58 protein-coding genes, 1 tRNA gene and 1 pseudogene (1 of these 60 cut by a window edge) are annotated in these 57,485 nt (G+C 41.0%); 52 read left to right on the plus strand and 8 right to left on the minus strand.

Annotation, left to right across the window (positions count from 1 at the left end):
• The 8 genes from rsmD to SK637_RS01635 form a co-directional block, all read left to right on the plus strand.
• Nucleotides 1-83 carry the 3' end of a 16S rRNA (guanine(966)-N(2))-methyltransferase RsmD gene (rsmD, locus tag SK637_RS01600; protein WP_004260538.1) on the plus strand. 457 nt of this gene lie to the left of the window's left edge, so 83 of the gene's 540 nt are visible here — the last part of the coding sequence; the start codon falls outside the window, past its left edge; it ends in the stop codon at nt 81-83.
• Nucleotides 73-561: a pantetheine-phosphate adenylyltransferase gene (gene coaD, locus SK637_RS01605; RefSeq protein ID WP_033688115.1), complete on the plus strand. Its 489-nt coding sequence runs from the start codon at nt 73-75 to the stop codon at nt 559-561. The genes rsmD and coaD overlap by 11 nt, the downstream gene beginning before the upstream one ends.
• A complete protein-coding gene (locus SK637_RS01610) occupies nt 545-1,582 on the plus strand; it encodes a SepM family pheromone-processing serine protease (RefSeq protein ID WP_033688116.1) in 1,038 nt (345 codons plus the stop codon). Before coaD ends, SK637_RS01610 begins: the two co-directional genes overlap by 17 nt.
• A 56-nt stretch (nt 1,583-1,638) precedes the next feature.
• Nucleotides 1,639-1,869 (plus strand): DUF1146 family protein, encoded by a 231-nt coding sequence (locus SK637_RS01615; RefSeq protein WP_004260552.1) that lies wholly within the window; start codon nt 1,639-1,641, stop codon nt 1,867-1,869.
• A 23-nt stretch (nt 1,870-1,892) separates the two neighbouring features.
• Nucleotides 1,893-3,176, plus strand: a complete 1,284-nt coding sequence (gene murA / locus SK637_RS01620) for a UDP-N-acetylglucosamine 1-carboxyvinyltransferase (RefSeq protein WP_033688117.1) — start codon at nt 1,893-1,895, stop codon at nt 3,174-3,176.
• A complete protein-coding gene (locus tag SK637_RS01625) occupies nt 3,169-3,357 on the plus strand; it encodes a DNA-directed RNA polymerase subunit beta (protein ID WP_004241151.1) in 189 nt (62 codons plus the stop codon). The genes murA and SK637_RS01625 overlap by 8 nt, the downstream gene beginning before the upstream one ends.
• A 38-nt stretch (nt 3,358-3,395) precedes the next feature.
• On the plus strand, nt 3,396-4,220 hold the full coding sequence (endA, locus tag SK637_RS01630) for a DNA-entry nuclease EndA (RefSeq protein WP_033688119.1): 825 nt from the start codon (nt 3,396-3,398) through the stop codon (nt 4,218-4,220).
• A 154-nt stretch (nt 4,221-4,374) separates the two neighbouring features.
• Nucleotides 4,375-5,706, plus strand: coding sequence for a hemolysin family protein (locus SK637_RS01635; RefSeq protein WP_033688120.1), 1,332 nt, complete (start codon nt 4,375-4,377; stop codon nt 5,704-5,706).
• Between the two features lie 299 nt (nt 5,707-6,005).
• Here SK637_RS01635 and SK637_RS01650 read toward each other — a convergent pair.
• Nucleotides 6,006-6,076, minus strand: a tRNA-Cys gene (locus tag SK637_RS01650).
• A 169-nt stretch (nt 6,077-6,245) separates the two neighbouring features.
• On the opposite strand from SK637_RS01650, the gene SK637_RS01655 reads away from it, so the two are divergent.
• The 8 genes from SK637_RS01655 (at nt 6,246) to SK637_RS01690 (ending at nt 15,879) form a co-directional block, all read left to right on the plus strand.
• Nucleotides 6,246-8,225, plus strand: coding sequence for a peptide ABC transporter substrate-binding protein (locus SK637_RS01655; RefSeq protein WP_033688121.1), 1,980 nt, complete (start codon nt 6,246-6,248; stop codon nt 8,223-8,225).
• A gap of 66 nt (nt 8,226-8,291) precedes the next feature.
• Nucleotides 8,292-9,788: an ABC transporter permease gene (locus SK637_RS01660; protein WP_033688122.1), complete on the plus strand. Its 1,497-nt coding sequence runs from the start codon at nt 8,292-8,294 to the stop codon at nt 9,786-9,788.
• Nucleotides 9,788-10,714, plus strand: a complete 927-nt coding sequence (oppC, locus tag SK637_RS01665; protein WP_000103691.1) for an oligopeptide ABC transporter permease OppC — start codon at nt 9,788-9,790, stop codon at nt 10,712-10,714. The genes SK637_RS01660 and oppC overlap by 1 nt, the downstream gene beginning before the upstream one ends.
• Before the next feature lie 8 nt (nt 10,715-10,722).
• Nucleotides 10,723-11,790: an ABC transporter ATP-binding protein gene (locus SK637_RS01670; protein WP_033688123.1), complete on the plus strand. Its 1,068-nt coding sequence runs from the start codon at nt 10,723-10,725 to the stop codon at nt 11,788-11,790.
• A 10-nt stretch (nt 11,791-11,800) separates the two neighbouring features.
• Nucleotides 11,801-12,727, plus strand: coding sequence for an ATP-binding cassette domain-containing protein (locus tag SK637_RS01675; RefSeq protein WP_033688124.1), 927 nt, complete (start codon nt 11,801-11,803; stop codon nt 12,725-12,727).
• A gap of 454 nt (nt 12,728-13,181) precedes the next feature.
• A complete protein-coding gene (locus SK637_RS01680; protein ID WP_033688125.1) occupies nt 13,182-14,159 on the plus strand; it encodes an ABC transporter substrate-binding protein in 978 nt (325 codons plus the stop codon).
• Between the two features lie 10 nt (nt 14,160-14,169).
• Nucleotides 14,170-15,063, plus strand: coding sequence for an ABC transporter permease (locus tag SK637_RS01685; RefSeq protein ID WP_033688126.1), 894 nt, complete (start codon nt 14,170-14,172; stop codon nt 15,061-15,063).
• Between the two features lie 12 nt (nt 15,064-15,075).
• Nucleotides 15,076-15,879: an ABC transporter ATP-binding protein gene (locus SK637_RS01690; RefSeq protein ID WP_000157661.1), complete on the plus strand. Its 804-nt coding sequence runs from the start codon at nt 15,076-15,078 to the stop codon at nt 15,877-15,879.
• A 32-nt stretch (nt 15,880-15,911) separates the two neighbouring features.
• Here the strand turns inward: SK637_RS01690 and treR are convergent, their stop codons facing one another.
• The gene (treR, locus tag SK637_RS01695; protein ID WP_033688127.1) at nt 15,912-16,622 is read right to left on the minus strand and encodes a trehalose operon repressor; all 711 of its coding nucleotides are present in this window, start codon (nt 16,620-16,622) and stop codon (nt 15,912-15,914) included.
• Nucleotides 16,623-16,806: 184 nt separating this feature from the next.
• Here treR and treP point away from each other — a divergent pair, with 184 nt between their 5' ends.
• The 13 genes from treP to SK637_RS10045 all read left to right on the plus strand — a co-directional run bounded on the left by treP (nt 16,807) and on the right by SK637_RS10045 (nt 26,983).
• Nucleotides 16,807-18,774 carry a PTS system trehalose-specific EIIBC component gene (gene treP, locus SK637_RS01700; protein WP_033688129.1) on the plus strand — a complete coding sequence of 656 codons (1,968 nt, stop codon included), beginning with the start codon at nt 16,807-16,809 and terminating at the stop codon, nt 18,772-18,774.
• 63 nt (nt 18,775-18,837) lie between these two features.
• Nucleotides 18,838-20,463 (plus strand): alpha,alpha-phosphotrehalase, encoded by a 1,626-nt coding sequence (gene treC, locus SK637_RS01705; protein ID WP_033688130.1) that lies wholly within the window; start codon nt 18,838-18,840, stop codon nt 20,461-20,463.
• 141 nt (nt 20,464-20,604) lie between these two features.
• Nucleotides 20,605-20,853 (plus strand): YneF family protein, encoded by a 249-nt coding sequence (locus tag SK637_RS01710; protein WP_000364990.1) that lies wholly within the window; start codon nt 20,605-20,607, stop codon nt 20,851-20,853.
• Between the two features lie 204 nt (nt 20,854-21,057).
• A complete protein-coding gene (gene racE, locus SK637_RS01715) occupies nt 21,058-21,852 on the plus strand; it encodes a glutamate racemase (protein WP_000370376.1) in 795 nt (264 codons plus the stop codon).
• A complete protein-coding gene (locus SK637_RS01720; protein ID WP_033688131.1) occupies nt 21,849-22,820 on the plus strand; it encodes a nucleoside-triphosphate diphosphatase in 972 nt (323 codons plus the stop codon). Before racE ends, SK637_RS01720 begins: the two co-directional genes overlap by 4 nt.
• Nucleotides 22,796-23,317, plus strand: coding sequence for a metallophosphoesterase (locus SK637_RS01725; RefSeq protein ID WP_033688132.1), 522 nt, complete (start codon nt 22,796-22,798; stop codon nt 23,315-23,317). Before SK637_RS01720 ends, SK637_RS01725 begins: the two co-directional genes overlap by 25 nt.
• On the plus strand, nt 23,314-23,775 hold the full coding sequence (gene cbpB / locus SK637_RS01730) for a cyclic-di-AMP-binding protein CbpB (RefSeq protein WP_000560716.1): 462 nt from the start codon (nt 23,314-23,316) through the stop codon (nt 23,773-23,775). The genes SK637_RS01725 and cbpB overlap by 4 nt, the downstream gene beginning before the upstream one ends.
• A complete protein-coding gene (gene xerD / locus SK637_RS01735) occupies nt 23,772-24,506 on the plus strand; it encodes a site-specific tyrosine recombinase XerD (RefSeq protein ID WP_284698239.1) in 735 nt (244 codons plus the stop codon). Before cbpB ends, xerD begins: the two co-directional genes overlap by 4 nt.
• Nucleotides 24,506-25,234 (plus strand): segregation/condensation protein A, encoded by a 729-nt coding sequence (locus SK637_RS01740; RefSeq protein ID WP_033688134.1) that lies wholly within the window; start codon nt 24,506-24,508, stop codon nt 25,232-25,234. The genes xerD and SK637_RS01740 overlap by 1 nt, the downstream gene beginning before the upstream one ends.
• An 18-nt stretch (nt 25,235-25,252) precedes the next feature.
• Nucleotides 25,253-25,822 carry an SMC-Scp complex subunit ScpB gene (gene scpB, locus SK637_RS01745; RefSeq protein WP_000105301.1) on the plus strand — a complete coding sequence of 190 codons (570 nt, stop codon included), beginning with the start codon at nt 25,253-25,255 and terminating at the stop codon, nt 25,820-25,822.
• On the plus strand, nt 25,809-26,531 hold the full coding sequence (locus SK637_RS01750; protein ID WP_033688135.1) for a pseudouridine synthase: 723 nt from the start codon (nt 25,809-25,811) through the stop codon (nt 26,529-26,531). The genes scpB and SK637_RS01750 overlap by 14 nt, the downstream gene beginning before the upstream one ends.
• On the plus strand, nt 26,531-26,767 hold the full coding sequence (gene yidD, locus SK637_RS01755; RefSeq protein WP_012972444.1) for a membrane protein insertion efficiency factor YidD: 237 nt from the start codon (nt 26,531-26,533) through the stop codon (nt 26,765-26,767). The genes SK637_RS01750 and yidD overlap by 1 nt, the downstream gene beginning before the upstream one ends.
• Before the next feature lie 6 nt (nt 26,768-26,773).
• A complete protein-coding gene (locus tag SK637_RS10045; protein WP_033688136.1) occupies nt 26,774-26,983 on the plus strand; it encodes a hypothetical protein in 210 nt (69 codons plus the stop codon).
• 77 nt (nt 26,984-27,060) lie between these two features.
• Here SK637_RS10045 and galE read toward each other — a convergent pair whose 3' ends face one another.
• On the minus strand, nt 27,061-28,059 hold the full coding sequence (gene galE, locus SK637_RS01770) for a UDP-glucose 4-epimerase GalE (RefSeq protein ID WP_033688137.1): 999 nt from the start codon (nt 28,057-28,059) through the stop codon (nt 27,061-27,063).
• A 294-nt stretch (nt 28,060-28,353) separates the two neighbouring features.
• On the opposite strand from galE, the gene pepA reads away from it, so the two are divergent.
• Nucleotides 28,354-29,418: a glutamyl aminopeptidase gene (pepA, locus tag SK637_RS01780; protein WP_033688138.1), complete on the plus strand. Its 1,065-nt coding sequence runs from the start codon at nt 28,354-28,356 to the stop codon at nt 29,416-29,418.
• A gap of 19 nt (nt 29,419-29,437) precedes the next feature.
• A complete protein-coding gene (locus SK637_RS01785) occupies nt 29,438-29,734 on the plus strand; it encodes a bacteriocin immunity family protein (protein WP_033688139.1) in 297 nt (98 codons plus the stop codon).
• 201 nt (nt 29,735-29,935) lie between these two features.
• On the opposite strand, the gene SK637_RS01790 is transcribed toward SK637_RS01785, so the two are convergent.
• Nucleotides 29,936-31,567 (minus strand): Na/Pi cotransporter family protein, encoded by a 1,632-nt coding sequence (locus SK637_RS01790; RefSeq protein ID WP_033688140.1) that lies wholly within the window; start codon nt 31,565-31,567, stop codon nt 29,936-29,938.
• A 303-nt stretch (nt 31,568-31,870) separates the two neighbouring features.
• On the opposite strand from SK637_RS01790, the pseudogene SK637_RS10320 reads away from it, so the two are divergent.
• The 11 genes and pseudogenes from SK637_RS10320 to dnaJ form a co-directional block, all read left to right on the plus strand.
• A pseudogene (locus SK637_RS10320) lies at nt 31,871-31,933 on the plus strand (YSIRK-type signal peptide-containing protein); the annotation flags it as partial.
• 291 nt (nt 31,934-32,224) lie between these two features.
• Nucleotides 32,225-37,144 carry an endo-beta-N-acetylglucosaminidase gene (locus tag SK637_RS01795; protein WP_414717219.1) on the plus strand — a complete coding sequence of 1,640 codons (4,920 nt, stop codon included), beginning with the start codon at nt 32,225-32,227 and terminating at the stop codon, nt 37,142-37,144.
• Nucleotides 37,145-37,233: 89 nt separating this feature from the next.
• Entirely contained in the window at nt 37,234-38,433 is a 1,200-nt protein-coding gene (locus SK637_RS01800) for a phosphoglycerate kinase (protein ID WP_033688142.1), read from the plus strand.
• A 135-nt stretch (nt 38,434-38,568) separates the two neighbouring features.
• Nucleotides 38,569-39,096: an FUSC family protein gene (locus SK637_RS01805; protein ID WP_000119915.1), complete on the plus strand. Its 528-nt coding sequence runs from the start codon at nt 38,569-38,571 to the stop codon at nt 39,094-39,096.
• Between the two features lie 76 nt (nt 39,097-39,172).
• On the plus strand, nt 39,173-39,529 hold the full coding sequence (gene glnR / locus SK637_RS01810; RefSeq protein ID WP_000659548.1) for a transcriptional repressor GlnR: 357 nt from the start codon (nt 39,173-39,175) through the stop codon (nt 39,527-39,529).
• Between the two features lie 36 nt (nt 39,530-39,565).
• On the plus strand, nt 39,566-40,912 hold the full coding sequence (glnA, locus tag SK637_RS01815; protein ID WP_033688143.1) for a type I glutamate--ammonia ligase: 1,347 nt from the start codon (nt 39,566-39,568) through the stop codon (nt 40,910-40,912).
• 198 nt (nt 40,913-41,110) lie between these two features.
• Entirely contained in the window at nt 41,111-42,145 is a 1,035-nt protein-coding gene (hrcA, locus tag SK637_RS01820; RefSeq protein ID WP_004261010.1) for a heat-inducible transcriptional repressor HrcA, read from the plus strand.
• 26 nt (nt 42,146-42,171) lie between these two features.
• The gene (grpE, locus tag SK637_RS01825; RefSeq protein WP_033688144.1) at nt 42,172-42,696 is read left to right on the plus strand and encodes a nucleotide exchange factor GrpE; all 525 of its coding nucleotides are present in this window, start codon (nt 42,172-42,174) and stop codon (nt 42,694-42,696) included.
• Nucleotides 42,697-43,063: 367 nt separating this feature from the next.
• Entirely contained in the window at nt 43,064-44,887 is a 1,824-nt protein-coding gene (gene dnaK / locus SK637_RS01830) for a molecular chaperone DnaK (RefSeq protein WP_000034661.1), read from the plus strand.
• Nucleotide 44,888: 1 nt separating this feature from the next.
• The gene (locus tag SK637_RS01835; protein ID WP_033688145.1) at nt 44,889-45,335 is read left to right on the plus strand and encodes a hypothetical protein; all 447 of its coding nucleotides are present in this window, start codon (nt 44,889-44,891) and stop codon (nt 45,333-45,335) included.
• 203 nt (nt 45,336-45,538) lie between these two features.
• Nucleotides 45,539-46,675 (plus strand): molecular chaperone DnaJ, encoded by a 1,137-nt coding sequence (dnaJ, locus tag SK637_RS01840; RefSeq protein WP_033679702.1) that lies wholly within the window; start codon nt 45,539-45,541, stop codon nt 46,673-46,675.
• A gap of 77 nt (nt 46,676-46,752) precedes the next feature.
• Here dnaJ and SK637_RS01845 read toward each other — a convergent pair whose 3' ends face one another.
• The 3 genes from SK637_RS01845 to SK637_RS01855 are packed head-to-tail and all read right to left on the minus strand — an operon-like array spanning nt 46,753 to nt 48,180.
• Nucleotides 46,753-47,412: a hypothetical protein gene (locus SK637_RS01845; protein ID WP_033688146.1), complete on the minus strand. Its 660-nt coding sequence runs from the start codon at nt 47,410-47,412 to the stop codon at nt 46,753-46,755.
• 60 nt (nt 47,413-47,472) lie between these two features.
• Nucleotides 47,473-47,760 carry a hypothetical protein gene (locus SK637_RS01850; RefSeq protein ID WP_033688147.1) on the minus strand — a complete coding sequence of 96 codons (288 nt, stop codon included), beginning with the start codon at nt 47,758-47,760 and terminating at the stop codon, nt 47,473-47,475.
• A 9-nt stretch (nt 47,761-47,769) separates the two neighbouring features.
• Nucleotides 47,770-48,180 carry an HIT family protein gene (locus SK637_RS01855; RefSeq protein ID WP_033688148.1) on the minus strand — a complete coding sequence of 137 codons (411 nt, stop codon included), beginning with the start codon at nt 48,178-48,180 and terminating at the stop codon, nt 47,770-47,772.
• 67 nt (nt 48,181-48,247) lie between these two features.
• On the opposite strand from SK637_RS01855, the gene SK637_RS01860 reads away from it, so the two are divergent.
• Both SK637_RS01860 and SK637_RS01865 read left to right on the plus strand, forming a co-directional pair.
• Nucleotides 48,248-48,979: an ABC transporter ATP-binding protein gene (locus SK637_RS01860; protein WP_033688149.1), complete on the plus strand. Its 732-nt coding sequence runs from the start codon at nt 48,248-48,250 to the stop codon at nt 48,977-48,979.
• The gene (locus SK637_RS01865; RefSeq protein WP_033688150.1) at nt 48,976-50,025 is read left to right on the plus strand and encodes an ABC transporter permease; all 1,050 of its coding nucleotides are present in this window, start codon (nt 48,976-48,978) and stop codon (nt 50,023-50,025) included. Before SK637_RS01860 ends, SK637_RS01865 begins: the two co-directional genes overlap by 4 nt.
• A 62-nt stretch (nt 50,026-50,087) precedes the next feature.
• Here SK637_RS01865 and SK637_RS01870 read toward each other — a convergent pair whose 3' ends face one another.
• Nucleotides 50,088-50,417: a hypothetical protein gene (locus SK637_RS01870; protein WP_004261043.1), complete on the minus strand. Its 330-nt coding sequence runs from the start codon at nt 50,415-50,417 to the stop codon at nt 50,088-50,090.
• A gap of 295 nt (nt 50,418-50,712) precedes the next feature.
• Between SK637_RS01870 and SK637_RS01875 the strand changes: the two genes are divergently transcribed.
• The 8 genes from SK637_RS01875 to trmB all read left to right on the plus strand — a co-directional run bounded on the left by SK637_RS01875 (nt 50,713) and on the right by trmB (nt 57,476).
• Nucleotides 50,713-51,450, plus strand: a complete 738-nt coding sequence (locus tag SK637_RS01875) for a response regulator transcription factor (protein WP_033688152.1) — start codon at nt 50,713-50,715, stop codon at nt 51,448-51,450.
• Between the two features lie 13 nt (nt 51,451-51,463).
• Entirely contained in the window at nt 51,464-52,813 is a 1,350-nt protein-coding gene (locus SK637_RS01880; protein WP_033688153.1) for a sensor histidine kinase, read from the plus strand.
• A 1,276-nt stretch (nt 52,814-54,089) separates the two neighbouring features.
• Nucleotides 54,090-54,494, plus strand: coding sequence for a hypothetical protein (locus tag SK637_RS01900; protein WP_004257547.1), 405 nt, complete (start codon nt 54,090-54,092; stop codon nt 54,492-54,494).
• Between the two features lie 83 nt (nt 54,495-54,577).
• Nucleotides 54,578-54,961 carry a hypothetical protein gene (locus SK637_RS01905; protein WP_033688156.1) on the plus strand — a complete coding sequence of 128 codons (384 nt, stop codon included), beginning with the start codon at nt 54,578-54,580 and terminating at the stop codon, nt 54,959-54,961.
• 36 nt (nt 54,962-54,997) lie between these two features.
• The gene (blpZ, locus tag SK637_RS01910) at nt 54,998-55,246 is read left to right on the plus strand and encodes an immunity protein BlpZ (RefSeq protein ID WP_033688157.1); all 249 of its coding nucleotides are present in this window, start codon (nt 54,998-55,000) and stop codon (nt 55,244-55,246) included.
• A gap of 30 nt (nt 55,247-55,276) precedes the next feature.
• Entirely contained in the window at nt 55,277-55,888 is a 612-nt protein-coding gene (locus SK637_RS01915) for a CPBP family intramembrane glutamic endopeptidase (RefSeq protein ID WP_033688158.1), read from the plus strand.
• 161 nt (nt 55,889-56,049) lie between these two features.
• Nucleotides 56,050-56,844 (plus strand): cell cycle regulator CcrZ, encoded by a 795-nt coding sequence (gene ccrZ / locus SK637_RS01920; protein WP_033688159.1) that lies wholly within the window; start codon nt 56,050-56,052, stop codon nt 56,842-56,844.
• Nucleotides 56,841-57,476 carry a tRNA (guanosine(46)-N7)-methyltransferase TrmB gene (trmB, locus tag SK637_RS01925; protein ID WP_001266094.1) on the plus strand — a complete coding sequence of 212 codons (636 nt, stop codon included), beginning with the start codon at nt 56,841-56,843 and terminating at the stop codon, nt 57,474-57,476. The genes ccrZ and trmB overlap by 4 nt, the downstream gene beginning before the upstream one ends.
• Nucleotides 57,477-57,485: the final 9 nt, after the last annotated feature.

A 57,485-nucleotide genomic window follows, 5' to 3' on the forward strand; every position in this document is an offset into this window, starting at 1 on the left:
AACTTCCAGAAGAAATTGCCTGCCTGGGCATCTGGAAGGAAAAAATTTATGGAATTAGTAAGGTGACAGTCTATGTCAGATAAGATTGGCTTATTCACAGGTTCATTTGATCCGATGACAAATGGGCATCTGGATATCATTGAACGGGCGAGCAAACTCTTTGATAAGCTCTATGTCGGTATTTTTTTTAATCCTCACAAACAAGGATTTCTCCCTATCGAAAATCGTAAACGGGGACTAGAAAAGGCTTTGGAACATTTGGGGAATGTTGAAGTCGTGTTTTCTCATGATGAATTGGTGGTTGATGTCGCAAAAAGACTGGGGGCTACTTGTCTAGTGCGTGGTTTGAGGAATGCGTCGGATTTGCAATATGAAGCCAGTTTTGATTACTACAACCATCAGCTGTCTCCTAATTTAGAGACCATTTATTTACATAGTCGACCTGAACATCTCTATCTCAGTTCATCCAGTGTTAGAGAGCTTTTGAAGTTTGGTCAGGATATTGCTTGCTATGTTCCCGAGAGTATTTTGGAGGAAATAAGAAATGAAAAAAAAGATTAGATGGCCCTTATATGTCATTGCGGCCTTGATTGTGACTTTCTTGGCATTTGTAGTGCCCTTGCCCTACTATATAGAAGTTCCAGGTGGTTCGGAAGATATTCGTCAAGTCCTTAAAGTCAATGACACAGAAGATAAGGAAGCTGGGGCCTATCAATTCGTTACGGTTGGTGTCCAGCATGCTACTTTAGCCCATATGATTTATGCGTGGTTGACGCCTTTTACAGATATTCGTAGTGCTCAGGAGACCACAGGTGGTTCTTCCGATGTGGAATTTATGCGGATCAATCAATTCTACATGCAAACATCACAAAACATGGCCAAGTATCAAGGACTAAAAACAGCTGGTAAGGATATTGAACTAAAATATCTTGGGGTTTATGTCTTGAACGTGACAGATAATTCAACCTTTAAAGGGATTCTCAATATCTCTGATACGGTCACAGCAGTCAATGATCAGACCTTTGATAGTTCCAAAGACTTGATTGATTACGTCAATTCTCAAAAATTAGGAGATTCTGTCAAGGTGACCTATGAAGAGGATGGGCAAACCAAGTCTGCAGAAGGAAAGATTATCACCTTGGAAAATGGCAAAAATGGGATTGGAATCGGTTTGATTGACCGTACAGAAGTGACCAGTGATATCCCAATTCGGTTTTCAACAGCTGGTATCGGCGGTCCAAGTGCTGGTCTCATGTTTAGTCTGGCCATCTATACCCAAATAGCTGACCCTGGCCTTCGAAATGGCCGTATCGTTGCCGGTACAGGAACCATTGACCGCGATGGGAATGTGGGGGACATTGGAGGTATTGATAAGAAAGTTGTAGCTTCGGCTAGAGAAGGTGCTGCTATTTTCTTTGCCCCTGATAACCCTGTTAGCGAAGAAGAACAAAAAGCACATCCGGATGCGAAAAACAACTACCAAACAGCCCTGGAAGCAGCCAAAACAATCAAGACAGATATGAAAATCGTGCCTGTTAAAACCCTACAAGATGCAATTGATTACTTGAAAAACAATCCCTAGTTTTAAGTGAAGTTTCCAAACTAGCGCACAGACAGAGAAGATGGTATAATAGTCAAATGGTTCAATTATTATTCACTCTAAGCAGTCACATGCTCTTTATTTATGTGAGTTTTTACCTTTTAAAGAATCTTGTTAGATGGGAAAAGGTTTTAAAAGTGACAACTGAGAATACAGGAAAAGTTCGTTTATTGGTAGCTTTTTTCAGCATTGTAATGGGCTATATCATGAGTTCTTTCTTTATCAGCCTATATCAGTTGTGGCAAGAAGCGCTTAGAGGATTATTATAAAATCAAATGCAAAGGAAATAAGTATGGAAAAAATTGTGGTTCAAGGTGGCGATAATCGTCTGGTAGGAAGTGTTACGATCGAGGGAGCAAAAAATGCAGTCTTACCTTTGCTGGCAGCGACTATTCTAGCCAGTGAAGGAAAGACCGTCTTGCAGAATGTTCCGATTTTGTCAGATGTTTTCACCATGAATCAGGTGGTTCGTGGTTTGAATGCCAAGGTGGATTTTGATGAGGAAGCTCATCTTGTCGAGGTGGATGCGACTGGCGATATCACTGAGGAAGCTCCTTACAAGTATGTCAGCAAGATGCGTGCATCTATCGTTGTCTTGGGGCCAATTCTTGCTCGTGTAGGTCATGCCAAGGTATCTATGCCAGGTGGTTGTACCATTGGTAGCCGCCCAATTGATCTTCATTTGAAAGGTCTAGAAGCTATGGGGGCTAAGATTAGTCAGACAGCTGGTTACATCGAAGCCAAGGCTGATCGCTTACATGGAGCTCATATCTATATGGATTTCCCAAGTGTTGGTGCTACGCAGAACTTGATGATGGCAGCGACTCTGGCTGATGGCATGACAGTGATTGAGAATGCTGCGCGTGAGCCTGAGATTGTGGACCTAGCCATTTTCCTCAATGAAATGGGAGCCAAGGTTAAAGGTGCTGGTACAGAGACCATTACCATTACCGGTGTTGAGAAACTTCATGGTACGACTCACAATGTAGTCCAAGACCGTATCGAAGCAGGAACCTTTATGGTAGCTGCTGCCATGACTGGTGGTGATGTCTTGATTAAAGACGCTGTCTGGGAGCATAACCGTCCCTTGATAGCCAAATTGCTTGAAATGGGAGTGGAAGTGACAGAGGAGACTGAAGGGATTCGAGTTCGCTCTCAACTGGAAAATCTAAAAGCTGTCCATGTAAAAACCTTGCCACACCCAGGTTTTCCAACGGATATGCAGGCCCAATTTACAGCCTTGATGACCGTTGCAAAAGGGGAATCAACTATGGTGGAGACAGTTTTCGAAAATCGTTTCCAACACCTAGAAGAAATGCGACGCATGGGCTTGCACTCGGAAATTATCCGTGATACAGCTCGTATTGTTGGTGGACAGGCTTTGCAGGGAGCAGAAGTTCTTTCAACTGACCTTCGTGCCAGTGCTGCCTTGATTTTGACAGGTTTGGTAGCACAAGGAGAAACTGTAGTTGGTAAATTGGTTCACTTGGATAGAGGTTACTACCGTTTCCATGAGAAGTTAGCGCAGCTAGGTGCTAAGATTCAGCGGATTGAGGCAAGTGATGAAGATGAATAAGAAATCAAGCTACGTAATCAAGCGTTTACTTCTAGTCATTTTGGTGCTGTTTTTAGGTGCTCTAGCCCTAGGAATTGGCTTAATGGTAGGTTATGGAATTTTGGGCAAGGGTCAAGATCCATGGGCTATCCTGTCTCCAGCAAAATGGCAGGAATTGATTCATAAATTTACAGGAAATTAGGCTGGAGAACCAGTCTTTTTCTAGAGATAAGGAGAAAAATGGATAAAAAAACAAGACAGACACTGATTGGACTGCTAGTGTTATTGCTTTTGTCTGCAGGGAGCTATTATATCAAGCAGATGCAGACGACAGCAAATAGTCCTAAAACTAAGGTTAGTCAGAAAAAACAAGCTTCGGAAGCTCCTAGTCAAGAATTAGCAGAAAGTGTCTTAACAGACGCAGTCAAGAGTCAAATAAAAGGGAGTCTTGAGTGGAATGGCTCAGGTGCTTTTATTGTCAATGGCAATAAAACAAACCTAGATGCCAAGGTTTCAAGTAAACCCTACGCTGATAATAAAACAAAGACAGTGGGCAAGGAAACCGTGCCAACCGTAGCTAATGCCCTCTTGTCTAAGGCTACTCGCCAGTACAAAAATCGTGAAGAAACTGGGAATGGTTCGACTTCATGGACTCCTCCAGGCTGGCATCAGGTTAAGAATCTAAAGGGTACTTATACCCATGCGGTTGATAGAGGTCACTTGTTAGGCTATGCCTTAATCGGTGGCTTGGATGGTTTTGATGCCTCGACAAGCAATCCTAAAAATATTGCTGTTCAGACAGCCTGGGCAAATCAGGCGCAAACTGAGGATTCGACAGGGCAAAACTACTATGAAAGCATGGTGCGTAAAGCCTTAGATCAAAACAAGCGTGTCCGTTACCGTGTAACTCTTTATTATGCTTCAAACGAGGATTTAGTTCCTTCAGCTTCACAGATTGAAGCCAAGTCTTCAGATGGAGAATTGGAATTCAATGTCCTAGTTCCCAATGTTCAAAAGGGGCTTCAACTGGATTACCGAACTGGAGAAGTAACGGTTACTCAGTAAAAGATAACATAAACTCCTATGTCACTTGTGGATATAGGAGTTCTTTTTTGGACAATTTAAGTATAACTAGAATAGACACTGAGAAAAAATAATATGTACTGAGCTAATTTTTGTGATATAATAAGTGACAAGATACTATTTTAGGAGAAGAACTATGGAAGACCCAAGTAGTCAGAATTTGTTGCTACAATTTGTTTTATTGTTTATCTTGATGGTGTTAAATGCCTTTTTCTCAGCCACAGAAATGGCCATGGTTTCACTTAACCGTGCGCGGGTTGAACAAAAGGCAGAAGAAGGAGATAGACGCTATATCCGTCTGCTCAAGGTACTAGAAAATCCTAACCACTTTTTATCAACCATTCAAGTAGGGATTACCCTGATTACGATCTTATCTGGGGCGAGTTTGGCAGAAACTCTGGGACGAGAAATTGCATCTTGGCTTGGAAATGGTGAAACATCTTATGCCGTTGCAAGTTTTCTATCTTTAGCATTTTTGACTTATATTTCCATCGTTTTTGGGGAATTGTATCCTAAGAGAATCGCTCTTAATCTAAAAGATGCTTTGGCGATTCGTACAGCTCCAGTTATCATTGGGCTGGGGAAACTAGTTAGTCCCTTTGTTTGGCTCTTGTCTGCATCTACCAATCTCTTGAGTCGCTTGACTCCTATGACCTTTGACGATGCTGACGAAAAAATGACCCGTGATGAAATTGAGTACATGTTGACCAATAGTGAAGAAACACTAGATGCTGATGAAATTGAGATGTTACAGGGGATTTTTTCACTGGATGAATTGATGGCCAGAGAAGTCATGGTTCCTCGAACAGATGCCTTTATGGTGGATATTCAGGATGATAGTCAAGCCATTATCCAAAGTATTTTAAAACAAAACTTCTCTCGTATCCCTGTCTATGATGGAGACAAGGATAACGTGATTGGGATCATTCACACCAAGAGTCTCCTTAATGCGGGCTTTGTGGACGGTTTTGACAATATTGTTTGGAAGAAAATCTTACAAGATCCACTTTTTGTTCCTGAAACTATTTTTGTGGATGACTTGTTAAAAGAATTGCGCAATACTCAAAGACAAATGGCAATCTTGCTAGATGAATATGGTGGTATGGCTGGTTTGGTGACACTTGAAGACCTCCTAGAGGAAATCGTTGGGGAAATCGATGACGAAACAGATAAGGCTGAAATCGAAGTCCATAAGATTGGAGAAGATACTTATATCGTTCAAGGTACCATGAATCTCAATGATTTTAATGACTACTTTGATGTTGAACTGGAAAGTGATGACGTTGATACCATCGCTGGTTACTATTTGACAGGAGTTGGGACCATTCCAACGACTGAGAAACTCAGCTATGAATTGGTCAGCCAAAACAAACAACTTATCCTAACCAATGATAAAGTGAAAAATGGACGTGTTACCAAGGTAAAAGTCCAAATTACCGAAGTTGAAATAGAAGAAGAAACAGAGTAAACTAGAGGCTTTTGTCACGAGGAGTGACAAAGCTTTTTTCAGTTGATTTCATACTCTTCGAAAATCAAATTCAAACTGCGTCAACGTCGCCTTGCCGTACGCAAGTACAGCCTGCAGCTAGTTTCCTAGTTTGCTCTTTGATTTTCATTGAGTATCAAAAGATTGTCTCCCAAAAAGAAGTCTGCCCCAAATTCGCTCCAAAAATTTTTGTCAGTTATATGTATTTATCAGAAAAAAAGAAAAAAGCCCTTTAAATTGGGCTTTCTGTTTAAATGAAACCTGAAAAATCAAGTTATAGAAGGCGGTAGACGGATTTGAACCGACGATCAAGCTTTTGCAGAGCCGTGCCTTACCACTTGGCTATACCGCCTTAACGTTTATTATTATACCTTGAAAATCATTTTCAGTCAATAGTTTTTTCAGCTTTTCAGATTTTTTTGTATGAATAAGCCTAAATATTCTGAAAATTCGTTTACTTTTCTTGAAATCTATGGTATAATTGATGGTAACCTATACTTTATTTATAAGAGGAGTAAAAAATGAAAAAAAGTAGAGTCTTTGTTGCAGCAGGAGTTGCTTTATTTGCGACGGGTGTGTTAGTAGCTTGTGGGAATTCAAAATCATCTGATTCGACAGCTCCAAAAACTTATGGCTATGTCTATTCGGCTGATCCAGAAACATTGGACTATCTTATCTCTGGAAAAGAGAGTACGAAAGTGGCTACTTCAAACGGGATCGATGGCCTCTTCACAAATGACAAATATGGGAATTTGACTCCTGCGGTTGCAGAAGACTGGTCTGTATCAAAGGACGGATTGACATATACCTACAAAATTCGTAAAGGTGTCAAATGGATGACATCCGATGGTGAAGAATATGCCGAAGTGACTGCTAAAGACTTCGTGAATGGATTGAAACATGCGGCAGATAAGAAATCAGAAGCTCTATATCTAGCTGAAACTTCTGTTAAAGGTTTATCTGATTATTTGGCTGGGAATTCAAAAGATTTCTCTACAGTAGGTGTTAAAGCGGTTGATGACTATACTCTTGAGTATACTTTGAACCAACCAGAACCTTACTGGAACTCTAAGATGGTTTATTCAATTTTCTGGCCATTAAACGAAGAATTTGAAAAATCAAAAGGCTCTGATTTTGCTAAAGCGACAGATCCTACATCATTGCTATATAATGGACCTTTCTTGCTCAAAGGTTTGACTGCTAAATCTTCTATCGAATTTGCTAAGAACGAGCAGTACTGGGATAAAGAGAATGTTCATTTAGATACAGCAACACTTGCATATTTTGATGGTTCGGACCAAGAATCACTTGAGCGTAACTTTACAAGTGGAGCTTATAGTTTTGCTCGTCTTTACCCAACAAGTTCAAACTTCTCAAAGGTAGAGGAGTCATACAAGGATAATATTTTCTACACTCCATCAGGAGCTGGTATTGGAGGTTTAGGTGTAAATATCGATCGACAAAATTACAAATATACATCTAAAACGACAGATGAAGAGAAAACATCTACTAAGAAAGCTCTTCTTAACAAAGACTTCCGCCAAGCCTTGAACTTTGCCTTTGACCGTACAGGTTATTCTGCTCAAGTTAACGGTAAAGAAGGTGCTCCTCTCGCAGTTCGTAATTTATTTGTGAAACCAGACTTTGTGACTGCAGGCGAAAAAACTTTCGGTGACTTGGTTGCTGAAAAAGTTAAGACTTATGGAGATGAGTGGAAAGATGTAAACTTTGCTGATGGTCAAGACGGTCTCTTTAACGCTGACAAAGCTAAAGCAGAATTTGCTAAAGCTAAAACTGCTCTGGAAGCAGAAGGTGTGAAATTCCCTATCCACTTGGATATTCCAGTAGACCAAACCTCTAAAAACTTTGTCGCACGGATTCAGTCGTTCAAACAATCAGTTGAAAAAGTTTTAGGCGAAGAAAATGTTGTCATCGATATTCAACAAATTTCTAAAGATGAATTCTTTAATGCGACTTATTATGCTGCTAATGCGGCAGCTGAGGATTGGGATCTTTCAGGTGCGGTTGGATGGAATCCTGACTATGAAGATCCATCAACTTACCTTGATATCCTTAAATCAACTAATAGTGAGCAAACGAAAACTTATATGGGGTATGATGACCCATCAAATGCAGCTGCAGCTAAAGTTGGTGTGAAAGATTACGATAAATTGCTTGATGAAGCTGGAAAAGAAACAAGTGATCTTAACAAACGTTATGAAAAATATGCTGCTGCTCAAGCTTGGTTGACAGACAGTTCACTCTTCTTACCAGCTATGTCTTCTAGTGGTGCTGCACCATTCATTTCTCGTGTTGTACCATTCTCAGCTTCTTATAGCCAATCTGGAGACAAAGGTTCAAATCTCTACTTCAAATATATTCAGTTACAAGACAAAGTTGTAACAAAGGCTGATTATGAACAAGCTCGTGAGAAATGGCTCAAAGAGAAAAAAGAATCAAACGAAAAAGTTCAAAAAGAATTGACTAAACACGTTAAATAAATAACTCTCAAGGGAACTTTCTCTCCATGAGGAGAAGGTTCTTTTGGGATTTAAAAAGGAAACGATATGAAGAAATATATTTTTATGCGTGTCTTGCGGTCATTGGTTTCTATCTTCTTAGTAACAACCTTGACTTACACGATTATCTATACAATGGTTCCTCGAAAATTGATTTTCAAACAGGATACCAACTATAACAAGATTGCGACAACTGCTGATAAACGTGATAACTATGAGAATACTGTCTATGAGCGTATGGGCTATATCGAGTACTACGATACCAAAGAGTTGCAAGAAAAAGCTAGCCAGATGGATGCTTCTGTAACCGTTGAAGCCAATGATACCAACAAGGCCATCTATGAAAAATACATTAAACAAATCGGTCATGGTTGGACCCTGGGAGAATTTACTGAAAGTGGCCAATTCTACGCTACTCGTGAAATCCCAATTTTTGAACGTGTTTTTCACTTCTATGCTAACTTGATTGACATTGATCATACAAATAAAATTCAAGACCCTGAAAATCCAGACTTGAAGCGTTACCTTCGTTTCGAAAACGATCCAGCGATCGGATGGTCATTGGTCGGTTCAGGAACAAAACACAAATATCTCTTGTACTTCAACAGTCAGTTCCCGTTTGTGCATCAAAATTTTGTGAACATTAATTTAGGTGACTCTTATCCAACCTATGCTAATAGCCCTGTTTTACAGGTTATTACTCAAGGACAAGGGCAAACAAAAACATCTCAAGTTCAGTTCCCAACAGGTAAGAAAACTTCTTCTGTAAATATTTACTCAAGAACCTACAAATCACCTAGTCAGGCTGATTCTCGTGAAGTAGCTAACTATGGGAAAGATGACCCATATACTGCAACTGAAAGCAACTACCAATATCCTTCTATGATTGCCAGCTCTGCAGTCGTCGGATTGATTGGTTTGGTGATTTCTTATGCAATTGCAGTACCTCTTGGTTCAGCTATGGCTCGCTTTAAGAACACTTGGATTGATAGTTTCTCAACAGGGGCTTTGACCTTCTTGATGGCTCTTCCAACAATTGCCTTAGTTTATATCGTTCGTTTGATTGGATCATCAATCGGTCTTCCAGATTCATTCCCTATCTTGGGTGCTGGAGATTGGCGTTCTTACGTTTTACCGGCAGTTATCCTTGGTTTATTGGGTGCTCCTGGTACAGCTATTTGGATTCGTCGTTACATGATTGACTTGCAATCACAAGACTTTGTTCGTTTTGCTCGTGCTAAAGGTTTGTCTGAAAAAGAAATTTCAAATAAACACATCTTTAAAAATGCCATGGTTCCACTTGTTTCAGGTATTCCTGGAGCTGTTATCGGGGTTATCGGTGGTGCCACTCTTACTGAAACAGTCTTCGCCTTCCCAGGTATGGGTAAAATGTTGATTGACTCTGTAAAAGCATCCAATAACTCTATGGTCGTTGGTCTTGTCTTCATCTTTACATGTATTTCTATCTTCTCACTTCTTTTGGGAGATATTTGGATGACTATTATTGACCCACGTATTAAATTGACTGAGAAAGGAGGCAAATAATGTCTACAATCGATAAAGAAAAATTTCAGTTTGTAAAACGTGACGATTTTGCCTCTGAAGCCATTGATGCGCCAGCCTATTCTTACTGGGGATCAGTGTTTAGACAATTTATGAAGAAAAAATCAACTGTAGTCATGTTGGGAATCTTGGTAGCCATCATTTTGATGAGTTTCATCTACCCAATGTTTTCTAAGTTTGATTTTAATGATGTCAGCAAGGTAAACGACTTTAGCGCTCGCTATATCAAGCCAAATGCTGAGCATTGGTTCGGTACAGACAGTAACGGTAAATCTCTTTTTGACGGTGTCTGGTTCGGAGCTCGTAACTCTATCCTCATTTCAGTGATTGCGACAGTGATTAACCTAGTTATCGGTGTCTTTGTCGGTGGTATTTGGGGAATTTCAAAATCAGTTGACCGCGTGATGATGGAAGTTTACAACGTCATCTCAAACATCCCATCTCTTTTGATTGTTATTGTCTTGACTTACTCAATCGGAGCTGGATTCTGGAATCTGATTTTTGCCATGAGTGTAACAACATGGATCGGGATTGCCTTCATGATCCGTGTGCAAATTTTGCGCTATCGTGATTTGGAATACAACTTGGCATCACGTACTTTGGGAACTCCAACCTTGAAGATTGTTGCCAAAAATATCATGCCTCAATTGGTATCTGTTATTGTGACAACCATGACTCAAATGCTTCCAAGCTTTATCTCATACGAAGCCTTCTTGTCATTCTTCGGTCTTGGATTACCGATTACAGTGCCAAGTTTGGGTCGTTTGATTTCAGATTATTCACAAAACGTAACAACTAATGCTTACTTGTTCTGGATTCCATTGACAACTCTTGTCTTGGTATCCTTGTCGCTTTTCGTAGTTGGTCAAAACTTAGCGGATGCTAGTGATCCACGTACACATAGATAGGAGTAGAAATGACAAAAGAAAAAAATGTAATTTTGACTGCTCGCGATATTGTCGTGGAATTTGACGTTCGTGACAAAGTATTGACAGCCATTCGCGGCGTTTCCCTTGAACTACTTGAAGGAGAAGTACTAGCCTTGGTAGGTGAGTCAGGATCAGGAAAATCTGTTTTGACAAAGACCTTCACAGGTATGCTTGAAGAAAATGGTCGCATTGCCCAAGGTAGTATTGACTACCGTGGTCAAGATTTGACAGCCTTGTCTTCTCACAAGGATTGGGAACAAATTCGTGGTGCTAAGATTGCGACTATCTTCCAAGATCCAATGACTAGTTTGGACCCAATTAAAACAATTGGTAGTCAGATTACAGAAGTTATTGTAAAACACCAAGGAAAAACAGCTAAAGAAGCGAAAGAATTGGCCATTGACTACATGAATAAGGTTGGGATTCCAGATGCAGATAGACGTTTTGATGAATACCCATTCCAATATTCTGGAGGAATGCGTCAACGTATCGTTATTGCTATTGCCCTTGCTTGCCGACCTGATGTCTTGATTTGTGATGAGCCAACGACTGCCTTGGATGTAACCATCCAAGCACAGATTATTGATTTGCTAAAATCTTTACAAAACGAGTACCATTTCACAACAATCTTTATCACCCACGACCTTGGTGTGGTGGCAAGTATTGCGGATAAGGTAGCGGTTATGTATGCAGGAGAAATCGTTGAGTATGGAACTGTTGAGGAAGTCTTCTATGATCCTCGCCATCCATATACATGGAGTCTCTTGTCTAGCTTGCCTCAACTTGCTGATGATAAAGGGGATCTTTACTCAATCCCAGGAACACCTCCGTCACTTTATACTGACCTGAAAGGGGATGCCTTTGCCTTGCGTTCTGACTATGCAATGCAGATTGACTTCGAACAAAAGGCTCCTCAATTCTCAGTATCAGAGACGCATTGGGCTAAAACTTGGCTTCTTCATGAGGATGCTCCAAAAGTAGAAAAACCAGCTGTGATTGCAAATCTTCACGATAAGATCCGTGATAAAATGGGATTTGCCCATCTGGTAGACTAGGAGGAAGGAAATGTCTGAAAAATTAGTAGAAATCAAAGATTTAGAAATTTCCTTCGGTGAAGGAAGTAAGAAGTTTGTTGCGGTTAAAAATGCCAACTTCTTTATCAACAAGGGAGAAACGTTCTCGCTTGTAGGTGAGTCAGGTAGTGGGAAAACAACTATTGGTCGTGCTATCATCGGTCTTAATGATACAAGTAATGGAGATATCATTTTTGAAGGTCAAAAGATTAATGGTAAGAAATCGCGTGAACAAGCTGCGGAATTGATTCGTCGTATCCAGATGATTTTCCAAGACCCAGCGGCAAGTTTGAATGAACGTGCGACTGTTGATTATATTATTTCTGAAGGTCTTTACAATCACCGCCTGTTTAAGGATGAGGAAGAACGTAAAGAGAAAGTTAAAAATATCATTCGTGAAGTGGGTCTTCTTGCTGAGCATTTGACTCGTTATCCTCATGAGTTTTCAGGTGGTCAACGTCAACGTATAGGTATTGCCCGTGCCTTGGTGATGCAACCAGACTTTGTTATTGCGGATGAGCCAATTTCAGCCTTGGACGTTTCTGTTCGTGCCCAAGTCTTGAACTTGCTTAAAAAATTCCAAAAAGAGCTCGGTTTGACCTATCTCTTCATCGCCCATGATTTGTCGGTCGTTCGCTTTATTTCAGATCGTATCGCAGTTATTTATAAGGGTGTTATTGTAGAGGTTGCAGAGACAGAAGAATTGTTTAACAATCCAATTCACCCATATACTCAGGCCTTGCTTTCAGCGGTACCAATTCCAGACCCAATCTTGGAACGCAAGAAGGTCTTGAAGGTTTACGATCCAAGTCAACACGACTATGAGACTGACAAACCTTCTATGGTTGAAATCCGTCCAGGTCACTATGTTTGGGCTAACCAAGCTGAATTGGCACGTTATCAACAAGGATTAAACTAATATTGGTTTTATAATTTCCATGTCAACTTTTATGGAAATTATAAACCTTTTTTTGTTGGACTGATTTGAAAAAATCTTTGAAAGTATCCTGAAAGAATTTTCGAAAAATTTTAAAAAATTCTGAAATATTCTTGACAGCTGATGAAAAAGGTGGTAAGATAGGAAACATCAAAAAAGAAAGCAGAAAGAGAAATGAATAGAAGACAAGCTGTAACAATGAATCAAAACTTTTACTTTAGCTACTTTAGATAGTGTTTGTAGACATGTCACCATGGATGCAAACAGTTCAAGCAATTTGTTTGTATCTATGTGGCTAAGATTTTTGATTGCGGTCCATATAGATGAATATCTAAATGGGCTAGCTAAGTTATAACTTGTTAGATTATTTCAAGCATCCGTTTAGATATTATCTAGGCGGTTTTTTGTTTTATCTTTTCTGAGAAGGAGTTTCATTATGAAAGTTGTTCGAAAATTACTAGCACCCCTCTTGGTAGTGGGGATCCTCTTGACCTCTCTGATCAGTTTGCATCAGTTGAAGGCAGATAAGAAAAAAGATGTGTTTCGTATCGGTATTTCGCAGTTTATTACCCACCAGTCCCTAGACGCCACTAGAGAAGGATTTGTGGATGAGCTGGCCAAGCAAGGCTATGTTGAGGGGAAAAATATTGAGATTGATTTGCAGAATGCACAGGGAGAACAAAGAAATCTAAAAACGATTTCCCAGCAACTAGCAGAATCTAGTGATGTCGTTCTAGCCATCGCAACGCCTTCTGCTCAGAGTTTGGCCAATACAACACAAACGACACCGGTTATCTTTTCAGCTGTAACAGATCCTGTCAGTGCCAAGTTGGTTGAGTCAAGAGAACATCCTGGGGGCAATGTGACTGGGACAAGTGACCAGTCATCAGATGCCATTTCAACCCAAATCAATTTGATAAAGAAAGTGTTGCCAAAGGCTAAAACAATTGGAATTCTCTATACTCAGAGCGAGCCAAACTCAGTTGTCCAAAAGGATGAAACTAAGCGCCTTCTGGAAGAAAAAGGCTTTACCGTTGTTGAAAAAACAATCTTGGACAGTAACAACGTCAAGGCTGCAGCAGAGAGTTTGATGGCTGAAGTGGATATGGTTTTTGTACCAACGGATAATATCATTTCGTCAACCATGGAAACAGTTAAGCAGGTTTCTATTAAACACAAGGTTCCAGTATTCGGTGGTTCAACAGAAATGATTGCGGTTGGTGGCTTGTATAACTACGGTACCAATTATGAAGAATTGGGACGGCAGACAGCTCGTATGTTGATTCGTGTTTTAAAAGGTGAGAAGCCAGAAAATATAGCAGTTGAGTTACCTGAAAAATTGGAATTGCATACTAACAAAGAAATGGCAGATGCACTAGGAATTGATATTAGTAAGTTAGAGGGCAAGGAATAGGAGGTTTAAGATGAGTTTTGTATTATCTAGTTTATCAGAAGGTTTGTTGTGGTCGATTATGGCCATTGGAGTCTACTTGACTTTCCGTATTTTGGATATTGCGGATATGACTGCTGAAGGAGCCTTTCCTCTGGGGGCAGCTGTCGTCGTATCACAGATACAGGCAGGGACCAATCCTTGGATTGCGACCTTACTTGCTTTGCTGGCAGGTATGATTGCTGGTCTTGTGTCAGGAATGCTCCACACCAAGATGAAAATCCCAGCTCTCTTGACAGGGATTGTGACCTTGACAGGGCTTTATTCAATCAATATTAAAATCATGGGAAGTGTGCCCAATCTTTCCTTGGGAGATTCTTCAACTGTCTTTAAACAATTGGCGAGCTTGGGGCTGACAAATGAAGAAGCTGTTTTCTCATTCAGTTTGGCCTGTCTCTTACTTGTTTGTTTGGTCTTGACTCTTTTGATGAAAACGGAGATTGGCTTGGTCTTGCGTTCGACTGGGGACAATATTCCGATGAGTGAGTCCAATGGGGTCAATGTAGACACCATGAAGATTGTTGGTTACATGATTTCAAACGGTTTAATTGCCCTGTGTGGTTCCTTATTTGCTCAGAATGATGGATTTTCAGATGTGACTTCTGGGACAGGAACCATCGTTGTTGGTTTGAGTGCCGTGATTATTGCGGAAGTACTGATACATGATTTGACCATTGGAGGCCGCTTGTTATCTATCGGGATCGGTGCTATTGTTTACCGTTTGATTATTTTAAATATCTATGAAATTCCAAATCTAGATCAAAACCTGGTTCGTCTCTTTAATGCAATCTTACTCGCCTTGGTTTTATTTGCACCAGAATTGCAAAAGAGATTAAAGATTCGTGGTTTGAAACTGAGAAATGAATAGGAGGAAAAAGTTATGGCAAGTTTATTAACACTTGAAAATATTCACAAGACATTTGAAGCAGGGACGGTCAATGAGAACCATGTCCTCAAAGGATTAGATTTAGAAGTTGAAGAGGGAGATTTTATCTCTGTGATTGGTGGAAATGGCGCAGGGAAATCCACTTTGATGAATATCTTGGCTGGCAATCTATCGGTAGACGAAGGGGACCTTTTATTGGCAGGGAAATCCATTAAAAATCTGAGTGTCAGAAAGAGAGCCAAGGATATCGCCCGTGTTTTTCAAGATCCTAAGATGGGAACAGCTTCGCGTTTGACGATTGAGGAGAATATGGCTATTGCCTTGAGACGTGGGCAAAAGAGAGGGCTTGGTTGGGGCGTGAAGGAGAAGGATAGAATCCAGTTCCAAGAAGCCTTGAAGGAGTTGAATATTGGCCTTGAAAACCGCTTAAAAGTAGATACTCAATATCTCTCAGGAGGACAAAGACAGGCCTTGACCCTAGTCATGGCAGCTCTGGTGAAACCTAAACTTTTGCTTTTGGATGAACATACTGCGGCACTTGACCCGAAAACGAGTCAAATGGTGATGGATTTGACGCAAAAAATTGTGGAACATCATCAGTTGACGACTTTGATGATTACCCACGATATGAACCATGCGATTGAGTACGGAAATCGTCTCATTATGCTCTATCAAGGCAAGATAGTGGTGGATGTCAAGGGAGAAGAGAAGAAGCATCTGACAGTTGAAGATCTCATGCATCTCTTCCAAAAAAATAGTGGCCAAAGTCTAGTTAGTGATGAATTGGTTTTGGGATAAAGAAAAAGGCTGAGATCTAGTGTCTCAGTCTTTTATTTCTTACGTTTTGCAAAATCTACAAATCTGAATTTTTCGAGTTTATGGCGGCTTTCAGTAAACTGAAACTGGCGCCCGTCTTGGAGATAGACTTTTGACTTGATTGAAACGACATAAGGGTCTTTGCCTATGTCCATGAGAATCTTGTCTCTGTCATTTGAGTGGTCAATGGTTATTTCCTTTTGAGCATAATCAATAAGGAGTTTGAGGTCGTCCTCTATATAAGAATAGATGGACTGCTCAGCAATTTGGCGAGTGATATTTGGGATTAGTTCCATATCCAGATAGTCCGTATCCAGAACGGATACCAGATCATCCACCACACGCTGGCGGACCACCTTCCAAACCATACGAAACTCTGGGAAGCCAGTTATTAGTGAGGATTTTTTATCAATAATAATCTTGTCCAGACTGACCACGTTGGTTTTGGAGCGCAGTCCAAGTTCTTGAACTAGCTCTTGGTAGCTTGTTAGGTTGGATACAGGGAAATTGACGGTTTCTTCTTTGACGATTTGAGAACCTTGCCCTCTTATCTTTTTGATCAATCCTTCCTCTTGGAGGAGAGACAGGGCCTTTCGGACGGTATCACGGCTTACCTGATACTGGTTCATAAGGTCGTGCTCGCTAGGAAGGAAATCTCCGACAGCGTAAGTCTCGTTTTGAATGGTTTCTTGGATTTGCTTAAAAAGTTGTTGGTATTTCTTCATTTTGCTTCCTTAAATGGGTTTTTAGTCTAGTTTAATGAACACCTGTATCTATTTTACCATACAAGTTCCAGAAAAATGATAAAAAAATCCTCTTTTTATACCAAACAAGTTGCATACAGGTTTGATATCGTTTACAATATACTTATCAAATCAAACTTGCTTTGACAAGTATAAGGAGAATCAAATGGGAAAATTTGAACAAGCAGCCAAAGATTTGCTTCAGGCAATTGGAGGCAAAGAAAATGTGACTGCCGTAACCCACTGTGCGACACGGATGCGGTTTGTTTTAGGAGATGATAAGAAGGCTAATGTTAAGGCTATCGAGTCAATTTCAGCTGTTAAAGGAACTTTTACAAATGCAGGTCAATTTCAGGTGATTATTGGGAATGACGTGCCGATTTTTTATAATGATTTTACAGCTGTTTCAGGAATTGAGGGTGTTTCCAAAGAAGCAGCCAAGTCTGCAGCTAAGAGTAATCAAAACGTGGTCCAACGTGTCATGACCACTCTGGCGGAAATCTTTACTCCGATTATTCCAGCCTTGATTGTTGGTGGATTGATCCTCGGTTTCCGTAATGTTTTGGAAGGTGTCCATTGGTCTATGTTGGATGGTAAGACCATCACAGAAACCTCTCAGTTTTGGGCAGGTGTCAATCACTTCCTCTGGTTGCCTGGTGAAGCTATCTTCCAGTTCTTACCAGTAGGGATTACTTGGTCTGTTTCTCGTAAGATGGGAACCAGCCAAATCTTGGGAATTGTTCTCGGAATCTGTTTGGTATCGCCTCAGTTGCTCAATGCCTATGCGGTTGCTTCAACGCCAGCAGCTGATATCGCAGCAAACTGGGTTTGGAATTTTGGCTATTTTACTGTTAATCGTATCGGTTACCAAGCCCAAGTTATCCCAGCCTTGCTTGCAGGTTTGAGTCTGTCTTATCTTGAAATTTTCTGGCGTAAGCATATCCCAGAAGTGATTTCTATGATTTTTGTACCTTTCTTGTCATTGATTCCAGCCTTGATTTTGGCTCATACTGTCTTGGGACCAATCGGTTGGACAATCGGGCAAGGACTTTCATCAGTTGTATTAGCAGGATTAACTGGTCCTGTTAAGTGGTTCTTCGGTGCGATTTTTGGTGCCCTCTATGCACCATTTGTCATTACAGGTCTGCACCATATGACTAATGCTATTGATACACAATTGATTGCGGATGCTGGTGGAACTGCCCTCTGGCCTATGATTGCTCTTTCTAATATTGCCCAAGGTTCGGCCGTATTTGCTTACTATTTCATGCACCGTCATGATGAGCGTGAGGCTCAGGTTTCACTTCCTGCCACTATTTCAGCCTATCTCGGTGTTACAGAACCAGCCCTCTTTGGGGTCAATGTCAAATACATCTATCCATTTGTAGCTGGAATGACTGGTTCAGCTCTTGCAGGCATGTTATCCGTTACTTTTAATGTAACTGCGGCTTCTATTGGTATCGGTGGTTTGCCAGGTATCCTCTCTATTCAACCTCAATACATGCTACCATTTGCAGGAACTATGCTAGTCGCTATTCTTGTTCCAATGCTCTTGACTTTCTTTTTCCGCAAGGCTGGTCTCTTTACAAAAACAGAGGATGATACGGACTTGCAGGCAGAATTCGTTGCTCAAGAAGAAGCAGAATTTGTGAGCCATGAACCAGTAGAACATACTCCAGTAGAAATTGTTAGCCCACTTGAAGGACAAGTAAAAGAACTAAGTCAAGCAACTGATCCAGTCTTTGCTTCAGGTGTCATGGGGCAAGGTCTGGTCATTGAACCAAGTCAAGGTGAGTTGTCTTCTCCAGTCAATGGGACAGTTACGGTTCTTTTCCCTACCAAGCATGCCATCGGTATTGTCTCTGATGAGGGAGTGGAATTGCTCATCCACATCGGTATGGATACAGTAGGTCTTGATGGCAAAGGATTTGAAAGTCTAGTAGCCCAAGGAGATCATGTCACAGTTGGGCAGAAATTGATTCGTTTTGATATGGATATTATCAAGGATGCAGGTCTGGTAACAGAAACTCCTGTCATTATTACCAATCAAGATGCTTATACAGCGACCATCACTGGAACTTATCCGACAACGATCCAAGCTGGAGAAGATCTCATGGTCGCAACACGAATCTAATCAAAATAGCACAAATAGGGACGGAAGACGGCTTCCTCCCTTTTATCAGAAAAGGAGAAATAGATGACACTTGATAAAAGAAAAGTAGTCTATCAAATCTATCCAAAATCTTACAAAGACACCACTGGCAATGGTATTGGGGACTTACGTGGAATTATCGAAAAAATCCCCTATCTAGCCAAATTGGGCGTGGATATGGTCTGGCTCAATCCATTCTATCCAAGCCCTCAACGGGATAATGGTTACGACATTTCAGATTATATGGCTGTTGATCCTCTTTTTGGTGATATGGCTGATTTTGAAGAAATGGTGCGTGTCGGTAAAGAGCACAAGATTGACTTTATGCTGGACATGGTGCTCAATCATTGTTCGACAGAGCATGAATGGTTTCAGAAAGCCCTAGCTGGTGACAAGTATTATCAAGACTTTTTCTTCGTCCAAGACCAACCAACAGACTGGCAGTCTAAGTTTGGTGGCTCTGCATGGGCGCCCTTTGGGAATACAGGGAAATACTACCTTCACCTCTTTGATGAGACCCAGGCTGACCTTAACTGGCGCAATCCCAATGTTCGTAAGGAGCTTTTCAAGGTTGTTAATTTCTGGCGCGACAAGGGTGTCAAAGGTTTCCGATTTGATGTGATCAATTTGATTGGCAAGGACGAGGTCTTAGTGAATTGTCCTGAAAATGAAGGAAAGCCAGCTTATACAGACAAGCCTATCGTTCATGACTATTTGTGTATGATGAATCAAGCCACTTTTGGATCAGACGATAGCTTTATGACAGTTGGGGAAATGTCTTCTACCACCATGGAAAACTGTGTCCTCTATTCGTCGCCTGACCGTCAGGAATTATCCATGACCTTTAATTTTCATCACCTCAAGGTGGACTACAAGGATGGGCAAAAATGGACCTTAGCTCCCTTTGATTTTGAAGAATTGAAAAGTCTTTACCATAGTTGGGGCAAGGAGATGAGTAATAAAGGCGGTTGGAGCGCTCTCTTCTGGAACAATCATGACCAACCCCGTGCCTTGAACCGTTTTGTCGATGTTGAGAACTTCCGTAATGAAGGAGCCACCATGTTAGCGGCCAGTATTCACCTGTCACGTGGGACACCTTATATCTATATGGGTGAGGAAATCGGGATGATTGACCCAGACTATGATTCTATGGCTGATTATGTAGATGTCGAATCGCTCAATGCCTATCAGATGCTCTTAGAAGAAGGGAAGAGTCAGGAAGAAGCCTTCCAGATTATTCAAGCTAAGTCGCGTGATAATTCACGAATTCCCATGCAGTGGGATTCTTCGGAAAATGCAGGATTTACAGTAGGGACGCCTTGGCTCAAGGCAGGAAAATCCTACCCTCATATCAATGTAGAAAATGAAATCCAAGGTCCGATTTTCACCTTCTACCAAGACTTGATTCGACTTCGTAAAGAAATGCCTATCATCTCAGAAGGAAGTTACAAACCAGCTTTTGAAGACAGTCAGCAAGTCTACGCTTTTGAACGCCAGTATGAGGATCAAAAGTTACTAGTGCTCAATAATTTTTATGCCACAGAACTGGAAATCGACTTATCAGTAGCCTACCAAAATGGACGAATTTTGATTTCAAACTATGAAGATGCAGAAGTGTCTGAAAAAATTCTACTCAAACCCTATCAAACACTAGCTATTTATGTAAATTAAACTCAGTAAGGAGCCCTCTTTTGCAGAAAAGCAGGGTTCTTTTTGCTGTTTATTCCATCCCTGAAAGCGTAAAACAAACTAGTCAGGGTGGCTAGTTTGTGGTATAATGAAAGAGACTCAAAAAGAAACAGGAGAAAAATGATGGATTTACTTTTAGCAATTGTATTGATTGTGCTAGCTTTTCTAGGAGGAGCTCTTGGAGGAATGTACTTGGTTCGTAAGCAAATCGAAAAAGAATTTGCTGATAACCCACGTTTGAATGCTGAAGCAGTTCGTACTCTTTTGAGTGCAAATGGTCAAAAACCAAGCGAAGCTAAGGTACAACAAGTTTACCACCAAATCATCCGCCAACAAAAAGCAGCCCTTGCTAACAATAAAAAGAAAAAATAAATAAGGAAAAGTCTGGGATGAAAGTTCCAGACTTCTCACTATGTTGGCTAAGGGTTTAGGGATGAGACTTTTTCCTTGCATTCTATTGATATTTGATTATGATTAAGAGAGATAGTTGTTGATTAGGCTGTCATTAATTCAGTTCATAAGGAACGGTAATCATAATGAACTATCAATCAGAAAAAAGACTAGAAAGAAGACTGTATGGATAATCGACCAATTGGTTTTTTGGATTCGGGTGTCGGGGGCTTGACCGTTGTGCGCGAGCTCATGCGCCAGCTTCCCCATGAAGAAATCGTCTATATTGGAGATTCGGCGCGGGCGCCCTATGGTCCCCGTCCTGCTGAGCAAATTCGTGAATATACTTGGCAGTTGGTCAACTTTCTCTTGACCAAGGATGTCAAGATGATTGTTATTGCTTGTAACACTGCGACTGCGGTCGTCTGGGAAGAAATCAAGGCTCAACTAGACATTCCCGTCCTAGGTGTGATTTTGCCAGGAGCTTCGGCAGCTATCAAGTCCAGCCAAGGTGGGAAAATCGGAGTGATTGGAACGCCCATGACGGTCCAATCAGACATCTACCGTCAGAAAATCCATGATTTGGATCCCGACTTACAGGTGGAGAGCTTGGCCTGTCCCAAGTTTGCTCCCTTGGTGGAGTCGGGTGCCCTGTCAACCAGTGTCACCAAGAAAGTGGTCTATGAAACCCTACGTCCCTTGGTTGGAAAGGTAGATAGCCTGATTTTGGGTTGTACCCATTATCCGCTTCTCAGACCTATTATTCAAAATGTTATGGGGCCCAAGGTTCAACTTATCGATAGTGGGGCAGAGTGCGTACGGGACATTTCAGTCTTACTTAATTATTTTGAAATCAATCGTGGCCGCGATGCTGGACCACTCCATCACCGTTTTTACACAACAGCCAGCAGCCAAAGTTTTGCACAAATTGGTGAAGAATGGCTGGAAAAAGAGATTCATGTGGAGCATGTAGAATTATGACAAATAAAATTTATGAATACAAGGATGACCAGGACTGGTATGTCGGGTCCTATAGTATTTTTGGTGGCGTCCGGACGTTAACTGATGAAGACTTGGATTTTCCTCTATTGGAGTTTGCCCAAAGATTTCGAGATGAGGATCGAGGTTTTCCTGTTTCTGTGATTGTTTTACGCTATGGTTCTCGCTACCGTTTATTGTCCTTTGTGGTAGAGATACTAAACCAAGAAGCAGGTCGCAATCTAGAAGTCATCCAACGTCAAGGGGCTCTGCTCTTGGTTGAAAATGGGCAACTCTTGTATGTGGAATTGCCCAAAGAAGGGGTCAATGTTCATGATTTCTTTGAGACAAACAAGGTTAGAGAAACCTTGTTGATTGCGACTCGTAACGAGGGCAAGACCAAGGAATTTCGAGCTATCTTTGACAAGCTAGGCTACGATGTGGAAAATCTCAATGACTATCCTGACCTACCTGAAGTAGCAGAAACAGGCATGACCTTTGAAGAAAATGCCCGCCTCAAGGCAGAAACCATTTCTCAATTAACGGGCAAGATGGTTTTGGCAGATGATTCTGGACTGAAAGTCGATGTCCTAGGCGGCTTGCCAGGTGTCTGGTCAGCTCGTTTCGCAGGTGTGGGAGCTACTGATCGTGAAAACAATGCTAAACTCTTGCACGAATTGGCCATGGTCTTTGAACTCAAGGACCGCTCGGCTCAATTCCATACAACCCTAGTCGTAGCCAGTCCAAACAAGGAAAGTTTGGTTGTTGAAGCTGACTGGCCTGGCTACATTAACTTTGAACCTAAGGGTGAAAATGGCTTTGGCTATGACCCTCTCTTCCTTGTGGGAGAGACAGGTAAGTCCTCAGCTGAATTAACCCTTGAAGAAAAAAATAGTCAATCTCACCGTGCCTTAGCCGTTAAGAAACTTTTGGAGGTATTTCCATCATGGCAAAGCAAACCATCATTGTAATGAGCGATTCCCATGGCGATAGCTTGATTGTGGAAGAAATCCGTGATCGCTATGTAGGCAAAGTTGATGCCGTTTTTCATAACGGCGATTCTGAACTGCGTCCGGATTCTCCCCTTTGGGAAGGCATCCGTGTTGTTAAAGGGAATATGGACTTCTATGCAGGTTACCCAGAACGTTTGGTGACTGAGCTTGGTTCGACCAAGATTATCCAAACCCATGGTCACTTGTTTGACATTAATTTCAACTTTCAAAAGTTGGACTACTGGGCTCAGGAAGAAGAGGCCGATATCTGCCTCTATGGTCACTTGCATGTGCCAAGTACTTGGATGGAAGGCAAGACCCTCTTTCTAAATCCAGGTTCTATCAGTCAACCACGAGGTACCGTCAGAGAATGTCTCTATGCTCGTGTGGAGATTGATGAAAGTTATTTCAAAGTGGACTTTTTGACACGAGACCATGAGGTGTATCCGGGCTTATCCAAGGAGTTTAGCCGATGATTGCCAAGGAGTTTGAGACTTTCTTGTTGGGGCAGGAGGAAACTTTTTTGACTCCTGCTGAAAATCTAGCCGTGTTGATTGATACCCACAATGCGGATCATGCGACCCTCTTGCTCAGTCAGATGACCTATACCCGTGTTCCTGTTGTAACAGATGAAAAACAGTTTGTTGGGACGATTGGGCTCAGAGATATTATGGCTTATCAGATGGAGCATGACCTGAGTCAAGAAATCATGGCAGATACGGATATCGTTCATATGACCAAAACGGACGTAGCGGTTGTTTCGCCTGATTTTACTATTACGGAGGTCTTGCACAAGTTGGTAGATGAGTCCTTCTTGCCGGTTGTGGATGCGTCTGGGATTTTTCAAGGAATTATCACGCGCAAGTCTATCCTCAAGGCAGTCAATGCCCTCTTGCATGACTTTAGTAAGGAATATGAGATTCGATGCAAATGAGAGATAGGATTTCAGCCTTTTTAGAAGAAAAGCAGGGCTTATCTGCCAATTCCAAGCAGTCCTATAAGTATGATTTGGAGCAATTTTTAGACATTGTAGGCGAGCGGATTTCTGAGACCAGTCTCAAGATTTACCAAGCCCAGCTAGCCAATCTAAAAATCAGCGCCCAGAAGCGAAAGATTTCGGCCTGTAACCAATTTCTCTACTTTCTATATCAAAAAGGAGAAGTGGACAGCTTTTATCGCTTGGAATTAGCTAAACAAGCTGAAAAGAAGACCGAAAAGCCAGAACTGTTAGACCTAGACTCTTTTTGGCAAGAAAGTGATTATTCAGAGGGTCGCTTGCTAGCGCTCTTAATCCTAGAAACGGGGCTCTTACCGAGTGAGATTTTAGCTCTAAAAGTTGCGGATATCAATCTGGACTTTCAAGTGTTGCGAATCCAGAAGGCTTCCCAACAGAGGATTGTCACCATTCCCACGAGCTTGCTTTCAGAGCTAGAACCCTTGATGGGCCAGACCTATCTCTTTGAAAGGGGAGGGAAAGCCTATTCTCGTCAGTGGGCCTTTCGCCAGCTAGAGTCCTTTGTCAAGGAGAAAGGTTTTCCAGCCTTATCAGCCCAAGCCTTGCGGGAACAGTTCATTCTAAGACAAATTGAAAAGAAGGTCGATTTGTACGAAATTGCAAAAAAACTAGGATTAAAAACAGTCCTGACTTTAGAAAAATATAGATAATGGATATTAAACTAAAAGATTTTGAAGGGCCTCTGGACTTGCTCTTGCACCTGGTTTCTAAGTACCAGATGGATATCTACGATGTGCCTATTACGGAAGTTATCGAACAGTATCTAGCCTATGTCTCAACCTTGCAGGCTATGCGTCTGGAAGTGACGGGTGAGTACATGGTCATGGCCAGTCAGCTCATGCTGATCAAGAGTCGTAAGCTTCTTCCAAAGGTAGCGGAAGTGACCGATTTGGAGGATGACCTGGAGCAGGACCTTCTCTCCCAAATCGAAGAATACCGCAAGTTCAAGCTCTTGGGGGAGCATTTGGAAGCCAAGCACCAAGATCGGGCCCAGTACTATTCCAAAGCACCGACAGAGTTGATTTACGAAGATGCGGAGCTTGTGCATGATAGGACTACCATTGACCTATTTTTGGCTTTTTCAAATATCCTAGCCAAGAAAAAAGAGGAGTTTACACAAAATCACACGACTATCTTGCGGGATGAGTATAAGATTGAGGACATGATGGTCATCGTGAAAGAGTCCTTGACTGGACGAGATCAATTGCGCTTGCAGGATTTGTTCAAGGAAGCCCAGAATGTCCAAGAGGTCATTACCCTCTTTTTGGCAACCCTAGAGTTAATCAAAACCCAGGAGCTGATTCTCGTGCAAGAGGAGAGTTTCGGAGATATCTATCTCATGGAAAAGAAAGAAGAAAGTCAAGTGGCCCAAAGCTAGACTTGATAGAGAGGAAAGATGAGTACTTTAGCAAAAATAGAAGCGCTCTTGTTTGTAGCGGGTGAAGATGGGATTAGAGTCCGCCAGTTAGCTGAACTCCTCTCTCTGCCACCGACAGGCATCCAACAGAGTTTAGAAAAATTAGCCCAGAAGTATGAAAAGGACCCAGATTCCAGTTTGGCTCTGATTGAGACAGGGGGCGCTTATAGATTGGTGACCAAACCTCAATTTGCAGCGGTTTTGAAGGAATACTCTAAGGCACCTATCAATCAGAGTTTATCTCGGGCTGCCCTTGAAACCTTGTCCATTATTGCCTACAAGCAGCCCATTACTCGAATAGAAATTGATGCCATCCGTGGGGTCAACTCGAGTGGGGCTTTGGCAAAGTTGCAGGCTTTTGACCTAATCAAAGAAGACGGAAAAAAAGAAGTGTTGGGGCGTCCCAACCTCTATGTGACTACGGATTATTTTCTAGATTATATGGGAATTAACCATTTGGAAGAATTGCCAGTGATTGATGAGCTTGAAATTCAAGCCCAAGAAAGCCAATTATTTGGTGAAAGGATAGAAGAAGATGAGAATCAATAAGTATATTGCCCACGCAGGTGTGGCCAGTAGGAGAAAAGCAGAAGAGCTGATCAAGCAAGGATTGGTGACGGTCAATGGCCAAGTGGTACGTGAACTAGCAACGACCATCAAGTCAGGCGACAAGGTTGAAGTTGAAGGCCAACCTATCTACAACGAAGAAAAGGTCTATTATCTGCTTAACAAACCACGCGGTGTCATTTCCAGTGTGACAGATGACAAGGGCCGCAAGACGGTTGTCGACCTCTTGCCCAACGTGAAAGAGCGTATCTACCCTGTAGGTCGTTTGGACTGGGATACATCAGGAGTCTTGATTTTGACAAATGACGGGGATTTTACGGATGAAATGATTCATCCTCGTAATGAGATTGACAAGGTTTATTTCGCGCGTGTTAAAGGTGTGGCCAATAAGGACAATCTCCGCCCCTTGACCCGTGGACTTGAGATTGATGGTAAGAAAACCAAGCCGGCTGTCTATGAGATTCTCAAAGTGGATCCAGTCAAAAACCGCTCTGTGGTGCAGTTGACTATCCATGAAGGGCGTAACCACCAGGTTAAAAAGATGTTTGAAGCTGTTGGTCTCCAAGTGGACAAGTTGTCACGGACCCGTTTTGGACATCTAGACTTGACAGGACTCCGTCCAGGAGAATCCCGTCGTCTTAATAAAAAAGAAATCAGCCAACTACACACCATGGCTGTAACCAAGAAATAATGAAACGAATTTTAATAGCGCCTGTGCGCTTTTACCAACGGTTTATCTCACCAGCCTTTCCACCCTCTTGTCGCTTTGAGCCTACTTGTTCCAACTATATGATTGAGGCTATTGAAAAACATGGCTTCAAGGGTGTTTTGATGGGCTTGGCTCGGATTTTACGTTGCCATCCCTGGTCGAAAACAGGTAAGGATCCTGTGCCAGATCATTTTTCTTTAAAGAGAAATTCAAAATAATACTCAATGAAAATCAAAGAACAAACTAGGAAACTAGTCGCAGGCTGCTTAAAACAGTGTTTTGAGGTTGTGGATAGAACTGACGAAGTCAGCTCAAAACATGGTTTTGAGGTTGTGGATAGAACTGACGAAGTCAGTAACCATACCTACGGTAAGGCGACGTTGACGTGGTTTGAAGAGATTTTTGAAGAGTATAAATTGGATTCTAATGTATAAAAGACAGATAGATGATACTTGGTATTTATCAAGTGCCATCTATCTGTGTTTTTATTTATGATTGATGTTGCTGCTATTTATTCTAAAATGTTTTTACCTTCTTTAACACGCCAATGATAATCCGATAAAATAATATCTTCAAGAGAGTAGCTAGCCTTCCAATCAAGATATTTTTTAGCTTTTGAGGCGTCTGCTAGGACGCTGGCTGGATCACCTGCACGGCGAGCAACAATTTCGTGTGGTATTTTTTGATTCAGTAATTCTTCGGCAGTTTTAAAGATTTCTTTGACGGTATAGCCTTTTTCAGTCCCTAAGTTAAAGATTTGAGAAGAACTGTCTTCTTGAAAGAGGTAGTTCATTCCTTTAACATGAGCCTGTGCAAGGTCCAAGACATGAATGTAATCTCGAATACATGAACCATCACGTGTATCGTAGTCATCTCCAAATATTTTGAGGCTATCATTTTGTCCCAATGCGGTCTTGTTGATATTGGGAATAATATGAGTTGGATTTTTCACGCGCAGACCGTTTGAAGCATCCATTTCAGCCCCAGCTACATTAAAGTAACGGAAAATAACATATTTCCAGTCGTAGCGATTGGCCATCCAGTAAATCATTCGTTCGCCCATCAGTTTTGTTTCTGCATAAGGGTTGACAGGGTCGAGCAGGGTATCTTCAGTTGCAGGCTTGTCAATACAGTTATTGCCATAGAGGGAAGCAGTCGAAGAGAACATGATTTTTTGAATACCAACTTCAGACAAGACTTTGAGAACTTGGTTCATACCAGCAACATTGGCAGTGAAGTATTTACTTGGATTTTCAATACTTTCGCTCACAACAATTTCACCTGCACAATGAAGAACAGCATCAATCTTATTTTCTTCTAAGTAAGCTTTTAGGGCACTAGCATCATAAACATCCAGTTGTTTAAAGCTAGCACGACTATCTACAGCTGAACGATTTCCTGTAGAGAGATTATCTAGAACATGTACCTGATAGCCAGCATTTAAAAGAGCTTTAACGGTATGGGAGCCAATATAGCCAGCTCCACCTGTAACAAGAATTGTTTTGGTCATGATTTTTTCCTTTTTCTAGTTTTGTACTATTTTAAAGAAATAAGAAGGCAAAGTCAACTATTTTCTGTAAATTTCATAAAAAAATTGAACAAATATAGTATTGAATTGTTTTTTGTTTGGAAATTAATAGTTTGGGTGGTCTTGGAACAGTTCTTAGATTTCACCTCACATGCAAGAAAATACAAGCTTTTTCTAAGATAGAGCAAGACTAAGATACTAATTTAGAAATCCACCTTCCCGCTATCCTTCTCCTATAAAAAGTGGTAAAATGGATGAAAGAAAGAAGGAACTGAAATGACAACATTATTTTTAAAAATCAAAGAAGTAACAGAACTTGCTGCGATCTCAGGTCATGAAGCACCTGTCCGTGCTTATCTTCGTGAAAAGTTGACACCGCACGTGGATGAAGTGGTGACAGATGGCTTGGGTGGTATTTTTGGTATCAAACATTCAGAAGCTACGGATGCACCGCGCGTCTTGGTTGCTTCTCACATGGATGAAGTTGGTTTTATGGTCAGCGAAATCAAGCCAGATGGTACCTTCCGTGTCGTAGAAATCGGTGGTTGGAATCCTATGGTGGTCAGCAGCCAACGTTTCAAACTCTTGACTCGTGACGGTCGTGAAATCCCTGTAATCTCAGGCTCTGTCCCTCCACATTTGACTCGTGGAAAGGGTGGGCCAACCATGCCAGCTATTGCAGATATCGTCTTTGATGGCGGTTTTGCGGACAAGGCTGAGGCAGAAAGTTTTGGCATCCGTCCTGGCGATACCATTGTACCAGATAGTTCTGCAATCTTAACAGCTAATGAAAAAAATATCATCTCAAAAGCTTGGGATAACCGCTACGGTGTGCTCATGGTTAGTGAGTTAGCAGAAGCTCTGTCAGGTCAAAAACTTGGCAATGAACTCTATCTTGGCTCTAACGTCCAAGAAGAAGTTGGTCTTCGTGGTGCTCATACTTCCACAACTAAGTTTGACCCAGAAGTTTTCCTAGCGGTTGACTGCTCACCTGCTGGTGATGTTTATGGCGGTCAAGGCAAGATTGGAGATGGAACCTTGATTCGTTTCTACGACCCAGGTCACTTGCTTCTCCCAGGGATGAAGGATTTCCTTTTGACAACGGCTGAAGAAGCTGGTATCAAGTACCAATACTACTGTGGCAAAGGCGGAACAGACGCTGGCGCAGCCCATCTGAAAAATGGTGGTGTCCCATCTACAACAATCGGTGTTTGCGCTCGTTATATCCATTCTCATCAAACCCTCTACGCTATGGATGACTTCATAGAAGCTCAAGCTTTCTTACAAGCTTTGGTGAAGAAATTGGATCGTTCAACGGTTGACTTGATTAAAAATTATTAAACTTAAGGAGGTGGTAGGGATGGTAGAATCAAACCTAGAAAGCCTTGTAAAAGATCTTTACAATCATGCTCGACATGATTTGAGTGAAGATTTAGTTGCTGCTCTCCTAGAGACTGCTAAAAAACTACCTACTACAAATGAGCAATTGCTGGCAGTTCGTCTCTCGGGTCTAGTCAATCGTGAATTGCTCCTAAATCCCAAACATCCAGCACCTGAATTGATAAACTTGGCTCGTTTTATCAAAAGAGAAGAAACCAAGTACAGAGGAACCGCAGCTTCTGCGCTTATGTACGGGGAGCTCTTTAAAATGCTTTGATTCCATTGTGAATCAAAGCATTTTTCTATATGTTAGAAAAGCAATTCTTGGTGAGGAGAAGAAAAAGCCATCCCATTTATACTCTTCGAAAATCTCTTCAAACCACGTCAATGTCGCCTTGCCGTACTCAAGTACAGCCTGTGGCTAGTTTCCTAGTTTGTGCTTTGATTTTCATTGAGTATTAGGATAGCTTCTTGGATATTAGATTTGTTCTGCGATGACCTTTTCAGCTAGATTCATAGCGTGGTCTGACACACGAGTGTAGTGAGAAATGATGTCGATAAAGTTGACCCCAGCTTGCGTTGAACATTCCCCCTTGTTAAGGCGTTTGATGTGGGTCTTTCTGAGAACACGTTCCATATTGTTGATTTCTTTATGGCGTTCAATCAGACTTTGAGCTTTTTCGATATCATTGTTTTCCACGCTATCAAGGGCATCCTTGATAAAGCCAGTAGTTTTTTGATAAATATCAGCCAATTCCTGCAAAGCAGCTTCAGAGAACTCGACATTTTTACGTTGAAGGTAGTCAGTCAGATTGATTAGGGCTTCTGCATGATCCCCAATCCGTTCCAAATCACGGGATGAATCAAGGATGTTGGTGAGCACTTCACTTTCTTTCTGGCTAAGGGCTTCACTTGAAAGAGTAATCAGGTAACGAGTCAATTTTTCATCAATGGTATTGATGGCTTCTTCTGTCTTGTGTCCTTTTTCAGCAACTTTTTCATTAAGGTCAATGATGTAGTTATAAGAAAGGTCAAAGGCTTTAGAAGCATAATTTCCTAAGTGAAGGAGTTCTTTCTTCGCATTTCCGAGAGCGATTGATGGAGCTTGCTTAATCAAGTGTTCATCAAGGTAAAGCGGCTCGTACTTGACAACTTCATCTTCACCAGGGATGAGCTTGGTTACAAAGTAGGCCAAGGCTCCGATGAATGGAAATTGTACAATGGTGTTACTTACGTTAAAGGCACCGTGCGAGAAGGCTATAGTCATCTCAGGTGAGAGGTGAAGGAGTACTTGGAAGTACTCAATCATAGCAGTGAAGGGGCCTAATAAAATTAAGCAAAGAATGGTCCCTAAAACGTTAAAGGTAACGTGGGTTGCAGCAACACGTTTCGCAGAGACATTGGCTCCAGCTGCCGCGATGATAACTGTTAGGGTTGTCCCAATATTATCCCCGAAGAGAACTGGTAGAGAACCTTTAAGGTCAAGGAATCCACCTGCATAGAGACCTTGCAAAATCCCGATTGTCGCAGAAGAAGCTTGGATGAGAACGGTAATCACTGCACCGGCAAAAACTCCTAACACAGGATTTTGTCCCAAGGTTACCATATATTCCTTGAATTGTGGTAAATCTTTAAGAGGACTCATACCGGCACTGATGAGGTTGAGGGCGTAGAAGATTCCCCCTACACCAAACAGGATGCGCCCGATATTGTTTGCTGTTCTGTTTTTTGTAAAGAAGAGGAACATGGTTCCAAGGAAAATCAAGGGTAAAGCATACTCACCAAGCTTGAAACCGATGATAAAGGAAGTAACTGTGGTTCCGATGTTGGCTCCCATGATAATTCCGATAGCCTGTCTAAGAGTGAGAAGACTAGCGCTGACCAGTCCAACCGTGATAACTGTAACCCCTGTACTTGACTGAATCAGGGCAGTCACGACAATTCCGACTAGAACACCTAGAAAGGGATTGCTGGTGTACTTGTCAATGTAAAAACGAAGGCGATCTCCAGCAGCTTGTTGCAAACCGTCTCCCATGGTCTTGATACTATATAAGAATAATCCTAGACCACCTAAAAAGTGAAATAAAATTTCCTGCCAATTAATGGACATTTCTTTTTCCTCCGAAAAATAATAACGGAATTTCTCCTATTCTATTTTAAAGGATAAAAGTAAATCTAACAAGTGTTAAGCTAAGATTTTAGAAAGAAAATTCGTTAGAATAGGCCTTAATTATATTAATTTTACCAATTTCTAACCTAGATATAGGTATTTCCTTTTATATATTGACATTTAAAAGAAATATTTTAAAATGAGGGAGGAATTATCTTGGTCCCTGTGATTGGGATAAAAATTTTATAAAGAAAGTTAAGCGCTTTCTTTTATGCAACAAAATCAATCTTTTAGGAGGAAAAAATGAAGAATCCATTTTTTGAAAAACGTTGTCGTTACAGTATTCGTAAGTTATCAGTAGGAGCCTGCTCGCTGATGATTGGGGCTGTTTTATTTGCTGGTCCAGCCTTGGCTGAAGAAACTGCAGTTCCTGAAAATAGCGGAGCTAATACAGAGCTTGTTTCAGGAGAGAGTGAGCATTCGACTAATGAAGCTGACAAGCAGCATGAAGGAGAACATGCTAGAGAAAACAAGTTAGAAAAGGCAGAAGGAGTAACGACAGCATCTGAAACTGCTTCGCCAGCAAGCAATGAAGTTGCAACTACTGAAACTGCAGAGGCAGTAAGCGTAGCTAAACCAGAGGAAAAACCAAGTGAGGTGGCTGCAGAAACACCATCTGCAGAAGCAAAACCTAAGTCTGACAAGGAAACAGAAGCAAAGCCTGAAGCAACTAGCCAAGGAAATGAGTCTAAGCCAGCAGCAGAAGCTAATAAGACTGAAAAAGAAGTCCAGCCAGATGTCCCTAAAAATACAGAAAAAACATTAAAACCAAAGGAAATCAAATTTAATTCTTGGGAAGAATTGTTAAAATGGGAACCAGGTGCTCGTGAAGATGATGCTATTAACCGCGGGTCTGTCGCCCTCGCTTCACGTCGGACAGGTCATTTGGTCAATGAAAAAGCTAGCAAGGAAGCAAAAGTTCAAGCCCTATCAAACACCAATTCTAAAGCAAAAGACCATGCTTCTGTTGGTGGAGAAGAGTTCAAGGCCTATGCTTTTGACTATTGGCAATATCTAGATTCAATGGTCTTCTGGGAAGGTCTCGTACCAACTCCTGACGTTATTGATGCAGGTCACCGTAACGGGGTTCCTGTATATGGTACACTCTTCTTCAACTGGTCTAATAGTATTGCTGATCAAGAAAAATTCGCTGAAGCTTTGAAGCAAGACCCAGATGGTAGCTTCCCAATTGCCCGTAAATTGGTAGATATGGCCAAGTATTATGGCTATGATGGCTATTTCATCAACCAGGAAACAACTGGGGATTTGGTTGAACCTCTTGGAGAAAAGATGCGCCAGTTTATGCTCTATACCAAGGAGTATGCTGCTAAGGTAAACCATCCAATCAAGTATTCTTGGTACGATGCTATGACCTATAACTATGGACGTTACCACCAAGATGGTTTGGGAGAATACAACTACCAATTCATGCAACCTGAAGGAGATAAGGTTCCAGCAGACAACTTCTTTGCTAACTTTAACTGGGATAAGGCTAAGAATGATTACACTATTACAACTGCCAACTGGATTGGTCGTAATCCTTATGATGTATTTGCAGGTTTGGAATTGCAACAGGGTGGTTCCTACAAGACCAAGGTCAAATGGAATGACATTTTAGATGAAAATGGGAAATTGCGTCTGTCTCTTGGTTTGTTTGCCCCAGATACCATTACAAGTTTAGGAAAAACTGGTGAAGATTATCATAAAAATGAAGATATCTTCTTTACAGGTTACCAAGGTGACCCTACTGGTCAAAAACCAGGTGACAAAGATTGGTATGGTATTGCTAACCTAGTTGCAGACCGCACGCCAGCAGTAGGTCATACCTTTACTACTTCCTTTAATACAGGTCATGGTAGAAAATGGTTCGTAGACGGTAAGGTTTCTAAGGATTCTGAGTGGAATTACCGTTCAGTTTCAGGTGTTCTTCCAACATGGCGCTGGTGGCAAAAATCAACTGGTGATAAGTTGAAAGCAAGCTATGATTTTGAAGATGCTTATAATGGTGGAACTTCTCTCAAATTTGCAGGGGATCTTTCAGGTGCGACCAAGCAAGATGTGAATTTGTACTCTACTCGCTTGAAGGTGACAGATACAACTAAATTGCATGTTGCCCACAAAGGAGGCAAAGGGACCAAGGTTTATGTAGAATTTGCAACCAAGAAAGATTATACCTACGGTGATGAAGCTGCCCGTAAAGAATTGACAGTTTCAGATAACTGGACTACCGATGATTTTGATTTGAGTGCCTTGGCAGGTAAAACAATTTACGGTATTAAACTCTATTTTGAAAATGACAAAGACTTAAAAGGTTATCAATTTAACCTGGGGCAATTGACCATCAGCAATAATCAAGATGCTCCTCAGGCACCAACCACAGTAGCTGTAGCCAAACAAGTCCTTAAAAATGCCCAAGAAGCGGAAGCAGTTGTGCAATTTAAAGGCAACAAGGATGCAGATTTCTATGAAGTCTACGAAAAAGATGGAGACAGCTGGAAATTACTAACTGGTTCATCTTCTACAACTATTTATCTACCAAAAGTTAGCCGTTCAGCAAGTGCTCAAGGTACAACTCAAGAACTGAAAGTTGTAGCAGTCGGTAAAAATGGAGTTCGTTCAGAAGCTGCGACAACAACCTTTGATTGGGGCATGACTGTAAAAGATACCAGCCTACCAAAACCACTAGCTGAAAATATCGTACCAGGTGCAACAGTTATTGATAGCACTTTCCCTAAAACGGAAGGTGGAGAAGGTATCGAAGGTATGTTGAATGGTACCATTACCAGTCTGTCAGACAAGTGGTCTTCTGGACAATTAAGTGGTAGTGTGGATATTCGTTTGACCCAGCCACGTACAGTTGTTAGATGGGTGATGGACCATGCTGGAGCTGGTGGAGAATCTGTAAATGACGGTTTGATGAACACCAAAGACTTTGATCTTTATTATAAAGATGCGGATGGTCAATGGAAGTTGGCTAAGGAAGTTCGTGGCAATAAAGCCCATGTTACAGATATTACCCTTGATAAACCAATCACAGCTCAAGATTGGCGTTTGAATGTCGTTACTTCTGACAATGGGACTCCATGGAAGGCTATTCGTATTTATAACTGGAAAATGTATGAAAAGCTTGATACAGAAAGTGTCAATATTCCGATGGCCAAGGCTGCAGCTCGTACTTTAGGCAATAACAAGGTACAAGTTGGCTTTGCAGACGTACCAGCTGGAGCAACCATTACCGTTTATGACAATCCAAATTCTCAAACTCCGCTTGCAACCTTGAAGAGTGAAGTTGGAGGTGACCTAGCAAGTTCACCATTGGATTTGACAAATCACTCTGGTCTTCTTTACTATCGTACTCAGTTGCCAGGTAAGGAAATTAGTAATGTCCTTGCAGTTTCTGTTCCAAAAGATGATAGAAGAATCAAGTCAGTCAGTCTAGAAACAGGACCTAAGAAAACAAGTTATGCTGAAGGGGAAGATTTGGACCTTAGAGGTGGTGTTCTTCGAGTTCAGTATGAAGGAGGAGCTAAGGACGAACTCATTCGCCTAACTCACGCAGGTGTATCAGTATCAGGCTTTGATACGCATCATAAGGGAGAACAAAATCTTACTTTACAATATTTGGGACAACCGGTAAATGCTAATTTATCAGTGACTGTTACTAGCCAAGATGAAGCAAGTCCGAAAACAATTTTGGGAATTGAAGTAAGTCAGGAACCCAAAAAAGATTACCTAGTTGGGGATAGCTTAGACTTGTCTGAAGGACGCTTTGCAGTGGCTTATAGTAATGATACTATGGAAGAACATTCCTTTGCTGATGAGGGAGTTGAAATTACTGGTTATGATGCTCAAAAGACTGGTCGTCAAACCTTGACACTTCATTACCAAGGGCATGAAGTTAACTTTGATGTTTTGGTATCTCCAAAAGCAGCACTAAACGATGAGTATCTCAAACAAAAATTAGCAGAAGTTGAAGCGGCTAAGAATAAGGTGGTCTATAACTTTGCTTCACCAGAAGTAAAAGAAGCCTTCTTGAAAGCAATTGAAGCGGCTGAACAAGTGTTGAAAGACCATGAAACTAGCACCCAAGATCAAGTCAATGACCGACTTAATAAATTGACAGAAGCTCATAAAGCTCTGAATGGTCAAGAGAAATTTACGGAAGAAAAGACAGAACTTGATCGCTTAACAGGTGAGGCTCAAGAACTCTTGGCTACCAAACCAAACCATCCTTCAGGTTCTGCCCTAGCTCCGCTTCTTGAGAAAAACAAGGCCTTGGTTGAAAAAGTAGATTTGAGTCCAGAAGAGCTTGCAACAGCGAAACAGAGTCTGAAAGATCTGGTTGCTTTATTGAAAGAAGACAAGCCAGCAGTCTTTTCTGATAGTAAAACAGGTGTTGAAGTATACTTCTCAAATAAAGAGAAGACTGTCATCAAGGGCTTGAAAGTAGAGCGTGTTCAAGCAAGTGCTGAAGAGAAGAAATACTTTGCTGGAGAAGATGCTCATGTCTTTGAAATAGAAGGTCTAGATGAAAAAGGTCAAGACGTTGATCTCTCTTACGCTTCTATTGTGAAAATTCCAATTGAAAAAGATAAGAAAGTGAAGAAAGTCTTCTTCTTACCTGAAGGAAAAGAAGCAGTAGAATTGGCTTTTGAACAAACGGATAGTCATGTTATCTTTACAGCACCACATTTTACTCATTATGCCTTTGTTTATGAATCTGCTGAAAAACCACAACCTGCTAAACCAGTAGAAAAAGTTATTTCAAGCAAGGAACCAGCTGAAGGTGTCAAGAATTTGGTTGTGGATACTCCGAAATTAGAAGTCGAAGAGACAAGTATCGCCTTCGAACACCAAGAACGTCTAAATCCAAATCTTACAGTCGGTCAACGTCAACTTGTCCAAGCAGGGGTTGAGGGACAAATTCGCCGCTTGATTGAAGTAGATAGCCAAGGCAATCGTACGCTTCGCGCTACAGAAGTTTTGAAAGAAGCAAGCCCTGAAATCGTAGAAGTAGGTACTGGTCTCATTCCTGCCAATCCAGCACCACAAAACACAGATCTTCCAAAACCTACTAATCAACCGGATTCTGATCAACAAAAGGCTCCTAAATTGGAAGTTCAAGAGGAAAAGGTAGCCTTTGATCGTCAAGAGCATGAAAATGCTGATATGCTAGTTGGGGAACAACGAGTCATCATACAGGGACGAGATGGTCTGTTGAGACATGTCTTTGAAGTTGATGAAAACGGTCAGCGTCGTCTTCGTTCAACAGAAGTCATCCAAGAGGCGATTCCAGAAATTGTTGAAATTGGAACAAAAGTAAAAACTGAACCAGCAGTAGCGCCTACACAAGAAAAACCAGCCCAAAATACAGCAGTTAAATCAGAAGAAGCAAGCAAACAATTGCCAAATACAGGAACTGCTGATGCCAATGAAGCCCTAATAGCAGGATTGGCAAGCCTTGGTCTTGCTAGTTTAGCCTTGACATTGAAACAGAAAAAAGAAGATGAAGATTAAATATCGAAAAATCTTGTGAAATCTTTCCTTATATTTCCAAAGTGTGATATAATAGTTTCGAATAAAATAAATAAAGGGGTTTTTGTAACATGGCAAAACTTACTGTTAAAGACGTTGACTTGAAAGGTAAAAAAGTCCTCGTTCGTGTTGACTTCAACGTACCATTGAAAGATGGCGTAATCACTAACGACAACCGTATCACAGCAGCTCTTCCAACTATTAAGTACATCATCGAACAAGGTGGACGTGCTATCCTCTTCTCTCACCTTGGTCGTGTAAAAGAAGAAGCAGACAAAGCTGGTAAATCACTTGCTCCTGTAGCTGCTGACTTGGCAGCTAAATTGGGTCAAGATGTTGCTTTCCTTCCAGGTGTCACTCGTGGTGCTGAATTGGAAGCAGCTATCAACGCTCTTGAAGATGGGCAAGTTCTCTTGGTTGAAAACACTCGTTACGAAGATGTTGACGGCAAGAAAGAATCTAAAAACGATCCTGAACTTGGTAAATACTGGGCATCACTTGGAGATGGTATCTTCGTAAACGATGCATTCGGTACAGCTCACCGTGCACACGCATCTAACGTTGGTATCTCAGCAAACGTTGAAAAAGCAGTTGCTGGTTTCCTTCTTGAAAACGAAATTGCCTACATCCAAGAAGCAGTTGAAACTCCAGAACGTCCATTCGTGGCTATCCTTGGTGGTTCAAAAGTTTCAGATAAGATCGGTGTTATCGAAAACTTGCTTGAAAAAGCTGATAAAGTTCTTATCGGTGGTGGTATGACTTACACATTCTACAAAGCACAAGGTATCGAAATCGGTAACTCACTTGTAGAAGAAGACAAATTGGATGTTGCCAAAGCTCTTCTTGAAAAAGCAAACGGTAAATTGATCTTGCCAGTTGACTCAAAAGAAGCTAACGCATTTGCTGGCTACACTGAAGTGCGTGACACTGAAGGTGAAGCAGTTTCTGAAGGCTTCCTTGGTCTTGACATCGGTCCAAAATCTATCGCTAAATTTGATGAAGCTTTGACTGGTGCCAAAACAGTTGTATGGAACGGACCTATGGGTGTATTTGAAAACCCAGACTTCCAAGCTGGTACAATTGGTGTGATGGACGCTATCGTGAAACAACCAGGAGTTAAATCAATCATCGGTGGTGGTGACTCAGCTGCCGCAGCGATTAACCTTGGCCGTGCAGACAAGTTCTCATGGATTAGTACGGGCGGAGGCGCTTCAATGGAACTTCTTGAAGGTAAAGTTCTTCCAGGACTTGCAGCCTTGACAGAAAAATAAGATTTTATAAATGAATCAAAGAAGAGAGGAATGAAAGTTCCTCTTTTCTTTTGCTTAAAATAAAAACGCTTCCTCTCAACTATTACTCATAAAAATCACCGATTTATGATAAAATGGAAATAGAAAGTTGAGATTATGAGTTATTTTAAAAAATATAAATTCGATAAATCCCAGTTCAAACTTGGTATGCGAACCTTTAAAACAGGTATTGCTGTTTTTCTAGTTCTCTTGATTTTTGGCTTTTTTGGCTGGAAAGGTCTTCAAATTGGTGCTTTGACAGCCGTTTTTAGCCTGAGGGAGAGTTTTGATAAGAGTGTCCATTTTGGGACTTCGCGTATTCTAGGAAATAGTATCGGTGGCCTCTATGCTCTGGTCTTCTTCTTATTAAATACCTTTTTCCACGAAGCCTTTTGGGTGACCTTGGTAGTTGTTCCAATCTGCACCATGTTAACCATTATGACAAATGTAGCCATGAATAACAAAGCAGGGGTTATTGGTGGTGTAGCGGCTATGTTAATCATTACCCTATCGATTCCGAGTGGCGAAACAATTTTGTACGTATTTGCGCGTGTATCAGAAACTTTTATGGGAGTTTTTGTCGCAATTCTCGTAAATTACGATATTGATCGTATTCGGCTCTTTTTAGAGAAAAAAGAAAAATAATGTTACATTTTATAACATTATCAATTGACGTTTGTCTTTTTTTAGACTATAATAGACAGAAAGAAGGAAATTGTAAATGAAGGAAAAAGAATTTCGCCGAAATATGGCTGTTTTTCCTATCGGCAGTGTTATGAAGTTGACCGATCTATCGGCGCGTCAGATTCGTTATTATGAAGATCAAGAGTTGATTAAGCCTGATCGAAACGAAGGGAACCGTCGCATGTATTCCTTGAATGACATGGATCGTCTGCTTGAAATCAAAGATTATATCTCTGAAGGTTATAATATCGCTGCCATTAAGAAAAAATATGCTGAACGTGAAGCGAAATCCAAGAAAGCGGTGAGTCAGACTGAGGTGCGTCGTGCACTTCACAATGAACTCCTCCAACAGGGTCGCTTTGCTTCAGTACGGTCACCTTTTGGTCGCGGTTAGGCAACCGCAAGTAGTCATACATTAAGGAGAAAACTCATGCCAATCACAGCTGCAGATATTCGTCGTGAAGTCAAGGAAAAAAATGTTACCTTTATTCGTCTCATGTTCTCAGATATTTTGGGAACCATGAAAAACGTCGAAATTCCTGCTACAGATGAACAGTTAGATAAAGTCTTGTCAAATAAGGCTATGTTTGATGGATCTTCTATTGAAGGTTTTGTACGTATCAATGAGTCGGATATGTACTTGTACCCTGACTTGGATACATGGACAGTCTTCCCGTGGGGAGATGAAAATGGAAGTGTTGCAGGTTTGATCTGTGATGTCTATACAACAGAAGGCGAACCATTTGCAGGAGACCCTCGTGGCAATTTGAAGCGTGCTCTTCATCACATGGAGGAAGTAGGATTCAAGTCCTTCAACCTTGGTCCAGAGCCAGAATTCTTCCTATTTAAGCTCGATGAAAATGGAGACCCAACACTTGAAGTAAATGACAAGGGTGGCTACTTTGATTTGGCACCTACAGACCTTGCGGACAACACACGTCGTGAGATTGTGAATGTCTTGACCAAAATGGGATTTGAAGTAGAAGCAAGTCACCATGAGGTTGCGGTTGGACAGCATGAAATTGACTTCAAGTACGATGAAGTTCTCCGTGCTTGTGATAAGATTCAAATCTTTAAACTTGTTGTTAAAACCATTGCTCGCAAACATGGCCTTTACGCAACCTTTATGGCTAAACCAAAATTTGGTATTGCTGGCTCAGGTATGCACTGTAATATGTCCTTGTTTGATGAAGAAGGAAACAATGCCTTCTTTGATCCAAATGATCCAAAAGGAATGCAGTTGTCAGAAACGGCCTACCATTTCCTTGGTGGTTTGATTAAGCATGCCTACAACTATACTGCTATCATGAACCCAACAGTTAACTCATACAAACGTTTGGTTCCAGGTTATGAAGCGCCTGTTTACATTGCTTGGGCTGGTCGTAACCGTTCGCCACTTGTGCGCGTGCCTGCTTCACGTGGTATGGGAACTCGTCTTGAGTTGCGTTCAGTGGATCCAATGGCAAACCCATATATCGCTATGGCTGTTCTTTTGGAAGTTGGTTTACATGGTATTGAAAACAAAATCGAAGCACCAGCTCCTATCGAAGAAAATATCTACATCATGACAGCAGAAGAGCGTAAGGAAGCTGGTATTACAGACCTTCCATCAACCCTTCACAACGCTTTGAAAGCTTTGACAGAAGATGAAGTTGTCATAGCGGCTCTCGGAGAACATATCTATACTAGTTTCCTTGAAGCTAAACGAATCGAATGGGCAAGTTATGCAACCTTCGTTTCACAATGGGAAATTGATAATTATTTAGACCTTTACTAATACTAATGTAGAAGAAAGATTGCCTGAGGGCGGTCTTTTTTTCTAGGTCTTCAGACTGATTTTTAGCACTCTTGATAAAAGAGTGCTAATTTTTTGAGTTTTTGTCTTGACATTCTCTTTTAAGGGTGTATAATAGAATCATAAGTTAGCACTTGAGTGTATCGAGTGCTAATCGATCAGACGGAGAGGAGTGATGAGATGGTTACAGAGCGTCAGCAGGATATTTTAAATCTGATTATTGACATCTTTACCAAAACGCACGAACCTGTCGGATCCAAAGCCTTGCAAGAGTCTATTAACTCTAGCAGTGCTACCATTCGTAATGATATGGCAGCTCTAGAAAAGCAAGGTTTGCTTGAAAAGGCTCATACTTCAAGTGGTCGGATGCCAAGTGTTGCTGGTTTTCAGTACTATGTAAAACACTCGCTGGATTTTGACCGACTGGCTGAAAATGAGGTTTATGAGATTGTTAAAGCCTTTGATCAGGAATTCTTCAAATTGGAGGATATTCTGCAAGAGGCTGCTAATCTGCTAACAGACTTGAGTGGCTGTACGGTAGTAGCACTGGATGTTGAGCCGAGCAGGCAACGTTTGACAGCCTTTGATATCGTTGTTTTGGGGCAACATACAGCCTTGGCAGTATTCACCCTAGACGAGTCTCGAACGGTTACCAGTCAGTTTCTGATTCCAAGGAACTTTTTGCAGGAGGATTTGCTGAAACTGAAGAGTATCATTCAGGAACGTTTTCTCGGCCACACCGTTCTAGATATTCACTACAAGATTCGGACGGAGATTCCGCAGATTATCCAGCGTTACTTTACAACAACGGACAATGTCATCGATCTCTTTGAACATATCTTTAAGGAAATGTTCAACGAAAACATTGTGGTGGCGGGCAAGGTTAATCTCTTGAATTTTGCCAATCTAGCAGCTTATCAGTTCTTTGACCAACCGCAAAAGGTGGCCTTGGAAATTCGTGAGGGGCTGCATGAGGATCAGATGCAAAATGTCCGTGTTGCAGACAGTCAAGAGTCCTGTCTTGCTGATCTAGCGGTGATTAGTAGCAAGTTCCTCATTCCTTATCGGGGAGTTGGAATTCTAGCCATTATCGGTCCAGTCAATCTGGATTACCAACAGCTAATTAACCAAGTCAATGTGGTCAATCGTGTTTTGACCATGAAGTTGACAGATTTTTACCGCTACCTCAGCAGTAATCATTACGAAGTACATTAAGATTGAAATCATTAAAGGAGGCGAAAATGGCCCAAGATATAAAAAATGAAGAAGTAGAAGAAGTCCAAGAAGAGGAAGTGGTGGAAACGGTAGAAGAAACAACTCCTGAGAAGTCTGAATTGGACTTGGCAAATGAACGTGCAGAGGAGTTCGAAAATAAATACCTTCGCGCTCATGCAGAAATGCAAAATATCCAACGCCGTGCCAATGAAGAGCGTCAAAACTTGCAACGTTACCGTAGCCAGGACTTGGCAAAAGCAATTCTCCCTTCTTTGGATAACCTTGAGCGTGCACTCGCGGTTGAAGGTTTGACAGACGATGTCAAAAAAGGATTGGAAATGGTGCAAGAAAGCTTGATTCACGCTTTGAAAGAAGAAGGAATCGAAGAAATCACAGCTGACGGTGAATTTGACCATAACTACCATATGGCCATCCAAACTCTCCCAGCAGACGATGAACACCCAGCAGATACCATCGCCCAAGTTTTCCAAAAAGGCTACAAACTCCATGACCGCATCCTACGCCCAGCAATGGTAGTTGTCTACAACTAGGCGATTCTGACGGTAACTAAAGCAACTCGTCAGAAAACGGCAATCGCTATGGCGTTTGCCTAGCCTCCTTACTAACTCGTCGTCGAAATAAAATCGATTTCGACTTCTCGTGTCGCAATTTACATAATAGAAAACTTGTCCGAAACGACAATAAACTATGAAGAAAGATAAAAAAGTAGTTCAGCTTTGCAATAGTGAGCGAAGCGAACCAAAGACGATACTCTTCGCCGTGGCGCTATCTGCGCAAACTTTGAGACCTTAGGCTCAAAGTTTAGTCAAAGAGATTGACGAAGTCAAGCTCTGACGGCGTCGCCACTTAAGAAGAGTATCAAAAAGAAAAAGAAGATAAATTTAAGGAGAAAAACACATGTCTAAAATTATCGGTATTGACTTAGGTACAACAAACTCAGCAGTTGCAGTTCTTGAAGGAACTGAAAGCAAAATCATCGCAAACCCAGAAGGAAACCGTACAACTCCATCTGTAGTCTCATTCAAAAACGGCGAAATCATCGTTGGTGATGCTGCAAAACGCCAAGCAGTCACAAACCCAGATACAGTCATCTCTATCAAATCTAAAATGGGAACTTCTGAAAAAGTTTCTGCTAATGGAAAAGAATACACTCCACAAGAAATCTCAGCTATGATTCTTCAATACTTGAAAGGCTACGCTGAAGACTACCTTGGTGAAAAAGTGACTAAAGCAGTTATCACAGTTCCTGCTTACTTCAACGACGCTCAACGTCAAGCAACAAAAGACGCTGGTAAAATCGCTGGTCTTGAAGTAGAACGTATTGTCAATGAACCAACTGCAGCCGCTCTTGCTTACGGTTTGGACAAGACTGATAAAGAAGAAAAAATCTTGGTATTTGACCTTGGTGGTGGTACATTCGACGTCTCTATCCTTGAATTGGGTGACGGTGTCTTCGACGTATTGTCAACTGCAGGGGACAACAAACTTGGTGGTGACGACTTTGACCAAAAAATCATTGACCACTTGGTAGCTGAATTCAAGAAAGAAAACGGTATTGACTTGTCTACTGACAAGATGGCAATGCAACGTTTGAAAGATGCAGCTGAAAAAGCGAAGAAAGATCTTTCTGGTGTAACTTCAACACAAATCAGCTTGCCATTTATCACTGCAGGTGAGGCTGGACCTCTTCACTTGGAAATGACTTTGACTCGTGCGAAATTTGACGATTTGACTCGTGACCTTGTAGAACGTACAAAAGTTCCAGTTCGTCAAGCCCTTTCAGATGCAGGTTTGAGCTTGTCAGAAATCGACGAAGTGATTCTTGTTGGTGGTTCAACTCGTATCCCAGCCGTTGTAGAAGCTGTTAAAGCTGAAACTGGTAAAGAACCAAACAAATCAGTAAACCCTGATGAAGTTGTTGCCATGGGTGCTGCCATCCAAGGTGGTGTGATTACTGGTGATGTCAAAGACGTTGTCCTTCTTGACGTAACACCATTGTCACTTGGTATCGAAACAATGGGTGGTGTCTTCACAAAACTCATCGATCGCAACACAACAATTCCAACATCTAAATCACAAGTCTTCTCAACAGCAGCAGACAACCAACCAGCCGTTGATATCCATGTTCTTCAAGGTGAACGCCCAATGGCAGCAGATAACAAGACTCTTGGACGCTTCCAATTGACAGATATCCCAGCTGCACCTCGTGGAATTCCTCAAATCGAAGTAACATTTGATATCGACAAGAACGGTATCGTGTCTGTTAAGGCTAAAGATCTTGGAACTCAAAAAGAACAAACTATTGTGATCCAATCTAACTCAGGTTTGACTGATGAAGAAATTGACCGCATGATGAAAGATGCAGAAGCTAACGCTGAAGCAGATAAGAAACGTAAAGAAGAAGTTGACCTTCGTAACGAGGTAGACCAAGCGATCTTTGCGACTGAAAAGACAATCAAGGAAACTGAAGGTAAAGGCTTTGATGCAGAACGTGATGCTGCTCAAGCTGCCCTTGATGACCTTAAGAAAGCTCAAGAAGACAACAACTTGGACGACATGAAAGCAAAACTTGAAGCATTGAACGAAAAAGCTCAAGGACTTGCTGTTAAACTCTACGAACAAGCCGCAGCAGCCCAACAAGCTCAAGCAGGAGCAGAAGGCGCACAAGCAACAGGAAACGCAGGCGATGACGTCGTAGACGGAGAGTTTACGGAGAAGTAAGATGGCTTTAGATTTTACAAAAAATTCGTGTTCAGAACTATATAATGATTTATGTACAGAAGCTAAAAAAGATCTAGAAGATACTCGTGCACAAATAAAAAGATATTTTTGTGGAGAAGATAAAAAAGAGGAGCTATCTCTTTATAAAGAAAAAATTTTTACTGGTAAATTACGTTCGGAGCAAATTGACTCTTCAATACTAGGTTTTGCCTCAACTATATTTATTCCTACTGTAGTATCTACTTTAATAGCAATAGTGACATTGATTGTCCAAGCTGTCAATGGTAATGTAAATTTAGAGACTATCCCTGTGTATATTGCTTCGATAATTACTATCCTTTTTACAACTAGAATTGCATGGATTCGTCGTAGTAATTCTAAGTCTGAGAAAGAATGGATTTCGACGAGGAGAGTTTTATATTTTTTAGAGCACTATGAAATAAAATAAGAAATCCAGAGGTTGCAACCCAGCCTCTGTTTTTCGATAAAAAGGGACTAAACCTGATTTATTTGGGTTTTGTCTCATCAATATAACAGAAAGGAATTGAACCCGACCTAAATTCTCGGAAAAAAGATAAATCTGTCTAGGAGCATCGCTCCAGCGTCAGATTTCCTATTTTTCAGTCGAATTTTACGGTCTTGGTATCTTGTATGAACAATACTGAATTTTATGATCGTCTGGGGGTGTCAAAAAACGCTTCAGCAGACGAGATCAAAAAAGCTTATCGTAAGCTTTCGAAAAAATACCACCCAGATATCAACAAGGAGCCTGGTGCTGAGGAAAAATACAAGGAAGTTCAAGAAGCCTATGAGACTTTGAGTGACGACCAAAAACGTGCGGCCTATGACCAATATGGTGCTGCGGGTGCCAACGGCGGCTTTGGAGGTGCTGGTGGTTTCGGAGGTTTCAACGGGGCAGGTGGCTTCGGTGGTTTTGAGGATATTTTCTCAAGTTTCTTCGGCGGAGGTGGTGCTTCGCGTAATCCAAACGCTCCTCGTCAAGGGGATGACCTCCAGTATCGTGTGAACTTGACCTTTGAAGAAGCTATTTTCGGAGCTGAAAAAGAAGTTAAATACAACCGTGAAGCAAGCTGTAGTACATGTAACGGTTCTGGTGCTAAGCCAGGAACAAGTCCAGTCACTTGTGGACGCTGTCATGGCGCTGGTGTCATTAATGTCGATACGCAGACTCCGCTTGGTATGATGCGTCGCCAAGTAACCTGTGATGTCTGTCATGGTCGCGGAAAAGAAATCAAAGATCCATGTACAACCTGTCACGGAACAGGTCATGAGAAACAAGCTCATAGTGTACATGTGAAAATCCCTGCTGGTGTGGAAACAGGTCAACAAATTCGCCTAGCTGGTCAAGGTGAAGCAGGCTTTAATGGTGGACCTTATGGTGATTTGTATGTAGTAGTTTCTGTGGAAGCTAGTGACAAGTTTGAACGTGAAGGAACTACTATCTTCTACAATCTCAACCTCAACTTTGTCCAAGCAGCTCTTGGTGATACCGTTGATATTCCAACTGTTCATGGTGATGTTGAATTGGTTATCCCAGAGGGCACTCAGACTGGTAAGAAATTCCGTCTACGTGGTAAGGGAGCACCAAGTCTTCGTGGTGGTGCAGTTGGTGACCAATATGTTACCGTTAATGTCGTAACACCGACAGGCTTGAACGACCGTCAAAAAGCAGCTTTGAAAGAATTCGCAGCTGCTGGTGACTTGAAAGTCAATCCAAAGAAAAAAGGTTTCTTTGACCATATTAAAGATGCCTTTGAAGGAGAATAAAGTAAAAAGAGCCGAGTGGCTCTTTTTGTCTTATCTTTGAAGATTTAGCGTCGAAAAATCATTTTCCAGTTAGCCTATTATTTATACTTTTGCTTGAGCAAGCCAGCTCCATCCATATCTTGGATGAGTTGCTTGATTTCTGCTTCCTTACCTGGCTTAATAGTAATGGTATCAATATGATTGATTGCCGAATTATCCTGAATATCCACTAAAGTCAAGGCCTTTTCATAGAATACGATTCCTTTTTTTAGACTTTCCTGATCTTTCCAATATAGAACTGAGTAATTAGGATTTGGTTTCTTTCCGATTTCTTGTAAATAATTCCTACTTTCCTTCTCTAAAAATTGCAATAAACCATGATTGAACAAGTTATCCCCTACTTTATAGTATGAAATCTCTCCAGTCTGTAGGACATAGACTTCGAGTCGGTTTTTGGTGAGTTTTGGACTTTCTTTTAGGACAGGGTGACTATTGATGACCTCATCTGAGAAAGTAACATAAAAATTCAAGCCCCCACCCTCGAATTGATACCTTCCATTTGAATTTACTTTCTTAGGAGGCATGTCAAGGGAGGTAAAGATTTGTTTTAAGTCTTCGTTCCCTTTTCGGATGTCACTCGGTGAGGCTCTGAAAGCAAAGAACAGTAGTAGAAATGCTAGGACTGCAAGAAGGCTAAGGCAACCACAAGGGATTAGGATGATCTTAGCCAGAATTTTAAAAAACTGTTTCATTTTCATTCCTCTTTTTGTTTGGATATGACAACCTAAAATGGATTTAAGGAAAGTTGATGGCTCTTTTTACTTATCTTCGATTTCCTGTGTTTCTTTAATCACAGCTAGTCTAGTCTGGATATCCTTTTCCAAGACCTTAAACTTGTAAGTCAGGTCTTCTTGGTATTCTTTGATCAGTTCTTTTTGCTGGTCAATGATTTGCAGGCTGTTTTGGATAATATCTACGTCATCCTTGATAGCTTGAACGCGGTCAGTAGTGTTCAAGACTTCATCTGTGATGGTTTGGCGATTTCTTGTGACCAAATAACTTCCGGCTGCAGCTCCTGCAAATAGCAGTAGATTAGATAATTTCATGGCAACTCCTTAGGCGTTTTTGATGGTTTCAGCGACTTGAGCGAGTTTGTCAAAGTCTGGTTCGTGGGCGATAAAATCAATCTTGAGGTCATCGTCTGCATTGTAGCGAGGCACGAGGTGAACGTGGGTGTGAAAGACTGTTTGACCTGCGATTTCTTCACAATTGGCAATGATATTCATGCCAGCAGCCTTGGTAGCTTTCATGACTTTTTGAGCAATTGTTGGCACTTGGGCAAAGAGTTTGCTGGCGCTAGTGGCGTCCATTTCCAAAAGATTGCGATAGTGCTCTTTTGGCACGACCAAGGTGTGTCCAGGTGTCACTTGAGAGATATCAAGAAAGGCAAGAACCTGCTCATCTTCATATACTTTTGAAGCAGGAATTTCCCCTGCGATGATTTTACAAAAAATGCAATCTGACATAAAATCTACCTCTACTGTATTGAATTTTGATATAATATAGCTACATTATACCAGATTTGGAGAAAATATGTTAGAAATTAAAAACCTGACAGGTGGCTATGTCCATGCACCTGTCTTGAAAGATGTATCCTTTACTGTTGAAAGTGGGCAGCTGGTCGGTCTGATTGGTCTCAATGGTGCTGGGAAATCGACGACTATTAATGAAATTATCGGTCTGTTGACACCTTATAGTGGCTCCATCAATATCAATGGTCTGACCCTGCAAGGAGATGCGACTAACTACCGTAAGCAAATTGGCTACATTCCTGAGACACCTAGTCTGTATGAGGAATTGACTCTCAGAGAGCATATTGAAACAGTGGCTATGGCTTATGGAATAGAGCAGAAAATGGCTTTTGAGCGAGTAGAATCTTTGTTGAAAATGTTCCGTTTGGATCAGAAATTAGACTGGTTTCCTGTTCATTTTTCAAAAGGGATGAAGCAGAAGGTCATGATTATCTGTGCTTTTGTGGTGGATCCAAGTCTTTTTATCGTGGATGAGCCTTTCCTTGGTCTTGATCCGCTGGCTATTGCGGACTTGATTCAGCTTTTGGAAGTGGAAAAGCAAAAGGGCAAGTCCATTCTCATGAGTACCCACGTGCTGGATTCGGCGGAGAAGATGTGTGATGCCTTTGTCATTCTTCACAAAGGGGAAGTGCGTGCTAAGGGAAATCTCCTGCAACTGCGCGAAGCCTTTAACATGCCTGAGGCTAGTTTGAATGATATTTACTTGGCTCTGACCAAAGAGGAGGACCTATGAAAGACTTGTTTTTAAAGAGAAAGCAGGCTTTTCGTAAGGAGTGTGTCGGTTATCTGCGCTATGTTCTCAATGACCACTTTGTCTTGTTCCTGCTTGTCTTGCTGGGGTTTTTAGCCTACCAGTACAGTCAACTCTTGCAACATTTTCCTGAAAATCATTGGCCTATCCTTTTGTTTGTAGGCATTACGTCTGTTTTACTTTTGCTTTGGGGAGGAGTTGCCACCTATATGGAGGCTCCAGACAAGCTCTTTCTCTTGGTCGGAGAAGAGGAAATCAAGCTCCATCTTAAGCGTCAAACTGGCATTTCCCTAGTCTTTTGGCTCTTTGTCCAGACCCTTTTCTTGCTGTTATTTGCGCCCCTATTTTTAGCAATGGGTTATGGCTTGCCTGTTTTTCTGGTCTATGTGCTTTTATTGGGGGTAGGAAAATATTTCCTCTTTCGTCAAAAGGCCAGCAAATTTTTCACTGAAACTGGACTGGACTGGGATTATGTCATTTCCCAAGAAAGTAAGCGTAAGCAAGTCTTGCTTCGTTTCTTTGCCCTCTTTACGCAGGTCAAGGGAATTTCAAACAGCGTCAAGCGTCGTGCCTATCTGGACTTTATCCTAAAGGCTGTTCAGAAGGTGCCTGGGAAGATTTGGCAAAATCTCTATCTGCGTTCTTATCTGCGAAATGGAGATCTCTTTGCTCTCAGTCTCCGTCTGCTCCTGCTTTCCATACTGGCGCAGGTTTTTATCGAGCAAGCTTGGATTGCGACAGCAGTGGTGGTTCTCTTTAACTACCTCTTGCTCTTCCAGTTACTGGCCCTCTATCACGCCTTTGACTACCAGTATTTGACTCAACTTTTTCCACTGGACAAGGGGCAAAAGGAAAAAGGGTTGCAGGCAGTGGTCAGAGGATTGACCATTTTTGTCTTAGTAGTGGAATTAGTTGTCGGGTTGATTACCTTCCAAGAAAAACTAGCCCTTCTAGCCTTACTGGGAGCTGGTTTGGTTTTACTAGTCTTGTATTTACCTTATCAGGTCAAACGTCAGATGCAGGACTAAAACTTGCTTATATGATATTAAAAAAGAAGTTGAGTTCAGTTTGTCTCAACTTCTTTTATTTTCTACAGGATAATGGTTGGTCCGTAGAGACTCAACTTGGTCTTGACTTGGTCAAAGTGGAAGCGGTCATAGGCCCGCCAAGCGGCGCGAGTTGGAGCATCTGGATCAAGAGCGCTGAGTCCCATGAGAAGACTGGAAGTCTGGTAAAATTTTTCCAGTTCAATCAAGACTCGATTATCCACTGTTTCAGCCTTGGCTAGAAAACCAAGAATAGAGTTTAATTGCTCCTGAAAGCGGACGTCGTCAGCGGTTGCCTGTTTGCATGCTTGATAGGCTTTGTTTAAGTCAGTAATCAAAGTCTGAGCTCTTTTGATAGGGTCTGTATCTGTCATGAGAATTCCTCCTTTAATCTAGGTGCTAGTTTTGATTCTAGCAACTGTGTTTTGATACTGTCAGTCTATCACTTTTATCTCCTTTTTCGCCTTCAAATCTTTAATTGTCCTTGAAATTTCCTGAATGGTACTGTTAAAATTTTATGATAAAATAGTGGTAAGATTATCATGCTTATTTGAGGAACAAGCTACCCTTCAGGAGCGTTGAAGGCCTGTTTAGGATTTGGTGGGTTTGTATCATAGTATTTTTGCTATTCTCTTTTTAGGAAGAAATTGAAACAAGGAGAGTAAGAAGATGAGAATATTTGTTTTAGAAGATGATTTTTCCCAGCAGACTAGGATTGAAGCGACGATTGAGAAACTTTTGAAGGAACATCAGATTATTCCCAGCTCTTTTGCGGTCTTTGGTAAGCCAGATCAACTGCTGGCAGAGGTGCATGAGAAGGGGGCCCATCAGCTATTCTTTTTGGATATTGAGATTCGAAATGAGGAGATGAAGGGTCTGGAAGTGGCTAGAAAGATTCGGGATCGAGACCCCTATGCCCTGATTGTCTTTGTGACGACTCACTCAGAGTTTATGCCCCTGTCTTTTCGCTATCAAGTGTCCGCTTTGGACTACATTGATAAGGCCTTGTCGGCAGAGGAGTTTGAATCTCGTATCGAGACAGCCCTTCTCTATGCCAATAGTCAAGATAGTAAAAGTCTGGCGGAAGATTGCTTTTACTTTAAATCAAAATTTGCCCAATTCCAGTATCCTTTTAAAGAGGTTTATTATCTTGAAACGTCGCCCAGAGCCCATCGTGTTATTCTCTATACCAAGACAGACAGACTGGAATTTACAGCGAGTTTAGAGGAGGTTTTCAAGCAGGAGCCTCGTCTCTTGCAGTGCCATCGCTCTTTTCTCATCAATCCTGCCAATGTAGTTCGTTTGGATAAGAAAGAGAAACTCCTTTTCTTTCCTAATGGCGGAAGCTGTATGATAGCGCGTTATAAGGTCAGGGAAGTGTCTGAGGCTATCAATAACTTACACTGAGCTAGGAGAGTTTATGAATATTGCTTGGATATTGTTGTATACACTTGTTACTCATGGACTAGAAATTGTCATTTTCTTTAAGGTGGATGGAATTGGTCTCACTTTTGAGAGGATTTTTAAAGCCTTTCTTTTTAAGATACTGTTGGCCTTTGTTTTTTTAATGATTGGCTATATAGTAGGAGATAGTTTCCTATTTTATTTTATGGAACCCTTGTACGGCATAGGCTTGTCTTTCTTATTGTTAAGAGGGCTTCCTAAAAAATTCCTTTTCTTTTATGGTCTCTTTCCAATGATATTGGTGAATCTCTTTTATAGAGGAGTTTCCTATTTTGTGCTTCCATTTTTGGGACAAGTAATTGTAGATAAAGATAGCAATCCTATCTTTTTATTGATGAAGATATTCGTTTGCTTCATAGTTTTAATCTTTTTGAAATGGTTGGACTATGATTTCACTAACTTGAGAAAGGAGATTCTAGATAAAGCTTCTCAACAGTCCCTGACTAAGATTAACTGGATAATGGGGGCTTACTATCTAGTGATGCAAAGTCTGTCTTTCTTTGAATATGAACAAGGTATTCAATCAACGACTGTTCGCCATCTCATCCTAGTCTTTTACCTGCTCTTTTTTATGGGGATGATCAAGAAATTGGATACCTATTTGAAGGACAAACTCCATGAGAGACTGGACCAAGAGCAGGCCTTGCGCTACAAAGATATGGAACGCTATAGTCGGCATATAGAGGAACTTTACAAGGAAGTCCGGAGTTTTCGCCATGACTACACCAACCTCTTAACCAGCTTACGTCTGGGCATTGAAGAGGAGGATATGGAGCAGATAAAAGAGGTCTACGACTCGGTCTTAAAGGATTCTAGTCAGAAATTGCAGGACAACAAATATGACCTTGGCAGATTGGTAAATATTCGGGACCGTGCCCTCAAAAGTCTTCTAGCAGGGAAATTTCTAAAAGCCAGAGATAAGAACATAGTCTTTAATGTCGAAGTTCCAGAGGAGATTCAGGTCGAGGGGATGAGTCTACTTGATTTTCTAACCATTGTGTCTATTCTTTGTGACAATGCTATTGAAGCCAGTGCAGAGGCCAGTCAACCTCATGTTTCAATCGCCTTTTTAAAAAATGGAGCACAGGAGACCTTTATCATTGAAAACTCCATCAAAGAAGAGGGTATCGATATTTCTGAAATCTTCTCCTTTGGAGCCAGTTCTAAAGGGGAGGAGAGAGGAGTTGGTCTCTATACCGTCATGAAAATTGTGGAAAGCCATCCCAATACCAGTCTAAATACCACCTGCCAAAATCAAGTCTTTCGTCAGGTTTTAACAGTTCACTCGATGTCAGTTGATGATTAGAAGATTTGTGGAAAGAAGTACCGCCTGTAGTTATCAATTAAAATGACATAGTATATGAGGTATATTAAATGAATAAGAAATCCTATTTTATCATCTGTTCTACGTTGATCATAGCATCGAATCTTCTCATGATTTCCGTGGTGAACAAGGGAGAAGAAACGGGGAGCAATCTGTTTGTGATTGCTATAGCCTGTGTTATGTTACCATCATTCTTATATGCGGTTGAGAACCGACTGACTTCATTGATAAGAGTAGAATCAATACTTCTGATTCAGTTGACAGTTATATCTCTACTCCGTCTTATCAACAGAATAGGGAGTACGCCTGAAATCCTCAACATTATCATTACCCTTATCGCTTTGGCAAGTGGGACAGCTGCTATACTTGTTGCGATTATGAGAATATATGAGAACATACGGAAGTGAGGGTGAGTAGTTTTCTATTTTGTATTTTCACATTGTCAAGTTCCCCTAGGGCAAGTATGTTTTTCATGCTTGCTTTTTAAATTTTTTACAATTCAAGATGTTTTGATGACCATTTATGATGTGGATGGAAAATTTTAAAAAATAGCAGTATACTAACCTTATTAAGGTTGCAATAGGACGAAAGTAAAAAGAGGTATTCCTCGTGAATGCAAAAACAATGCTACAATTGGCTATTATGCTTGCTTAAAGGCTTGAGCCTGTAAGTAGAGGAACTGTACTTGGAGGTAATTATGGATTTCAAAAGTTTTCTTATTGTTTTTGTTGTTAGTATGCTTATTTCTTTTATTACTTATTTAATTAGGGAAAAATTTTTAAAATCTCCAAAGAAGAATAAAGATAGATCTAATTAGATAAAGAGATTTTTTATCGCTGGTTTAATCTACAGTGGAGTTTCTTTAATATTGTTTCGCCTGTTAAAATGATATGTGATAGCAGGATAAAAAATCTACAAATTAAGTTGGTATCAATATGGTGTAAAGGGCAAGTATGTTTTTCATGCTTGCTTTTTAAATTTTTTACAATTCAAGATGTTTTGATGACCATTCGTGATTTGAGTGTTCCAAGGATAAAATGAGTGCTATACTAGCAGTGTAAAGGTTCTAGTTCAACAAACATTTAGGAGGAAATTTTATGAAGAAAAAAATACTTGTCATTTTCATCTTGTATCTGATCATGTCCATCTTTCTATATCCACTTAGGGAAAGTATTTGGTATCAGCTATTTTATACCATAGCCTATATGATTGCGGTTATGATCTATCTTGCTTTAACTAAAAAGAAAGGAGCAAAGAAATGAAAACTTTTCTTGCTAAAAAACGGAACATCTTTCTTGCAAGATTGTTCCTAGGTCAGTTGCCCTTGCTTGTCTCTACTTATCTATTTCTATCTCGTCAGTTTTTAAATTTTTCCTTAGTTTTCCAATTTCTTTTAGTGGTTATTAACTTGGCTTCTATTTTGGTCACTGTTTACCTCACTAGAGAAATGAGGATAAGAAAGTTTGAAGATGATGATTTGGTTAGTCCTAGAACCAATCAACTTATGTATATCGGCTTGACAGGTTTTATGTCCATTATTTGTTTGTATAGAGGTGTCACAGCAGGAGAATCTTACCAACAACTAATTGCCTATATTGGCGCTATTCTCTGCTTGATTATCATGCTTCTACTCATTTGGGGCTTGAAGTATTATAAAAAGTAGCTTTCTCTCCTCTTTTATCAGGATATTTGAGTAGAAAGGCTCTATTAAAAAGTTCGTGAAATAAGTGAATGGAGGTATTTAAAATGAAATATAGATTATTTCTTGTTATTTTCTTGAGTAGTATGTTGAATCTTCTTTTAGGGACATTTTTACAAATCTCTAATGTATCAATTGGGTGGATTGTTCTCTACAGTGGATTATTTGAAGCAGGCGTTTTCCTTCTTGCTAATAAAGGGGTGGCGGTAAAAATCAAGGAAGTAGACATTCGAAATCGCTTTAAATTTATTTTTGGAAAAACCTTATGGTTTCAAATTCTTTTACTCATCTTTTTGATAATCAAACTTTATCTTGGTTTGGATGCGAAGCTGATTTTATTCTATGGACATATTTTCATTGTCTTTAATGCCTTAATGTATCTATTATCTAGTAGTCAGGTTAACCTTAAAAAGAACAAGCTGTCTTCTTAATCTTGCAGTAATAGAGCCTGACAAGAGGAGGTCATCATGTATAAACACTTATTTTTCCTAGATTCCAAAACTTTAGACCGGTTGACGCCCTATATTCTGGTCTTGGCTTCTGACACCATTGCCTTTAATGTTTTTGTGCTAACCTTTGTATCTGCGGTGGTCTTTAATTCCCTAAATTCTATGCTAGCTTTAATGGCTATATTCTTAGGGGCTGGCTATGTGGTCGGATTTTGGTTACTCAAATGGTTTGTTTTGGAAAGATTAGAGCTCAAGGATGGCTTGTAGGGAAGTTTGTTTGGTGAGGAGGATAGCTTTATGGCCATTTTCAATAAGTGCCATGCCTTGTTTTTGGGATTTTTAGTATTTGCCATCGTTGGTGCAGCGGGATATTCCGTCAATCAAGGGGATTATTTTCAACACCAGTACACATTCATTATGATAAAGAGTCTCTTGCTTTTCCTTAGTTTTGGCTATGCGAAATGGTTTGATATGATTTCTTTGGGGATTTTAAGCAGGAAACAACTCTTGCTGTTCATTGGAATCTTTCTTCTCACTGTGCTGGTAAATATTAGCTATCATGCTTTTTTCTCAGTTGTTTCTGGTGCTTCGGCTCAACACCTTGAGGAAGCTAGTAAAGGACTTTCGCTTTCCTTTATTGTTAGTGCTACAGTTTTGGCACCTATCCAGGAGGAACTCCTGTTTAGAGGACTTCTTCAAGGTGCGGTTTTTGATAATTCTTGGCTGGGGCTTGTGCTGACCTCCTCTCTCTTTTCTTTCATACATGAACCTTATGATATTCCTTCGTTTTTCTATTATCTATTTTTTGGGGTGTTGCTGGGCTTTGCTTATAAAAAGAGCCAAAACCTATGGGTTTCTACTCTAGTCCATATGTTTTACAACAGTTTACCACTCTTAACTTATTTCTAAAAATTATGAAAAGGTAAGTAGGAGATTGTGCTTACCTTTTTCTTTCTATAATGATACCCAAGCCAATCTAGAGGCTTTTCTTTGAGAATCGGATGTGGAGCGGTTGACGAATAGGCCAAAAACTAGTAGAATAGTAAGGAAACTTTATACGGAGGAAAGAAATGGATTTGGGTGATAATGAGCTAACACTGACTCCCATACCTGGGAAAAGTGGCAAGGCTTATATGGGTAGCTATCCTGATGGGAAGCGTATCTTTGTAAAAATGAACACCTCTCCAATCCTACCTGGTCTAGCTAGAGAACAAATTGCTCCACAATTATTATGGAGTCGCCGTTTGGCAGATGGGCGTGATATGTGTGCTCAAGAATGGTTGACAGGCAAGATATTGACCCCCTATGATATGAATCGTAAGCAAATCGTCAATATTTTAACTCGCCTTCATCGCTCACGTCCGTTGATGACACAGTTGAGTCGTTTGGGATATGCCATGGAAACACCTGTAGATTTACTACAGTCTTGGCAGGAAACGGCTCCAGATGCTTTGCGTAAAAATCATTTTATCAGTGAAGTGATGGCTGATTTACGTCAGACTATTCCAGGATTTAGAGAGGACCATGCGACCATTGTCCATGGAGATGTACGACATAGTAATTGGATTGAGACAGACAGTGGCTTGATTTATTTGGTGGATTGGGATTCGGTTCGCTTGACTGACCGCATGTTTGATGTGGCCCATATGCTCTGCCATTATATTCCAGAACATCAGTGGAAGGAATGGTTGACCTACTACGGTTACAAGTATAATCAAACGGTATTAACTAAATTGTATTGGTACGGTCAATTGTCTTATTTGAGCCAGATTTCCAAGTATTATATGAACCAAGATTTAGAAAATGTCAATCGGGAGATCCATGGCTTGCGTCACTTCCGAGACAAGTATGGAAAGAGAAGATGAGAGTTAGAAATCGTAAAGGGGCAACAGAATTACTAGAGGCAAATCCCCAGTATGTGGTCCTCAATCCTTTGGAAGCCAAGGGGAAATGGCGGGATTTGTTTGGCAATGATAATCCCATTCATGTGGAAGTTGGAAGTGGAAAGGGTGCCTTTGTTTCAGGTATGGCCAAGCAAAACCCTGACATCAACTATATCGGGATTGATATTCAAAAGTCTGTTTTGAGCTACGCTTTGGACAAGGTGCTTGAAGTTGGAGTACCTAATATTAAGCTCTTGTGGGTAGATGGTTCTGACTTGACTGACTACTTTGAAGACGGTGAGATTGATCGCTTGTATCTGAACTTTTCAGATCCATGGCCTAAAAAGCGCCATGAAAAGCGTCGTTTGACCTACAAGACCTTCTTGGATACCTTCAAGCGTATCTTGCCTGAAAATGGAGAAATTCATTTCAAGACGGACAACCGTGGCTTGTTTGAGTACAGTTTAGTGAGCTTTTCTCAGTATGGCATGAAGCTCAATGGTGTCTGGCTTGATTTACATGCCAGCGATTTTGAAGGCAATGTCATGACAGAATACGAGCAAAAATTCTCCAACAAGGGTCAAGTTATCTACCGAGTTGAGGCAGAATTTTAAGAAATAGCC

This window comes from Streptococcus mitis (assembly GCF_000722765.2).
Lineage (GTDB): Bacteria > Bacillota > Bacilli > Lactobacillales > Streptococcaceae > Streptococcus > Streptococcus mitis_AQ.

Coding starts and splice junctions, on each gene's coding strand:
- glnA (WP_033688143.1), top strand. CDS start 39,566: ATGCCAATCACAGCTGCAGATATTCGTCGTGAAGTCAAGGAAAAAAAT.
- treR (WP_033688127.1), bottom strand. CDS start 16,622: ATGAAGAAATACCAACAACTTTTTAAGCAAATCCAAGAAACCATTCAA.
- SK637_RS01915 (WP_033688158.1), top strand. CDS start 55,277: ATGGCCATTTTCAATAAGTGCCATGCCTTGTTTTTGGGATTTTTAGTA.
- SK637_RS01720 (WP_033688131.1), top strand. CDS start 21,849: ATGACAAATAAAATTTATGAATACAAGGATGACCAGGACTGGTATGTC.
- SK637_RS01860 (WP_033688149.1), top strand. CDS start 48,248: ATGTTAGAAATTAAAAACCTGACAGGTGGCTATGTCCATGCACCTGTC.
- SK637_RS01660 (WP_033688122.1), top strand. CDS start 8,292: ATGAAGAAATATATTTTTATGCGTGTCTTGCGGTCATTGGTTTCTATC.
- SK637_RS01880 (WP_033688153.1), top strand. CDS start 51,464: ATGAATATTGCTTGGATATTGTTGTATACACTTGTTACTCATGGACTA.
- SK637_RS01865 (WP_033688150.1), top strand. CDS start 48,976: ATGAAAGACTTGTTTTTAAAGAGAAAGCAGGCTTTTCGTAAGGAGTGT.
- treC (WP_033688130.1), top strand. CDS start 18,838: ATGACACTTGATAAAAGAAAAGTAGTCTATCAAATCTATCCAAAATCT.
- SK637_RS01875 (WP_033688152.1), top strand. CDS start 50,713: ATGAGAATATTTGTTTTAGAAGATGATTTTTCCCAGCAGACTAGGATT.
- racE (WP_000370376.1), top strand. CDS start 21,058: ATGGATAATCGACCAATTGGTTTTTTGGATTCGGGTGTCGGGGGCTTG.
- SK637_RS01690 (WP_000157661.1), top strand. CDS start 15,076: ATGGCAAGTTTATTAACACTTGAAAATATTCACAAGACATTTGAAGCA.
- SK637_RS10045 (WP_033688136.1), top strand. CDS start 26,774: ATGAAAATCAAAGAACAAACTAGGAAACTAGTCGCAGGCTGCTTAAAA.
- SK637_RS01615 (WP_004260552.1), top strand. CDS start 1,639: ATGGTTCAATTATTATTCACTCTAAGCAGTCACATGCTCTTTATTTAT.
- SK637_RS01835 (WP_033688145.1), top strand. CDS start 44,889: ATGGCTTTAGATTTTACAAAAAATTCGTGTTCAGAACTATATAATGAT.
- xerD (WP_284698239.1), top strand. CDS start 23,772: ATGAGAGATAGGATTTCAGCCTTTTTAGAAGAAAAGCAGGGCTTATCT.
- hrcA (WP_004261010.1), top strand. CDS start 41,111: ATGGTTACAGAGCGTCAGCAGGATATTTTAAATCTGATTATTGACATC.
- SK637_RS01850 (WP_033688147.1), bottom strand. CDS start 47,760: ATGAAATTATCTAATCTACTGCTATTTGCAGGAGCTGCAGCCGGAAGT.
- SK637_RS01680 (WP_033688125.1), top strand. CDS start 13,182: ATGAAAGTTGTTCGAAAATTACTAGCACCCCTCTTGGTAGTGGGGATC.
- dnaJ (WP_033679702.1), top strand. CDS start 45,539: ATGAACAATACTGAATTTTATGATCGTCTGGGGGTGTCAAAAAACGCT.
- SK637_RS01805 (WP_000119915.1), top strand. CDS start 38,569: ATGAGTTATTTTAAAAAATATAAATTCGATAAATCCCAGTTCAAACTT.
- treP (WP_033688129.1), top strand. CDS start 16,807: ATGGGAAAATTTGAACAAGCAGCCAAAGATTTGCTTCAGGCAATTGGA.
- SK637_RS01675 (WP_033688124.1), top strand. CDS start 11,801: ATGTCTGAAAAATTAGTAGAAATCAAAGATTTAGAAATTTCCTTCGGT.
- endA (WP_033688119.1), top strand. CDS start 3,396: ATGGATAAAAAAACAAGACAGACACTGATTGGACTGCTAGTGTTATTG.
- pepA (WP_033688138.1), top strand. CDS start 28,354: ATGACAACATTATTTTTAAAAATCAAAGAAGTAACAGAACTTGCTGCG.
- SK637_RS01905 (WP_033688156.1), top strand. CDS start 54,578: ATGAAATATAGATTATTTCTTGTTATTTTCTTGAGTAGTATGTTGAAT.
- SK637_RS01625 (WP_004241151.1), top strand. CDS start 3,169: ATGAATAAGAAATCAAGCTACGTAATCAAGCGTTTACTTCTAGTCATT.
- SK637_RS01900 (WP_004257547.1), top strand. CDS start 54,090: ATGAAAACTTTTCTTGCTAAAAAACGGAACATCTTTCTTGCAAGATTG.
- SK637_RS01800 (WP_033688142.1), top strand. CDS start 37,234: ATGGCAAAACTTACTGTTAAAGACGTTGACTTGAAAGGTAAAAAAGTC.
- blpZ (WP_033688157.1), top strand. CDS start 54,998: ATGTATAAACACTTATTTTTCCTAGATTCCAAAACTTTAGACCGGTTG.
- glnR (WP_000659548.1), top strand. CDS start 39,173: ATGAAGGAAAAAGAATTTCGCCGAAATATGGCTGTTTTTCCTATCGGC.
- grpE (WP_033688144.1), top strand. CDS start 42,172: ATGGCCCAAGATATAAAAAATGAAGAAGTAGAAGAAGTCCAAGAAGAG.
- SK637_RS01655 (WP_033688121.1), top strand. CDS start 6,246: ATGAAAAAAAGTAGAGTCTTTGTTGCAGCAGGAGTTGCTTTATTTGCG.
- trmB (WP_001266094.1), top strand. CDS start 56,841: ATGAGAGTTAGAAATCGTAAAGGGGCAACAGAATTACTAGAGGCAAAT.
- yidD (WP_012972444.1), top strand. CDS start 26,531: ATGAAACGAATTTTAATAGCGCCTGTGCGCTTTTACCAACGGTTTATC.
- galE (WP_033688137.1), bottom strand. CDS start 28,059: ATGACCAAAACAATTCTTGTTACAGGTGGAGCTGGCTATATTGGCTCC.
- SK637_RS01740 (WP_033688134.1), top strand. CDS start 24,506: ATGGATATTAAACTAAAAGATTTTGAAGGGCCTCTGGACTTGCTCTTG.
- scpB (WP_000105301.1), top strand. CDS start 25,253: ATGAGTACTTTAGCAAAAATAGAAGCGCTCTTGTTTGTAGCGGGTGAA.
- SK637_RS01710 (WP_000364990.1), top strand. CDS start 20,605: ATGGATTTACTTTTAGCAATTGTATTGATTGTGCTAGCTTTTCTAGGA.
- oppC (WP_000103691.1), top strand. CDS start 9,788: ATGTCTACAATCGATAAAGAAAAATTTCAGTTTGTAAAACGTGACGAT.
- SK637_RS01855 (WP_033688148.1), bottom strand. CDS start 48,180: ATGTCAGATTGCATTTTTTGTAAAATCATCGCAGGGGAAATTCCTGCT.
- SK637_RS01785 (WP_033688139.1), top strand. CDS start 29,438: ATGGTAGAATCAAACCTAGAAAGCCTTGTAAAAGATCTTTACAATCAT.
- ccrZ (WP_033688159.1), top strand. CDS start 56,050: ATGGATTTGGGTGATAATGAGCTAACACTGACTCCCATACCTGGGAAA.
- SK637_RS01685 (WP_033688126.1), top strand. CDS start 14,170: ATGAGTTTTGTATTATCTAGTTTATCAGAAGGTTTGTTGTGGTCGATT.
- SK637_RS01870 (WP_004261043.1), bottom strand. CDS start 50,417: ATGACAGATACAGACCCTATCAAAAGAGCTCAGACTTTGATTACTGAC.
- SK637_RS01635 (WP_033688120.1), top strand. CDS start 4,375: ATGGAAGACCCAAGTAGTCAGAATTTGTTGCTACAATTTGTTTTATTG.
- murA (WP_033688117.1), top strand. CDS start 1,893: ATGGAAAAAATTGTGGTTCAAGGTGGCGATAATCGTCTGGTAGGAAGT.
- SK637_RS01670 (WP_033688123.1), top strand. CDS start 10,723: ATGACAAAAGAAAAAAATGTAATTTTGACTGCTCGCGATATTGTCGTG.
- SK637_RS01750 (WP_033688135.1), top strand. CDS start 25,809: ATGAGAATCAATAAGTATATTGCCCACGCAGGTGTGGCCAGTAGGAGA.
- SK637_RS01610 (WP_033688116.1), top strand. CDS start 545: ATGAAAAAAAAGATTAGATGGCCCTTATATGTCATTGCGGCCTTGATT.
- SK637_RS01845 (WP_033688146.1), bottom strand. CDS start 47,412: ATGAAAATGAAACAGTTTTTTAAAATTCTGGCTAAGATCATCCTAATC.
- SK637_RS01725 (WP_033688132.1), top strand. CDS start 22,796: ATGGCAAAGCAAACCATCATTGTAATGAGCGATTCCCATGGCGATAGC.
- cbpB (WP_000560716.1), top strand. CDS start 23,314: ATGATTGCCAAGGAGTTTGAGACTTTCTTGTTGGGGCAGGAGGAAACT.
- coaD (WP_033688115.1), top strand. CDS start 73: ATGTCAGATAAGATTGGCTTATTCACAGGTTCATTTGATCCGATGACA.
- SK637_RS01790 (WP_033688140.1), bottom strand. CDS start 31,567: ATGTCCATTAATTGGCAGGAAATTTTATTTCACTTTTTAGGTGGTCTA.
- dnaK (WP_000034661.1), top strand. CDS start 43,064: ATGTCTAAAATTATCGGTATTGACTTAGGTACAACAAACTCAGCAGTT.